We start from the raw sequence: 57,435 nt of genomic DNA on the forward strand, positions 1-57,435 counted from the left end.
TCCGTTCTGATTCGCATGGATCGCGATCGCCCTCGTCGACCGGTCGGAGAAGCTGAAGGAGGCCGGTGCCGCAGCGTCGCGCGGGAAGGAGATGGTGTACGCGCCATCCGGCAATTTTCCGTCGAGCTTCAGGTAGACATAGTGCTTGAGGCTGGCGCCTGTGCGGTCCTCGGCATTCGGACCTGGGAAGATGCCGGAATCGTAGGGCACGGACTTGCGGTAGACGTTCGTCACCGTTCGCCCGCCGATCTTGCCGTAGGCGGATGCGTCATCGATGGCGGCGCGGTCCAGATAGGCGGGTGGCGGGCGGTCGGAGATGCGGGCGAACGCTCCTTCAGGGCCGACGATCTTCGCCCACTGGCCGCCCAGATCGACCCAATGGCCGCGGTTCGCCGGCTGCTTCCCGCCCGGCAGTGGGACAATGCCGTTCTGCACGAAGGCGGGATCGCGGATCTCGACGGCGATGATGTCCGGCGCGGCCATCGTCACCTCGTGGACGCTCGGGCGGTCCGATGACGCAGGTTCGGTAGCCTGTGCCACGGACAGGCCCATGAGCAGGCCTCCCGCGGCGAGAGCCGCGACCCAGCGCCAGCTTTGATCACCCATGTCCGACTCCGCTTTCCCTGCCCGCATTCTTCGGATGTAGGCTCTTCGCCAGTCAACTCAATCCCGCGAGCTGTCCTGCCACACGACCGGACTTTAAGGTAAACGGCACGTTTTCGCTTTGCCGCCGGATGCTGGATTCCTGAAAAGATTTGAGAAAGTGTACTTGCCGCCAGAAACGGCAGAGTTGCACGGGTTGAGCGTCTGGAAACGGTGTTGTGCGCTTATCCGCTTTGATGCTATCCGACCTCCTGCGCGGGGAGGTGGCATTGTCGCGAGCGTGTCCGGCTTGATTGGTACGGTTGCGCAAGGTCCGCATTACTCGTCGAAGGGACGCCCATGGATCGCGGAATATCTACGGGCCGGTTGAGGGTGGCCGTACTGGGCTGCGGCGCCATCGCCCACCAACATCTGGCGGTGCTGTCCAGGCTCCCGGGCGTCGAGATCGCCGGCGTGTGCGACACATCCCGGGCGGCGGCGCGGGTTGCTGCAGAGCGCTATGGAGCGGCGGCGGCCTACACCGACAGTGCCGAGATGCTCGCTGTGGCGCGTCCCGATGTCGTCCACGTCCTGACCCCTCCGCAGACCCATTCGAGGCTGGTCGTCGACTGCCTGAAGTCCGGTGCGCATGTGGTCTGCGAGAAGCCCATGACGGGCTCCGCGGCGGAAACGCGTGACCTGCTGGACGCTGCCGACCAGGCAGGCAGGATCCTGATCGAGTCGCGCAATTACCTCTACAACGACCCCATACGGCGGCTGGACGCGATCATCGCGGAGGGGCGCCTCGGCGAGGTGAGGGACGTCGAGGTCCTGATCGCCCTCGATCTGCCGAAGAGCAATTTCGGCGACCTCAACCTCAGCGGCCCCGGTGTCGCCTTGCCGGGCGGCGCGGTCCAGGACCTGCTGCCGCACATGGCCTATTTGTTCCTGCACTACGCCGGCGCCACCCGGGTCGACGACCTGTCCGGCATCCTCACCAACCGCAGCGGGAACGTGCGCGTGGGCTACGATACGTTCGACGCGCTTCTCGAAGCCGGAGACGTCCGTGGCCGCCTGACGGTGTCGTCCGAGATCAAGCCGGACTGCTTCTTCGTCCGCGTCGCGGGAACGAAGGGCAGGGCGGAGGTCGATCTGTTCCAGCCCTATATGCGGGTGCAGGGCGGGGCGAACGTCGGCAAGCGCGCTCCCATCGAGCAGGTGCTTTCGGGGGCCTCCCTCGTTGCGGCGGGCTTCAGGAACTTGCGCGACAAGGTGATGCAGCATTCGCCGTATCACGGGCTCGGCGTGATGCTGGACAAGTTCTACGAGGCCTTGCGACGAGGCGACGCGCCGCCGATAACCCGGCAGGAGATCCTCGACACCGCCCTGCTCGTCGACAGCCTCGTGGCGTTGCGAGAGCCGGTCCGCCCCGGCGTCAAGCTGGTGGCCGTGCCATGAGAGTTCTCGTCACCGGAGCATCCGGCTTTCTCGGCCGCGCCGTCGTCGCGCAGGCCGTCGCGGCTGGCCATGATGTGCTCGCGATGGTGCGTCCCGCCGGCAAGGCCGACCAGGGATCATGGCCGGAGGGCAGGGTCACGCTCGTGAGGTGCGACCTGCGCCAGCGCGGCCCGTGGTGCGACAGCGTGAAGACGGCGGAGGCCGTCATCCACCTCGCGGCCTCGCTCAGCGGCGACCTGCCGACCCAGTTCGCCGGCACCGTGATCGCGACGGAGAACCTGCTGGCCGAACTCGACTTCGCGCGGCTGAAGCGGTTCGTCCATGTCAGCTCGTTCTCCGTCTACGACTACGCGTCGGTGCCGGCCTTCGGCCGGTTGACTGAGGCGACGCCGATCGAGCGCAATCCCAATCGCCGGGGCGAATACACGATCACCAAGATCGTCCAGGAGCGGCTGGTGCGCGAGACATGCGCCGAGAAGGACGCAGAGGTCGTCGTGGTCAGGCCGGGTGCGGTGTACGGGCCGACCAAGGACTGGCTGTTCGGAGCCGGCCTTTCGCTCGGCCGCCTCAACCTGATCTTCTCGTCCGGAGCGCGCTTTCCGGTCACCTACGTGGACAACTGCGCCAACGCTCTCGTGAAGGCAGTCACCGCGCCGGCGGCGGCCGGCGAAGTGATCAACGTGATCGACGACGAGCTTCCCACCTACGGGCAGTTCTTCCGTGCCAGCCGGCGTGCCGGCGCCAAGGTCGGCCCGGGCCTCCCGGTGCCATGGTTCGTGCTGGGCGGCGGCGGAAAGGTGATCGACCTCGTCAATCGGTACGCCCTTGGCGGGCGTGCAAAGCTGCCCGAGATCATGTCCTACCCGCGCCAGCAGGCGCGCTGGAGGCCGTTGCGCTTCTCAAACGCCAAGGCGAAGGAATTGCTCGGCTGGACGCCTGCCGTGTCTTTCCGGGACGCGATCGAGAAGACCGTGGCAGGCGCGGCGTGACCTGACTGGCGCGCCTATCAGCGCGGCGCGGCGGGCGAAATGCAGGCGGCGAACTCTTCGCGCAGCTTCGCCACGCAAGCCTCGAGCACGTGGCGTTCCTCCACGGCCTCACGCGCCTTCGCTGTGATCCGGCGCCGCAGCGCCTCGTCGCTGACCGCCGCCTGAAGGGCGTCGGCGAGTTCCGGCACGTTGCTCGACGGAACCGTGAGCGCCGTCACACCGTCGACCGCCAGTTCCGGAATTCCGGCGATATAGGTCGTGACCACCGGCGCCCCGACCGCCATGGCCTCCATGATCGAGATCGGCAGTCCCTCCGCGAACGAGGGAAGGCAGAACACGTCCGTCTCCGCGAGTTTCCGGGAGACCTCGACAGGGGGCATTTCGCCGTGCAGCGTCACCCTGTCGGAAATCCCGAGCCGGTCGCACTCGCGCCGGATCACCGGTTCGAAAGGGCCGCCCCCGACCACATCGACGCCGATCGGCACGCCGCGTGATGCGAGCAGGGCCACGGCGCGCAGGAGGATGAGGTGTCCCTTCTCGGGCGCCAGCCGGCCCACGATCAGCACCCTGGGATCATCCCGCGCAGGGAACTCGGGCCGGGAGGGAAAATCGGCGAGCCGGATGCCGCAGCGCAGGACCTTGCACCGGTCCCAGTCGTCGCTGTGGGCGACCCGGCACAGCTGAGCCTTGGTGAAGTCGCTGATGCAGGCGACGAAGGCGGCAGAGGATGCTTTCAGGTCGAGGCGCGCGTTCAGCTCATCGACGAAGTCGTAGGGGCCGTGAAGGGTGAAACTCCACGTCCAGCGCTCGCCCGGCGTGAAGTTCCCGACCTCCGCCGACAACCAGGCGATGGTGGAGGAAGACTGTCCGTCATGGGCGTGCAGGTGCCGGACGCCCGCCCCACGGCAGTGCTCGACGGCCAGCGTGGCGTAGCACAGATGGGCAAGGCGCCTTGCGATGAGCGTCGGGTAGAGGCGGGCGGACGCGATGACCTTCCCCGCGAGCCTCAGCAGCTTCACGGGATGGCGCAGCGCGACCCGCGTCACCGCCGTGGCCAGCGCGGCCGGCTTCTTCAGGTAAAGCGTGCGGGCTGAAATTTGCCGGGCCCACTCCGTTGCGAGATCGTTGGTCCCCGGCTTGTTCATGGCGACCGGGAACACCATGGTCCCGGTGCGCTCCAGTTCCTGCACCTCGGTGGCGATGAAGGTCTGCGACAGCCTGGGGAAATGGGTGGTCACGTAGGCGACGCGAAGAGCGTCCGTCCGGGTCCGCCGGTCGGTCCCGATGCTCGGCTCTGGCGTCAAAGGTGAGTCTCCCCTGTGTGCGGGCGGGATCGGTCCCGGCCGGGACTGGATGCTTTCAGGAAACGATGAATTTAAGGTGGGCAGATGCCCCTGAGTGCGACGGCCGGCGCTGCCCGGCGCGAGCCGGGACGCGATGTCAGGGCGCGCGGCCCTTTGCCGCGTCAGCGCGCCCGATCCCGGCCGCCCACTCCAGTGCTTTCGCTGACGCGCCATACTTGCCGCGCGGCGAGCGCAGGCGGTAGTCGAACCGGTCGGGATCGGCGAAGCGCGGCACCGCCACGAGAGCGTCGCGTCCTTCCATCGCGTAGGTCTGCTCGGCGGGCCATCCATTGCTGATGGGATAGCTTACCCGTTCGGTCTGGTTGAGCAGGTTGTCGCGGATGTCCACGCGCTTTTCGCGCAGCGCCTCGGCAAGCTTGCCGGGGCCATCGGCAAAGCGGGCGCTGTAGCCGATCTGGAAGCCATTGTTGCGCGAGACGACGTTGCGGCGGACGACCACGTCCGAGACGGAACCGGAGTAGAAATAGATCCCACCGGTGATCCAGTAATAGGCCCGGCCCATGTCCGTCTCGCCGTAACCGTTGCCGTCGATCGTATTCCTCTCGATGCGGATCCGGCTTCTCGGCCCGTCCACGCCCCAGCGCGAGAACAGGATGGCCGTGCCCTTGTTGTTCACGAGAATGTTGTCGCGGATGACGATGTCGTCCATCCGCGATCCGTTCTCCACGGAAAGTGCGACAGCCGCGCCGCGGCAGTCGTGCACGAGGTTCTCGGAGACGACGACGTTCTCGACCGCGCCGAACCACGAGTCGAGATAGATCCCCTGCCGGGCCATGTGGTGGACGTGGTTGCGGAAAACGACGCCGTCGCGGCTCGTCTCCTTCACGTCGATCCCCTCCTTGCCGCCATCGCTGACGACGTTGTGGGAGACCTCGAAGCCGATGGCCCCGGCGATGCTGATCCCCTCCTGCGGGGTCCCGATGTCGTCCTTCTCCCGGCCGGCGGGTGCCATCTCCCAGATGTTTGGCCGGATAACCGTGTTGCCGGTCACCACGATGTGGCGCGTCGTCAGTCCCTTGTGCTCGGTGTCCCAGGCCGCGATCCCGGACGAGAACGTGGACTCGATGGTGTTGTTACGGATCACGACATGGGAGCTGTCCCGGATCGTGATGCCGGCGTCATGCGACTTCACCAGCCGCAACCGCTCGATCCGGATGTGCGCCGTGCGCTCGATCTGGATGGCGCCGTTGTAGCGCTGTTCCGGACCGGGCGGCGAAAGGTCGCTCGTCACGACATCAGAGGCGTCCAGCTCGGCGGTTTCGCCCGGATAGCTCGCCAATCTAATGGGGCGTCCCGGCGTGCCGGCGTGGGGAAAGCGAACCTGCCGGGCGAGCCTGTAGGTTCCCCGGCGCAGCAGAAGGGTATCGCCGGCCCGCAGGCGCTCGGTTGCGACTTCGACACTGCGCCACGGCCGCTGCAGCGAACCGGGCCCGTTGTCGTCGCCGTCTGGAGAGACATGGAAAGTCCGGCCCGCTCCGGCGGCGCGCGCTGCGCCCGTCAGCAGGAGGGTCGCGGGAAGCAGCAGCGAAAGGGCCTGACGCCTCGACGGAGTGAACCGCATCACGTCGGCGGCTTCGTTCTGTCGGTGCGTACCCAGCCCGCTGTTCCCTTGCTCGCGAGAATATGGCCGGCGAAGGGTACCGCCTTTGCGGAATAGCGGGCGAAGGCCCCGGCCGCCTTGCCGAGCGGCAGGATGTCGCGCCCGACATCGATCCAGTACAGGAAGAGCGCCACGAGGAGGGCGAGGAGCAATGCGCTCCCGGCCAACGCCGGGGCTGCGCTCCAGGTCAACAGTGCAAATACGGCGCACACCGCGAAGACGGCGAGGGTGGCGCCCGTCAGCATGACGATGGGCGGCACGGCGACGTCGAGCGCCATCGTGATCAGCCGCGGATCGCGTTTGCGCAGGCCGGCGAGAAGAAGGCCAGGGACCTGCTTGCGGATGGCGTTGAGATGGCCGCGCTGCCAGCGTTCGCGCTGGGTGTCGGCGCCCGAGTTCGTGGCGGCGAACTCGCTCGTCACCGATGCGGCGGGGCAGAACAGGGGCGGGTGACCGTCACGGGCCAGCTCGATCCCGAGCTCGAGATCCTCGGCCAAACGGGCCGTGGCGAGGTCGGCGGTCCTGATGACGTTCCAGGGAAACGCCATGCCGGTGCCCATTAATTGGCAAGGCTGCCCCATGGCCAGCATGCCGAGCGGACGTGTCTTGTTCCGCAGCCGCCATGCGAACTGCGACACACGGCCTTCCCCCGGACGGTCCTGGGGTGGATCCATGAGATAGAGCGCCTGCGTGGGGCGTCCCGTCCGCAGGCATGCGCCAACGAGTTGCGCGACGGCGTCCGGCCCGATGCGACAATCGGCGTCGCACATGACGAGAATGTCGGGCGGAGAAGCGGCAAGGTGGCGCATGCCGAAATCGAGGGCGAAACCCTTGCCCCGCTTGGCAGGATCGTGCCGCACGATGACCTCGGCGCCGGCCTTGGCGGCCTGCTCTGCCGTATCGTCGCTACAATTGTCGGCGACGACGAGGATCCTGTCTTGCGGCCCGAGTTGCGGGCGCAGGTCCCCGATCGTGGGGAGCAGCCCGGCGCCTTCGTTATGGGCCGGGATGAGGACTGCGACGCTGGCACCGGAGTTGGCCCGCTCCTTGCCGGTCAGTTCACCTGAAACGCCTCGGCCAAGAAGCAGGGCGGCCGCGGCCTGAACGAGAAGGACGAGCACGGGCACGGCAACGACCAGCACAAGCAGGATGAGCAGCAGGTTGAGGACGGCCATGAACGGTGCCTTGGAGACTTTCCGGAACGCAGAAGACGGTACGGGGAAACGGTGAAGGGAACGTGGGTGGAGTACGCAATCATCGACAGTGGTTTGCGTCGGTCATATGATGAAACCACTGGAGGGCCAAGCCGTCCGCGTCGCAGTCGTTGGCAGGCAATCAAGGCCGCATCGGAGACGATTGCGATCAAGCCTGTGTGTTGTGCCGTTTTTTCCCGGTCTGTCTCAGTCAGTACCAAGAATTTGTTGTGTCGAGCGGAAGCTCGACCCTTGACGCAACCCTTAGTCAACCCACGTGTTATCGATTGGCCCATGCAAGCGCGGGAAGGTGGACATGTTCCCCGAGAATGAAATCTTCGCCAGCTTCGCCAAAAAGTACGAAGCGCGCCGCGAAGTCGAGATGTCGCTGTCCGACTATCTTGAAGGCTGCCGCGACGACCCGATGATGTTCGCGAGTGCGCCCGAGCGCATCCTGGCTGCTATCGGTGAGCCGCAACTCGTCGATACGGCCAAAGACGCCCGGTTCGGCCGCATCTTCATGAACCGGACCATCCGAACCTATCCTGCCTTCGCTGAATTCTACGGCATGGAAGAGACGATCGAGCGGATCGTCAGCTTCTTCCGGCACGCGGCGCAGGGACTGGAGGAGCGCAAGCAGATCCTCTACCTGCTCGGTCCGGTTGGCGGCGGCAAGTCGTCGCTGGCCGAGCGGCTGAAGGCGCTGATGGAAGCGCATCCGATCTACGTCCTGAAGGCCGGCAACGAGATCAGCCCGATCTTCGAGAGTCCGCTCGGCCTGTTCGATCCGGAGTCGATGGGCTCGGCTCTGGAGGAGCGCTACGGCATCCCCCGCCGGCGCCTGACCGGCCTGATGAGCCCGTGGTGCCTGAAGCGGCTCGACGAGTTCGACGGCGACATCTCGCGCTTCCGCGTCGTCAAGGTGAACCCGTCGCGCCTGCGGCAAATCGGCATTTCGAAGACCGAGCCGGGGGACGAGAACAACCAGGACATCTCGTCGCTGGTCGGCAAGGTCGACATCCGCAAGCTGGAGACGCTGTCGCAGAACGATCCGGATGCCTACTCCTATTCCGGCGGCCTGAACCGGTCGAACCAGGGCATCCTCGAGTTCGTCGAGATGTTCAAGGCGCCCATCAAGATGCTGCACCCCCTGCTGACGGCGACGCAGGAGGGCAACTACGTCGGCACCGAGAACATCGGTGCGATCCCGTTCCAGGGGATCGTGATGGCGCACTCCAACGAGGCGGAGTGGCAGAGCTTCAAGACCAACAAGAACAACGAGGCGTTCATCGACCGCATCTACGTCATCAAGGTGCCTTACTGCCTGCGTGTGACGGAAGAGCAGAAGATCTACGACAAGCTCATTCGCGGCTCGGAGCTGGCCGGGGCGTCCTGTGCTCCGGCGACGCTGGAGATGCTGTCGCGCTTCGCGGTGCTGTCCCGCCTGCGCGAGCACGCCAATTCCAACATCTTCTCCAAGATGCGGGTCTATGACGGCGAGAGCCTGCGCGAGGTGGATCCGAGGGCCCGCAGCCTGCAGGAATACAAGGAAGCCGGCGGCGTCGACGAGGGCATGGATGGCGTCTCCACCCGCTTCGCCTTCAAGGTGATGGCGGCGACCTTCAACCACGACACGACCGAGATCGCAGCCGACCCCGTGCATCTCATGTATGTGCTCGAGCAAACCGTGCGCCGCGAGCAGCTGCCGGAGAACACGGAGAAGCGCTACCTCGAGTTCATCAAGTCGGAGCTGGCGCCGCGCTACGCTGAGTTCATCGGCCACGAGATCCAGAAGGCTTATCTGGAGAGCTACCACGACTACGGGCAGAACCTGTTCGACCGCTACGTCGACTACGCCGACGCGTGGATTGAGGACCAGGACTTCAAGGATCCCGACACGGGGCAGCTGCTCAATCGCGAACTCCTGAACCAGGAGCTCACGAAGATCGAGAAGCCGGCCGGCATCGCGAACCCGAAGGACTTCCGCAACGAGGTGGTCAAGTTCGCGCTGCGATCCCGAGCCAGCCACGGCGGCAAGAACCCGTCCTGGACCAGCTACGAGAAAATCCGCGACGTGATCGAGAAGCGGATGTTCAGCCAGGTCGAGGAGCTGCTGCCGGTCATCAGCTTCGGATCGAAGAAAGACTCCGACAGCGAAAAGAAGCATACTGAATTCGTGAACCGCATGATGAACCGCGGCTACACGGAGCGTCAGGTTCGGCGCCTTGTGGAGTGGTACATGCGCGTGAAACAGGCCGGATGAGGTCGGGCGGGCGCATGCGATGTACATCGTAGACCGACGTCTGAACCCCGGGGGCAAGAGCCTCGGGAACAGGCAGCGCTTTCTGCGGAGAGCGCAATCCCTCGTACGGCGTGCCGTTCGCGACAACTCCAAGGAGCGGGGTATCCGCGACATGGACCAGGGCGGGGAGATTTCCATCCCCGCCGACGGCGTGCGCGAGCCTACGCTGCGGCGCGGGCGTGGCGGCGGCATGCGGGACGTCGTTCTCCCCGGCAACACGGATTTCCTCGAAGGAGACACGATCCCTCGGCCGCCTTCCGGAGGCGGGGGGCGTGGTTCGGAAGGCTCGCCGGACGGCGAAGGCGAGGACGATTTCCGCTTCGCGCTGTCGCAGGACGAGTTCCTGGACCTCTTCCTGGAAGACTTGGAGCTTCCCGATCTTGCCAAGCAGCGGGTGGAGGGCATCACCTCGCCCGTCTGGCGGCGCGCGGGCTACTCCGTCTCCGGATCCCCCGCCAACCTCGCTTTGCCCCGCACCATGCGCAACAGCCTGTCGCGCCGCATCGCGTTGAAGCGGCCGAAGACCGCTGACATGGTCGAGCTCGAGGCGGAGATCGAGCGGCTGGAGGCCGAGGGCGCGGACGCTGACCATCTGGCCGCGCTCAAGGCCGACCTCGCTCTGCGCGACCAGCGGCGCCGGCGCATCCCGTTCATCGATCCCATCGATTTGCGCTATCGCCAGTACCAGCCGCATCCGCGACCCGTCGCGCAGGCGGTCATGTTCTGCCTCATGGACGTGTCGGGCTCGATGACCGAGCCAATGAAGGACCTCGCCAAGCGTTTCTTCGCGCTGCTCTACATTTTCCTGCGCAAGCGCTACCGAAACGTCGAGGTGGTCTTCATCCGCCACACGCATGTGGCGCAGGAGGTGGACGAGGACTCCTTCTTCCATTCCACCGAGACGGGCGGGACGGTGGTCTCGACCGCACTGGAGGAGATGGACCGTGTCCTGAAGGAGCGCTTCAGCCCCGAGGACTGGAACATCTACGCCGCACAGGCGTCTGACGGCGACAATGCGCCCAACGACAATGACCGCACGGCCGCGCTGCTGACCCAGGCGATCCTGCCGCTGTGCCAGTATTACGCGTATCTGGAGGTGGGGCCGGAGGACGAGCCCTCGTCGCTCGGCCTCGGCATGCGCCCGAGCGATCTCTGGCGCACCTACGAAGCGTTGAAGGACGACTGGCCGAGCTTTGCCATGCGCAAGGTTCGCCATCGCCGCGATATCTTTCCCGTGTTCCGGGAGCTGTTCCAGAAGCGTGACGGCGCTAAGGCGGGGGCCTGATGTCGGCAGTCTTGTCCAGCGATCTCCTCTTCGAAGGCTCAGACTGGGACTTTACCACGCTGCGCCGCATCTACCAGGCCGTGGAGGAGATCGGCACCAGGGACCTGGGCCTCGATGTCTACGCCAACCAGATCGAGATCATCACCGCCGAGCAGATGCTGGATGCCTATGCGTCGTCCGGCATGCCGCTCTTCTACAAGCACTGGTCCTTCGGCAAGCACTTCGCCCAGCACGAGCAGGTCTACCGCAAGGGGTGGAGCGATCTCGCCTACGAGATCGTCATCAATTCCAACCCGTGCATCACCTACATCATGGAGGAGAATACCGCCACGATGCAGGCGCTGGTGATCGCGCACGCCGCAATCGGGCACAACCATTTCTTCAAGTCGAACTACCTGTTCCGGCAGTGGACCGACGCTGACGGCATCCTCGACTATCTGGAGTTCGCCAAGGCCTACGTCTCCTCCTGCGAGGAGCGCTACGGGCATGCCGCTGTGGAAAGGCTGCTCGATGCCGCGCACGCACTGATGAACCAGTCGGTGCACCGCTACCCGCGCCGCGGCAAGCCCGACCTGCGCACCGAGGAGCGCCGTGAGAGGGAGCGGCGCGAGCACGACGAGCAGATGTTCAACGACCTCTGGCGCACCGTGCCGCAGCGCAAGCGCGAGAGTGCCGGCTCGCCCAGCGAGGAGCGGCGCCGGGCGCTGCTCCAGCTGCCGCAGGAGAATCTGCTCTACTTCATGGAGAAGACGGCGCCCCGCCTGCAGCCATGGCAGCGCGAGATCCTGCGGATCGTCCGCCACGTGGCGCAGTACTTCTATCCGCAGCGCCAGACCAAGGTGATGAACGAGGGCTGCGCCACCTTCGTGCACCACAAGATCATGAACCGGCTGCACGAGGCCGGGCGGATCGGCGACGGCCACTACCTCGAATTTCTTCACTCGCACACCAACGTGACGTTCCAGCCGCGCCACGACGATCGCCGCTACAACGGGATCAACCCCTACGCGCTGGGCTTCGCGATGATGCAGGACATCGAGCGGATCGCGACCGATCCCACAGCCGAGGACCGCGACTGGTTCCCCGATATCGCCGGTGTGGGCGATCCCATGGGCGTCCTCCGCGATGTCTGGGCCAATTACCGCGACGAGAGCTTCATCCTGCAGTTTCTCAGTCCGCGCCTGATCCGCGAGTGGCGGATGTTCCACATCGTCGACGACGACACGCAGCCGGAGGTGCGGGTCGACGCCATCCATGACGAGCGCGGGTACCGGCGGCTCCGCCGCGCCCTGGCACGCCACTACGACGTGGCCTGGACGGACGCCGACATCCAGGTCGTGGACGTCGACCTCGCGGGTGACCGCCGCCTCGTGGTTCACCACAACGTCGTCAACCGCGTGCTGCTCGACGAAATCGACGCCGGGCGGGTGATGCAGCATCTCGCGGATTTGTGGGGCTATGACGTCCTGTTGAAAGAGGTCGATCCACAGACCGGTGTGGTGCTCAAGGAGCACAAGGCGACGGCCCATCCAGCGGTGGGGTGACCTCTCCGCCTCCGGCAGGCGTGGTTCAGTCGGTCGACACGGTAGGCGCCGACGCGGGCGCGGATCCCGGCAGCAGCCTCTTCACGGCCCGTTTTCCGGCCCTGGCCGACTCGCGGGCGAAAATGAGCGCGTCGTGTCCAGCCCTCCATGAGTAGCCACGCAGGCTTGGCCTCAGCGCTACTCCCTCCAGCAGGGGCACCACGTCGTTGGCGATCCTGTCCTTGTAGGTCTGCGCGCCCTTGCCGAGGTCGATCCAGCGGATGCCCATGCCGGGCGCAGCCTTGATCATCTCGAGAAGCAGGATCGCACCCGGCGAGTATTTTGAAAGCCCGGGTGCGTAGGTCGGGAACCACCAGTGCCACGTCAGGCTGGAACGCATTCCGAAGTGGACGGCGGCAATGCTGTCTCCGGCGTAGAGCACTGTGAGTGCACCGGCGAAGCCGGGCTGCCTTGTCCGCCAGATGGTCGACAGCGTCGCGCTCACCCAACGTTGTGACATCAGGTCGGGCAGTCCGGTCCGGATGTACTGCTCCGACTTCCACCGGCGCATCACTGCCCATGCAGCCTCATCGTCAGAGAGGGTGCACAACCGCAAGGGCCCGACCTCCCTGGCCAGTGCCCGGGCCTTTCGTTCCGTCGTCGAGATCATCGATTTCGACGTCGTCTGCTGGACGAAGCCGGCCCAGTCGGTTCCCACGTCGATACGCGGCGACGTCCCGTTGCGCGTTGCTGCCGCCGCGAAGGTCGGGTCGGTCGCGGGCAGGTGATCGAAGCGCCAACCCGTCAACCCGCACGCCCGCAGGACACCACTAGGGTCGAGCGCAACGCCTGGCCTGCTCACGATGCCGTGGTAATCCGACAGCGGGCCGCCAACCGGACGGCCTATGCCAAGATGATCTGGCTCGAACGGAAGACATGCCAGGACGGTCTCGCCGGACATCGCGACAGCGACGCTAATCTTTCCTGGACGGCTGTTGCCGACCGCAAGCGTGAAGCTCGGGTGAAAATACGGGCTCGTGTAATTCTCGTCAGCACCGACGATGTCGGCCCACTGGGAGATCACTTGTGCGGGAAGGTCTTGGGGCGAAGAGACGGCCCAGGACACATGGCGGGGGGTCGAACCCAAATCGCAGTCTCTCTGTCGCAGTCTCTCTCGGACGTCTCAGCAGCCTGTTTAGCGACCCGGTGAGGCCGGGCAAGCTTTAAGCTTTAGCCCCGGACAGTGCCGGGCCTTATTCCAAGCTCACGCGGGAAGGGCGCGGCTGTCGGCGCAGATGCCGGTTTCGGACGGTTTCGCTCAGACGCTCACGTCTGCGTGCACGCCAACCTCCTGTCCCATTGCAGGTGCAGGATCGAATTTCCCGCCCGAGAGTTAATGTTTCTATAGGGCGGTTGAAGGCCAACAGTGCCCAGCCTCGCTGCACAGGAGAGGTCCCATGGAATACAAGAGCTTCGATTCGTTGCTCGACGTGGCCGACGTCCACGGCGAAACCCGTCCCGCGTTGAGCAGGGCGGAGCGCCTGGAACGCTGGGCTGAGCTGCTCGAGCGGGATCCCGCGAGGCGGCTGCGGTCCCTGGGCGAGATAGAGTCGCGTACCCCGGCCGAGCGGCTTCTGATGCGCTCGCCGGATTCGCCCCTGACGATCGCCTTCGAGGATCCGGTGCTGCGCAGCGCAGGTCTCTCCAGCGATCGCCTCGGCGATGGCATGAGCTTCTTCGAAATTTCGGAGGATGATGCCCATCGGCTGATGTGCTCGTGCCTGAATGGCTGGAGCATGTCGGCAGGGAAGGTGGCGCGCGGCGTACGGCGAATTGCCAATCCGCGGTCGCACATGAGCATGATGGCGTTCGTCGGGGCAGGAGCCGCGGTTCTCGCAGCGCCTGTCCTCGCGCTTTTCTTCGGCTGATTCGGGCTTAACTGCCTGCGAACACTGGAGCGAGCCCGTGCACCGGCAAACCGGTGCGCGAGGCTCGCCGTCGTGCATGCCGGTGTGCTAGCCTCGTCGGACATGACTGGAATAGTACCGTTCATTTTAGCGGAAGTTTTGGACGCGGGTTTCAGCGTCGGGTAGGGCGTTTTTCCTAACCTGCTGTTCCCAGGTGCCGGGAGCGGGTCGTTCGCTGACCGCCCGGTTATCGACGAGAGGTTGTTCATGACGGTCCAGATCCCGCAGGCCAAGCGCTACCTCGTGACCGGAGGGGCCGGCTTCATCGGATCTGCCGTGGTACGGCAGCTCGTCCGGGAGACGCCGCACCACGTGCTGGTGCTGGACAAGCTCACCTACGCCGGCAACCTCGACTCGCTCGCGCCGGTCTCCAACGATCCGCGCTATTCCTTTCTGCAGGCCGATATCGCGGATGCGCCCGCAGTCCGGCAGGCCATCGCCGGGTTCCGTCCCGACGTGGTGATGCACCTTGCCGCCGAGAGCCATGTGGATCGCTCCATCGACGGACCCGGCGAGTTCATCCAGACCAATGTCGTCGGCACCTTTTCCCTGCTGAACGCCGTGCTGGAGCACTGGCGCGGGCTGGACGAGCCGGCAAGGCGCGCTTTCCGCTTCCACCACATCTCGACGGACGAGGTGTTCGGTTCGCTGGGAGAGGCGGGGTTCTTCACGGAAGAGACGCCCTACCAGCCGAACTCGCCCTATTCGGCGTCAAAGGCGGCCTCGGATCACCTCGTCAGGGCGTGGCACCACACCTATGGGCTGCCGACTGTCACCAGCAACTGCTCGAACAATTACGGGCCGTATCATTTTCCCGAGAAGCTCATCCCGCTGATCATCCTGAACGCGCTCGAAGGCAAGCCGCTTCCGGTCTACGGCAAGGGCGACAATGTCCGCGACTGGCTGTTCGTGGATGACCACGCACGCGCGCTGCGGCTGATCGCCGAGACGGGCGTGCCGGGCGAGACCTACAATGTCGGCGGCAATGCCGAGCGGCAGAACATCGAGGTCGTCGAGGCCGTCTGCGGGCTGATGGACGAGCTCGCTCCGGATGCCGCCATCGGCTCCCGGCGCAATCTCATCCGCTTCGTCGCGGACCGCCCGGGCCACGACAAGCGCTACGCCATCGACGCGTCCAAGATCCGGCGGGAACTCGGCTGGGAGCCTCGCGAGACCTTCGAGAGCGGTCTCGCCGCAACCGTCCGGTGGTATCTCGACAATCGCGCCTGGTGGGAGCGGATCCGCACGGGCGTCTACCGTGGCGAGCGGCTCGGGGTCGTGGCGTGATCACTCTGTTCGGGGCGGGCGGCCAGCTCGGCCAGGAGCTTGCCGACGCAGCCAGCCGGGCGGGCGTTGCAATGGTTCCGGTGACGCGGGCGCAGGCCGACATCGCCGATGCATCAGCGGTTCGCGCGGCCCTCGCTGCCGCACCCGGAGCCGTGGTGGTCAACGCGGCCGCCTACACGAAGGTCGACGCAGCGGAAAGCGAGCCGGACGAAGCGCGGCGCGGCAATGTGGAAGGCCCGCGCGTGCTCGCACAGGAAGCCGCTCGCGCCGGAATGCCGCTCGTGCACATCTCGACGGACTACGTCTTCGACGGCACCAAGCCACGTGCCTATGTCGAGACCGACCCCGTCTCTCCGCTCGGCGTCTACGGGCGCACCAAGGCGGAAGGGGAGGAGGCGGTGCGGGCGGAAAACCCGCGCCACCTGATCCTGCGGACGTCCTGGGTCTATGGCCGCTTCGGCCGCAATATCCTGAAGACGGTGCTCCGGCTGGCGGCTGAGCGGGACGAGCTCCGTTTCGTGGCCGATCAGCGGGGATGCCCGACCTGCACACGTGATCTCGCGGAAGCCATTCTCGCCGTTGCACCCATGCTGTCGGGCGGCGGGGCTGAATGGGGCACCTACCATCTGGCTGGCACCGGCGCCACGACGTGGCACGGTTTCGTCGACCATGCGGTGGCCGAGCAGGCCCGCTTCACCGGGCGGCGCCCGGCAGTGACGCCGATCACCACGGCCGAATACCCGACACCGGCCCGCCGGCCGGCCAATTCCGAACTGGACTCCGGAGCCTTTGCAGCCGCCTTCGGCTGGCGGGCTCCATCCTGGCGCGAGCGCGTGGCAGAGACCGTGGCCGCGCTCGCACACCCCATTCCCGAGGCGAGGGCGTCATGAGCGGCGAGCGGAGAGGCATTATTCTGGCGGGAGGATCGGGCACGCGCCTGCATCCGCTGACGCTGGTCACGTCGAAGCAGCTGCTGCCCGTCTTCGACAAGCCGATGATCTACTACCCCCTGACGACGCTGATGCTGGCGGGCGTCCGCGAGGTGCTGATCATCACGACGCCGCACGACCAGGCGAATTTTCGGACGCTGCTGGGCGACGGCAGCCAATGGGGCATTTCCATCGAGTATGCCGTGCAGCCCAGCCCGGACGGACTGGCGCAGGCCTTCGTCATCGGTGAGAGCTTCGTGAAGGGGCGGCCGAGCTGCCTGGTGCTCGGCGACAATCTGATCTACGGCCACGGCCTCACCGACGCGCTCGCACATGCGGGCAAGCGTAAGGAGGGGGCCAGCGTCTTTGCCTACCGCGTCGAGGACCCCGAGCGCTACGGCGTGGTCGCCTTCGACGCGCAGGGCAGGGCGATGTCGATCGAGGAGAAGCCCGCCAAGCCGAAATCCTCCTGGGCCGTGATCGGCCTCTACTTCTACGACGAGGAGGTCTCCGAGATCGCGCGCTCGCTGCGGCCCTCTCCGCGCGGCGAGTACGAGATCACCGACCTCAACGGCGTGTATCTCGAGCGTGGCAAGCTCAGCGTCGAACAGCTCGGCCGTGGCTATGCGTGGTTCGACACGGGCACGCACGAGGCGCTTCTGGAAGCCGGCGAGTTCGTGCGCGTGCTTCAGGCCCGGCAGGGCCAGCTCATTGCCTCCCCGGAGGAGATCGCGTTCCGGCAGGGCTGGATGAGCCGGGACGACTTGGCACGCGCCGGCGAACGGCTTGGCAAGACGAAATACGGCAAGGCGCTGGTGCAGATCGCCACGGACGGGTGAACCGGGCGGCACCGCCGCCTGCGCATGGGCGATGCAACGACCTGCTTGTCCGAGCACGCGCAACGAAAAGCCCGGAGCCGCGCTTCTGCGCAACGGTAGGCCGCGCCCGCAAGTTTCTGGCCGATCGGACCGTAGCGGGGCGGGGCACCAGGCCCTAGCGAAGGCTTGCTTCCCGCCTTTGCCTGGCCAGCCACTCGTCCCAGTTCTTGAAAGTCCCGTCCTTCGGAAACATGCGGGGTGGCGGATCCAGGCGCGGGCTGACCAAGCTGAGCTCGCCGATGTCCATGGTCGGGATCTGGATGCCGGCGATGTCGGCGAGCGTGCTGAAGACGATCCTCGTGTTGAGCGGCAGGCCGGCGTTCTCGCGGGCCGCGGCGATCTTGTCCGGCTCCGCCGTGGCGAACTCCTCGGATGTCCAGAGAAGGGCGGGGATCGGCATGTCATACTCGTTGTTGAGGAAATGGCCGAAGAGGTTGCGGTCGTCGTCGTAGAGGTTCTCACCGTGATCTGACACATACATGAGCGCGTTGCGGCCGCCGAAGTCCTGGAGCGCGCCGACCAGGCGGGCCAGGAACTGGTCGGTGTACTCGACGCTGTTGTCGTACTCCGCGTTGATCCTCTGCTTGCGGTCACCCTCGGCCTTGAACGGCGCGGTCTGAGCAGGATAGCGGTCGGCGAAGACGAAGTGGCTGCCCTGCGTATGCAGCACGATGAACAGCTTCGCGTCCGGCACCTCTGCCTCCTCGAGAATGTCCCTGACCTCTTCGACGAGCACGCCGTCGTGCCGGCGCTCCAGGAACCGGCTGACGTCGGCTTCCGCCGAGTACCGGTTGATGGCGCCCGTCCATTGGTCGCGCTGCTGGGTCGAGAGCCAGAACGTGCGGAACCCGGCTTCCTCGAATGCCGAGATGATGGACTTCTCGTCCATGCGCTCCTGCGGCTTGTCGATTGACCGACGGGTGAGCATCAATGGGACCGACACCTGCGTCAGGGCCTGCTGCGTCACCATGTTGGTGAGCGCGATCACCCCCGGCATGCTCTGCATACGCGGCGTCGTCGGCTTCGAGTAGCCGAACAGGCTCCAGCGGTCGCGCCGTGAGCTCTCGCCGACGACCAGGACGACGACCTCGCGTCCCGGCCTGGCACCCGGACGTGTCGCGTCGAAGCGGAAGCTGGCGGAGCGTTTTTGATGATCGAGCGCGTCGTCATAGACGACCTTCGCGACGTAGGACTGGGGAATGACGCCGAACGGGCTGCCCCGGTCGTGTGAAACGACGTTCATCCATGCAACGCCGACGTCGCGGAACATGCCATAGCCGTGGGCGGTCACACCGGTATAGACGAGAAGGGCACCAAGCACTCCCACGAGGCTCGGGCGCCACGTCGCCACCCTGAGCCTGCGCATGCCCCAGAGCAGCAGCACGAATGCGACCAGCAGCGCGGCCACCGCGGCGAATTCCATCATGCCCTGGGTGCGGGCGAAGTCTGCGGTATGGTGCAGGTTCTCGAGGAAGATCCCGATCGTGCTCGATGTGAGCCGCATGTCGTAGGTCGAGATCAGGTAGAGCTCGGCAACGACGACGCAGTAGAACGGGAAGAGCAGAAGATGGCTCACCCACAGCCGCGCAAACAGGCCCTGGACCGCGAGGAGCAGGAACACCGACGCTGGGAGCGCAAAGAGCGCAAGCTTGTCGATCCCGCGCCCGCTCTCCGCCGAGAGAAAGATGTCGAAGATCACGATCGGCGAGATCAGGAACAGGTTGGCCACGATCGCGAGCCGGTACTCCCACGCGAGCTGCCCGGCGCGCCGAGCGAATCCTGCGAGAGCTCCGGTCCCAGATCCTGCCAGCATCGTGGTCTCTCGCTTGCGGCTGCGCCGTGGCCCGGCTGCTTGCAGCGGAGGGCGGCTACCCGGCGAAAAGCCGGTCAAGAATCCTGGCGTTTACTGGTAACACAATTGACATACACAGTGCCATGCAAGCGTCAAAAAATTCCATAGAGCTCTGTTTTGACTTACAATTGCAGATTTTTCGGAGATGATGCGCGGCCTGCCGTGGAGCTCCTCCCATTAAACGCATCATCGTCCTGACCAACCCCAAAGCCGGCCGCGTAACGCCTCCTGTTCTCAGTCAAGCGGTGCGCATGCTGGCCGATGCCGGCATCGCTGTATCCGTCCACGAGGCGTGCAGCGTCGAGGAGATGCGCCTGCGTGCCCGGGATGCAGCGCAGGACTCCGCAGTGCAACTGATCGTTGCAGCAGGCGGCGATGGGACCGTCCGCGACGTGGCCGAGGGTATGATCCGGGCCGGGGCCGGGCAGCGCCCCGCCTTGGGCATTCTTCCGCTCGGTACCACCAATGTGTTGGCGCGCGAACTCGCGATCCCGTTCGACGTCGACGGCGCAGTGCGAGTCCTGCGGGAGGGAAGGGAAAGCGACCTATACCTTGGCACGGCCAATGGCGCCGTGTTCACGACAATGGCGGGCGTGGGATTCGACGCCGCTGTCGTCGACGCCGTCGATCACCGCCTCAAGCGCTTGATCGGCCGTGGCGCCTATGCAGCTTCCGCTGCGCGCGTCCTCATGAGGCTCGAACCTCGCCGCTATGAGGTCAGCATCCCCGGCAAAGGCGTGTACAGCGCGGCGTCGGTCGTTGTGGCCAAGTCGCTCTACTATGGCGGATCGTTCTCTTGCGCTCCGAAGGCGCGTGTCGAGCTTCCCGAACTGCACTTCTGCCTGTTCCACACGCCGGGAAGGCTGAATGCGCTGCGCTACGCACTCGCGCTCGGCACTGGCCGGCTGGAGGGCATGGAGGGTTACGAGATCGTTACGGCCCGCGCCGGCGTCATCGCCGGGACGCCGGGCGAGCCGGTGCAGGCTGACGGCGACATCGTCACAACCCTGCCGCTCGAACTCGGCGTGACCGAGCGTCCGCTCAGGGTCTTGCGCCCGGCCTGACGGCCAGGCCGGTCAGGCTGAGGGCCGCATGGGCTCGCCGGAGGTGGCGACGGCCGGGCGCTCGAACTCCCAGCGGGTCACGGGTTCGCCGGTCTCCGGATCCTTGCCGTCGCGCAGCCTGACACCCAGGGCCGCCAGTTCGTCCCGGATCCTGTCCGAGCCCGCGAAATCCTTCGACCTCCGGGCCTCCAGACGCGCGGCGATCCTGGCCTCGATTTCCGTCGTCAGATCAGAGGTGGGGGACGCAGGACCAGTTTCAGGGGCGGGGTGCGAGCCGTTCAGAACTTGGGTTCCGTTTGTCGGCTGCTTTTGTGCAGCTTCGGCCCGGGCGACGGCGCCATTCGCCTCGACGGCCCCGATGTCCGGCGTCTGCTCGACGGGCGGCTTGCGTCCGATCAGCCGCTTGCACGTGCGTGCCGCATTTTGAAGCACAGGCGCCTTCGACAGGAGTGCCTTCGCACCATTCCTCGCGCCCCTGATGACGGCGTCAGGAAGAGGCCGCGGCCCCACTGGCCGCAGCACGCGGGCATGGGTTGCGTAGCCGATCTTGTATGGATCCGGGCCGATCGAGAAGTCGAACTCGCGGTGGCCGACGGAGTGGCTGTACTCGAGCAGGGACAGAAGAAGCTGGTGACCGATGGAGAACTTGCGGAGTTCCGGATCCGGCGAGTAGGTGAACAGCCACCCGGACATGCGGCCATCGCAGACGGCTCCCAGGAAGACGGCGATCAGGCGCCCCTCGCAGCGCAAGGTTGACGAAATCAGCGCGCCGCGGGCCGCCATCGCATCGAAGAACGCGACGTTCTTGGGCGTCGCGAACCAGTCCGGCAGTCCGGTCTGCTTCAGCTGCTGCGACTTCCATTGCCGTGCGAGCGGCAACACGTCATCACCCTTGTCGATGTATGTGAACTGCACCGGCCCGTGGGCCTGGATAAACTTTCGCCTGCGCCGCTCATACTCCTTGATGTGCGGCCGCTGCCGGATGAGCTGAAGGTAATCGTCGAAGGTCTTGAAGCGCGTCCAGTCGATGAACGGCGCGATCGTCACGGTGTCCGAGGCGACACCGTCATACTCCTCGATGGGGATGGTCTCGTGCGCCACCCACGGCGCGAAGAGCCTGCGCTGCTCCGCACCCCTGGTCTCCTGGTCGGACAGGGGCAGGTGGTAGTCCAGGAAATCCGACCGGGCGACGGGCTTGCCGTCCACCTCGAGAACGCGAAGGACCATGCCGCCGACGGCGACATCGCAGATGCGCTTGCGCCCGGTGGGGAAATAGACGTCTCCAAGGATGTCCAGGTATTCGGGGGACGCAAAAAAATTCATCACACGCTCCGGACCCTGGTGTCTCTTCGCCTCGGCCGCACTCATCCCGCTGAACCGGGCTGGTTTCCGCCGTACCACACGCTGCCGGCGCGCCCCGGACCTGAGCCTCGATCCGGGTCTGCGCGCGCGCCATTGATTTTGATTCGCTGGCCACTGTTAACGTTTTCGTTATTATCAAATTTACTCGCGTTGAGCAATGGAGCGTCGGCGCACGTCTTGTTGAACATGCTTAATTGTACGCCGCTGGACCTCGTGAAGGGCCATGCAGGCCTTGAACTTCGAAAGTGATTTCAATTTACTTTGAAGTGAACCCATTGGCGTATGACCCATGGAAATTGGCTGGTTTCGTGGTATCCGTCGGGCGAGAGACCTTAACGGTGGCTACGCTATGCACCGCCGCCGGCCCAGGGAAGTCGCATGTCTCGGATCGATTGGAGTATGTCGCCTTGACTCAATCTGAAACGTACCGCGTCGGCGATTGGGCCGAAGTGCGACCGCTCGACGAGATCATCGCGACGCTCGACCCTCACGCAAGGCTGGACGCATTGCCCTTCATGCCGGAAATGGCCCGGCTGTGTGGCAAGCGGCTCATGGTGGTGAAGTCGGCGCACAAGACCTGCGACCCCACCGGGTCGACCAATCTGCGCAGGCTCGAACGGACCGTGCATCTCAAGGCCCGCTGCGACGGCTCCGGCCACGACGGGTGCCAGGCGCGCTGCCTCATCTACTGGAAGACCGACTGGCTGAAGAAGGTGGATGGCCCTGGGCCCGACACCCCCGTGGCGCCTCCCACGGAGGAGCAGATGGCCTTCCTCGCGGCACAGACCCGCCGGACCGTGGAGGGAGACGAGACGCCGCGCTACGCCTGCCAGGCCACCGACGTCGTGTTTGCCAGCAAGGAAATCCACCCGCGCGAACTCGGCCAGTATGTCGAGGACATGCGCACCGGCAATGTCGGCCTGTTCAAGTTCGTCTGGTATGTCGGCGACCTCATCCTGTGGTCGCTCTTCTCGCGCTACGCCAAGGCACTCGGATTCTCGAAAAGCGAGGAGAAGCCTGCGAATCCTGCTGCCAAGGCGAAGAAGACCGAGGTGCTGAACCTCGAGGTCGGCGAGTACGTGCAGGTGCGCCCTGCCGCCGAGATCCTCGGCACGCTGGATTCCGAGCGCAAGAACTTCGGCCTGTTCTTCGACCGTGAGATGGAGCAGTTCTGCGGCAAAACCTACCGGGTGACAGGTAAGCTCAAGACCATCATCGACGAGCGCACAGGCAAGATGATCCGGTTCGGCAACCCCGTTATCGTGCTCGACGAACTGCAGTGCGGAGGCCTCGTGCACCGTGGGCGGCTCTTCTGCCCGCGCTCCCCGCTGTGGTTCTGGCGGGAAGGCTGGCTGCGCCGCGCTCCCGCCAAATCCTGAGACGCCCGCCGTCAGCGTCCCAGAATGGCGTGCCGGGCGAGGTGCACGACCAGCTTGGGCCTGCGCTTCACGACCTTGAGCGCATTCGGAATGAAGCCCCGGCCATAAGGAACATAGATCCGCGGCGTGTACCCTGCTCCCGCGGCCCAGGCGAGGGAGGGTTCCTGCGGCATGCTGTAGAGCAGTTCGAGTTCGGCCGGCGTGCCCGCCTCCTTCAGCCGCGCGAGCGCTTTCGCCGCGAGAGGAACGTCGTGGCTCGCCGCCGAGACCGTGACGCGGCTTCCCGCCAGCTTTTCGATCACGGCCATGAAGCCTTCACGCAGGTCGCGTGAGGGGTCGGCGGGATCCGGCCACTCGCCCTTCACGACCCGCACGCCGATGCCGCGGCTCGCTGCCCATTCCGCGTCGCCGGGGCTGCGCGGCCAGCGCCCGGGAATCGTGATGCTGAGGGGAACGCCCGGCGCCACCGTCCGGATATGGTCGAGGAAGCGGATGCTGGGGTCGGCCGTCTCGACGCCGTGGGAGTCGCAGTGGAGCCGCACTCCATGCTCCGCCGCGACAGCTGCAACGTCCTCGGCGAGGGCAGTGCTGTAGCGCAGGGCAGGGGGTTTGATCGACAGGTAGCTGTCGAGCCCGCTATTTGCAAGCGCACGGATGGAATCGAGATAGATGTCCCGGACTTCGGTGGGCTGGTAGTCCGGCGTGTCCCAGAAGCCCAGTGACGTCGTCAGTTTCTGCTCGGCCAGGCGGCGTGCGACGGCGATGGCGTCTTCGATGGACTCGCCACCCACATAGTCGCGGGCCACACGCTGTACCGCCGGCAGCATCCAGCGTGACAGCGAGTGGGAAAGTCCTGCCTTGAGGGCTTTCAGCCCGGTGGGAGCGGCTGCTGCCGGCGCTGCCGTATCAAAGCCCGCTCCGTCGATGCCGCCGGCATGGAGATCGTCTGTCTGGGCCAATCCCTGTCTCCCTGGCGCAATGCGCTGTTTGAAGGCTGAGCCTAGTGACGAAGCTTGTAAAGGGCGTCAAGCCATCGTCCTTCGGCGCGTAATCGTTGCGTCGGGCTCGTTCCGGGCTGCTGTCGTGATCGAAGCGGCTTTTCAGGGCCGAAACCCCCTCGAATGTGCGAGCTGTGGGCCGCCCGCCGGATTCACCACGATTTGTCGTGCGCGGAATTGCTGATTAAATCTATCATGATCTAGGTGTATTGCTGACGCCGAAGCCCACCGCGCCATGGCGCCGTGGGTCTGGACCGTGCGAGACGAGGCCATGCAGCAGTTCGATCCCGAGCACTTCTATTCCGCCGATGCTTTCCTGTCTGTGGTGGCGGACGCCTACTTTCCCTGCCAACGAACCGAAGTGCGCGAGGTGCTGTTCCAGGGCCGCGCCTATCGCCTGCTCCTGGTGGACGACGCGTTTTTCCTCACCGAGCCGCGCTTTTTGGACTACCACGTCCCGCTGCCCACCCTGGCGAAGGCGTTGCCTGACGCGCGGCTCGTTCACCTGCCCAACACAGTGGTGGCAACCGTTCCCGCCGATGACATCGACCCAGCCTTGCGCACCACGATTGCGTGCGCACCCTTCGTGTCCTGGTCCAGGTTTGACAGCTTTGACGCCTACCTCGCTTTCACGCGGGACGGGAACAAGAGCCTGATGAAGGAAACGGAGCGCAGGCACCGCCAGCTGGAGCGCGAGGTGGGAAGCGTCGAGTTCCGTTTCGACGACCCCGACCCGGACGTCCTTCCCTTCGCGGCGAAGTGGAAGGGACAGCAACTCATGGCGTCAGGCGCCACCGACATGTTTGAGGACGAGGGAACCTGGCGCTTCCTTCGCGCCATGCGCGATCGGCCAGAGTTCCTGGCCTCCACGATCCGCATTGACGGAAGGCTCCTCGCGACGTGGCTCGGCTACGTCCACGATGGCGTCCTGTCCGGCTGGGTGTTCACCTTCGACCAGGACCCGGCGCTCAAGAAATATTCGCTCGGCCACAGGCTTCTCCGCGACATGCTGAGGGAGAGCCATGCGCGGGGGCATCGGCGCTTCGACTTCTCCATCGGGGGCGAGACCTACAAGTGGCTCTACGCCACCGATGCTCATCTCCTCGCGGAGTTCGGCCAGGAACGTCTCCGGCAGATCATAGGGCGGCGGCTGAGGACTGGTCTGAAGAAGACCGTCGGCCAACTCGCCAGTCTGGCGCGCCCAGGCGGACGTGCCGCCTAGCCTCGCGCACCTCCGTCGTGACTGTGGTTGATCGCGAAGCAGATCAGCGAAGCCCATGGCCGCCCACGGCCCACGGCTAAGCGCCGGTGCATTGACATACTAATTTAGTAGACTATTAATTGTGCCGAGAGTTGGTGACATTGAGGATCCTGCAGATGAACGACGATCGGGCAGAGAGTCTCCGCGGCAAGCGATATGCCCTTGCGACTGTTGAGCGCGGCGAACTGGTCGAGGATCTGTCGCTGATGTTCACCTATTCGTCAGAGCACGAGGCCACCTGCGCTGCACGAGAGGTTCTGGTCGATGTCACGCAATCCGGTGGTGCCGTACCGGGCGAGGGCTTCTGGCTCTTCGAGATCAAGCCCGTCCGCTTCGTGGGACAGTGATGGACCACGGCTGGAGCCGGCGGGGAAGCAGGTTAAGTCAGCGTTCCCTTCTGGTTGGCCAGGCACCATCAATCTAATCGCGCATCGGCGCCATTCTTGGTAAGCTGGTGCGTCGAGGAGTGCGGCAAACGCAAACGCGCTTGCCTCACCCGCGATGCCGGCCGTCCCCCGTGCCGGATGTGTCAGAGGCCGTTCACTTCATCGACCTAGAGCATCTTTGTTCGGCGTAATCCGTTGACTGATTGTCGACGGAATCCGGCGCAGGTTGACGCAAACGGCAAGTCGTTACGGCCTTAGCGCTCTCTGGATTGATGGAGGATCGGATGTTCGATGCATTCGAAGCCATTTGCGTGATCAATCTCGCCGAGCGGCGCGACCGGCGCCGTGAAACCGAGGCGGAACTCGCGCGAGTCGGCTGCACGAGACCGGTCCAATTCTTTTCTGCCATCAAGACGGCCGATGCTTCTGGCTTCGCGTCCCCGGGGGAGCACGGGTGCTGCATGAGCCACATGGCGGTCCTGCGCGCGCACCAGCACTGCGAGAGCGTTCTGATCCTGGAAGACGACGTGCGCTTTTCCGACGACTTTGCGGAGCGCAGCCGGTTGGTCGAGCAACTGCCGGCGGACTGGGACGTGTTCTATGCGGGCTGGCGCCAGCTCGACTATTGCCGTGAGGACTGGCCGCAGGAAGGCCTGGTGCCTGCCCGTCCGCTCTCTGAGTTCGTCGGCATGCATTGCTACGCGGTCAAGGGCTCGGCAATCCCGCGCCTGCTCGATCGCTACGACATTTTCCTGTCGCGGGAGAAAGGTCATCCGGAGGGCGGGCGCATCGCGGTCGACGGAATGATGAACCTCGCTCGCCGGCAGCTCCGGCTCGCCACGTATCTGACCGTGCCGCCGCTCGCCGTTCAGCGCGCGTCACGTTCCGACATCGCCGATCTCAAATGGTTCGATCGCCAGCCTGTGGTCCGGGATGCCGTGAAGATGGTGCGCAGCTTCAGGAATCGCCTGACCCGCGGGTCTGTGCACCCGCCTTCTCCGGACCGCAGCGCCGCAGACGCCAGCTTCCTAAACCGCCCCAGGGGGTAGGCGAGCCGTCACCGCACCACCGTGAGCCGCCGCGCCGCGCGCGTGACCGCGGTGTAGAGCCAGCGGTCGCGATGCTCGCGGAAGGCCCAGCTCTCGTCGAACAGGACGATGTCGTCCCATTGCGAGCCCTGAGCCTTGTGGACGGTCAGGGCGTAGCCATAGTCGAACTCGTCGCTGTCGCGCCTTAGCTGATAGGGAATCTCCTCCGCGCCCTCGAAGAAGTCACGGAGGACGCGGACCCGGACGGGCTTGGCGTTGGGCGCCTCGTCTGGCGTCACCTCCATCCGGACATGCCCCTTCAACGGCTCGCGCAGGCGGGCCACGGTCCAGACGCTGCCGTTGAGCAGGCCCTTCTTCTTGTCGTTGCGCAGGCAGACCAGTTTCTCGCCTGCTGCCGGCATGGGATCGCGAAACCCCATCAGCTCGCGGATGCGCCGGTTGTAAAGGCGGCGGGTCTTGTTGGTCCCGACCAGCACCTGGTCCGTGCGCAGAACCGCGTCGGCGTCGATGGCTGAGCGCCGGATGATGCGGCTCTCGCCATAGTCGCCGAAGTCGAGCGGCTCGCCCTCGCGCACCGACACCGACATGCGGATGATCGGGTTGTCACGGGCCTGCCGGTGCACCTCGGTCAGCATCATGTCCGGCTCATGCTCGGTGAAGAAGCCGCCGCCCTTGACCGGCGGCAGCTGGGCCGGATCTCCGAGCACGAGCACCGGCACTCCGAACGACAGCAGGTCGCGGCCGAGGTCCTCGTCCACCATCGAGCACTCGTCGATGACGATCAGATCGGCCTTCGCGGCGCCGCCGTCGCGGTTGATGACGAAAGAGGGCTCTTCGGCGTCCACTGATTTCGGCCTGTAGATGAGGCTGTGGATCGTCGTGGCGCCGGCGCAGCCCTTCGAGCGCAGAACCGCCGCGGCCTTGCCGGTGAAGGCGCCGAAGACGACCTCGCCGTCGATCCCCTCGGCGAAGTGGCGTGCCAGCGTCGTCTTGCCCGTGCCGGCGTAGCCGAACAGGCGAAACACCTGCGGGCGCCGGTGCTTGAGCCAGGCCGCCACCTGCCTGAGCGCCTCGTCCTGCTGGGGCGACCAGTCCATCCCGAATCTCCGTTGCCCCGCGGTTCTAGCAGGCGGTACGGGCGCCGCGCGACCGCCGTGGCCGCGGCAGGACTCGATTTGGCGCCGCAAACATGCTGGAGTGGCCTCGTTTTCGGAGCGCCTTTGCGGTGCCCAGTCAGAATTGCACGTAGCGATTGCGGAGAATCCCATGGCCCAGGTCAATGTCATGTGCGTTTCGCACGTGGGCGGACAAGGAAAGACGACCGTCACACAGCTGATACATCTGTTCGGGGCGCGCGCCGGCCTCGAACTCGGCCTTGTCAGCGCCGATTTCATCGATGCGACCGGCCGCTCGAAGCTGGGCAAGCTCTTCCCGCAGAAGACCGTCGAGCTCGGCGTCGGGGCATCGCTGACCGCCGCCCGCCAGGAGAACAACCCCAATGCGCCGCTGCGCTACTGGGATCGGCTGGGGGGTCTTCTGCTGAGAGACAGCCACGTCATCGACCTCGGCGTAAACGTCTATGGCGATGTGGTGACCTGGGCGCTGGACCGGCATCTCGCCTCGCTCATGGAGCGCAAGGGTCGCTCGAAGCTCGACCTCGTCTGCGTCGTGCGGCCCGAGGGGCACGCCTACGACAACATCCACCACCTCATCGCCGACACGCTGGAGCGCCGGCCCTTCCTGCTCAACGCCATCTACGTCGTGAAGAACGCGGCCGGCGGTCCGTTCCCGGACGGGGAGGTGGAGAAGCGCCTGTCGTTCAAGAACGCGCCGATCCGCTTCGTCGAACTGCCGCGCTGCTACTCGGAAATCTGGGTCGCGATGGAGCGCAAGCGCGTGTCGATCCAGTCGGTGCTCTCCGAAGAGAACGACGAGGATCTCGCCGGCCGGCTCGACGTCGACCTGTTCACCGCCATCGCCGGCGCCTCGGAGTTGCGCGACTGGGTCGATCAGGCCGAGCTCGCTTTCCGCAGGGCCGGGCTCTTCAGCGAAGCCGACAGCCGCCCGCCCGTCGCGGCGTGAGCCCTATTCCAGCTCCGCCGGGAAGCCGGGAGCCCTCAGGTCGGCGCCGACGGCGTCCTCCAGCAGCTTGACGACCTGAGACGACCACGCGCCGCCGCCATAGGCGGCGCGGGCGCGGATGAAGGTCTGCTCGGTCGTGCCGGCGAGATCGAGCGGCACGCCGAACTCGCGGCCGAAGTTCATGGCGAAGCCGAGGTCCTTGCAGGCGAGGTCCATGGTGAAGTTGATGTTGTAGCTGCCGTTCAGGATCACCTGCCCCTCGGTCTCGTGCACGAAGCTCGTGCCCGAGCTCGCCGCGATGGCGTGGAAGGACTGGGCGAGGTCCAGCCCGCCCTTCTTCGCCAGCATCAGTGCCTCGCCGACGGCGACGAGGTTGATGAAGGCGAGCATGTTGGTGATCACCTTGATCACTGAGGCAGATCCGATCGGACCCATGTGGAAGATGGCGCCGCCCATCGCCTCCAGCGCGGGCTTGTGTTCGGCAAAGGTTTCGGCATCGCCGCCCACCAGCACCGTGATCTCGCCGGCCGCCGCCTTGTGGACGCCGCCCGTCACCGGGCTCTCCAGCACGCGCACGCCCTTCGCCGCAGCGAGGGCGGAAAGCCGCAGGATCTCGTCGCGGCCGTTGGTGCTCATCTCGATCCAGGTGCCGCCCGGGCGCAACCCGTCGAGGATGCCGTCCGGTCCAGCGAGCACCCGCTCGGACACCTTGGGGGAGGGGAGGCAGGTGATCACCGCGTCGGATGCGGCAGCCACCTCCCGTGCGCTCCCGGCCCAGGAGGCGCCGGCGGCGAGCAGCTTCTCGGCGTTGCGGCGGTCGAGATCGGTGACGGTGATGGAGAAGCCTTCGCGCAGGAGGCTGCCCGCGAGTTTTTCCCCGAGATGGCCGAGGCCGACGAAACCGTAGCGCATGGGACCCTCGTTGCGCTCCTCAGAGCGGCCGCATGGTGGGATTGAGGTGGAGCATCGATCCCGTCCAGGGATGGGCGCGGGCAACCTCCTCGTCGAGCTCGATGCCGAGGCCCGGTTCCGTCGGCGGGATGACGTAGCCGTCCTCCCAGCGGATCGGCTTCTTGAGGAGCTTCGCGTGGAAGCCCTCCCAGCGCTCGATGCTCTCCAGGATCAGGAAGTTGGGCGTGCAGGCGGCGAGCTGGACGTTGGCGGCGCCTTCCACCGGCCCGCAATAGAGGTGCGGCGCGATCTGGGCATGGTGCGCCTCTGCCATGCCGGCGATCTTCTTGGCCTCCAGCAGCCCCCCGACGCGGCCGAGCGCCGGCTGCAGGATCGAGGCGGCCTGCAGCGCCAGGACGCGCTGAAACTCGTACTTGGTCGTCAGGCGCTCGCCCGTCGAGATCGGGATCGTGGTCTGCCGGGCCACCCTGGCCATCTCCTCCGGCAGTTCGGGAGGCGTCGGCTCCTCGAACCAGAGCGGGTCATAGGGCTCCAGGCGGCGCGCCAGGCGTATTGCGCCGGACGGCGTGAACTGGCCGTGCGTGCCGAAGAGAAGGTCGCAGCGCGGTCCCACCGCCTCGCGCAGCACGCGGCAGAAGGCCTCGCTCACCTCCAGCGCCTCCAGGTCGGGCTGGCGGGGGTCGAAGGTGGAGTAGGAGCCGGCCGGATCGAACTTCACGGCGGTGAAGCCCATGGCGAGGTAGTCGAGCGCCCGCTCGGCTGCCACGTCCGGCTTGCTGTAGACGCCGTCGACGTCGTCATAGGCGTGGCCGCGCCCTTCCTTGGGATAGATGTAGGTGTAGGTGCGCAGCCTCTCGTGGACCTTGCCCCCGAGGAGTTCGTAGACCGGCTTGCCGGTCGCCTTGCCGATGATGTCCCACAGCGCGATCTCAAGGCCGCTCAGCACGCCCATCAGCGTTATGTCGGGCCGCATCGAGTAGCCGCGGCCATAGACGTTGCGCCACAGCGTCTCGATGCGGAAGGGGTCGGTGTCGAGCACGTGCTGCTCGAAGATCTCCGCCACCATGCTCTCGACCACGCGCGGGCCGAAGGTGGCGTTGTAGACCTCGCCGATGCCGGTGACGCCGTCGTCGGTCGTCAGCTTCACGAAGATGAAGTAGCGACCGCCATTGTAGGGCGGCGGGTTGCCGACGACGAAGGTCTCGAGGCCGGTGACCTTCATGATCAGGCATCCCCGAAGACAATGACGTTGCGCAGCGCCTTGCCGTTCTTCACGGCGGCAATGGCCTCGTTGATCTCTTCGAGCGGGTAGGTGGCGGTGACCAGCTCGTCGAGCTTCAGCCGGCCCTCGCGGTAGAGCTGCACGAAGCGCGGCACGTCCACCGGCAGGCGGGCCGAGCCCATCTTCGAGCCGATGATGCGCTGGCCGTCCGCGGCGATCCAGCCGGGATCGAAGGTGTTGGTGACGCCCGATGCCGGCATCCCGACGATGACGACCGAACCGCCGCGCGCCATCAGCCCGATGCCCTGGTCGATCGCCGCCTTGGCGCCGACCGTGACGAACACCCAGTCCGCCTTCCGCCCGCCCGTGATGTCTGCGACCTGTTCGGCGGCGTTTCCAGACTTCGAATTGATCGTGTGGGTTGCTCCGAACGTGCGCGCGGCTTCCAGCTTGTCGTCGGCAATGTCGATGGCCACGATGGGAGAGGCGCCCGCGATGCGTGCGCCCTGCACGCTGTTGAGCCCGACGCCGCCGCAGCCGATCACCACTACGCTCTCGCCGGCCCGTACCCCCGCCGTATTCAGTACGGCGCCAACGCCGGTCAGCACGCCGCAGGCGATCAGGCTGGCGCTGGCAAAGGGGATGTCGTTCGGGATTTTCACGGCCTGCGAGGCTTCGACCACGACCTCCTCGGCGAAGGCACCGGTGCGCAGGCCGTGGACGACCTCGGCCCCCGCCTTGTCGCGAAGAGGCGTGTGCCGGTCGAGGGGGAACACCTCCTCGCAGAAAACAGGCGAGCCCTTGGCGCAGGAGGGGCACTCGCCGCACCAGCGGATGAGGGTAACGACGACGTGGTCGCCCGGCGCGAGACGGGTCACGCCCGGCCCCACCTCGGCCACAACGCCGGCGGCCTCGTGTCCGTAGACGGCGGGCAGCGTCCCGCCCCACGCCCCGTCGGCGTAGAAGATGTCGGAGTGGCAGATGGCGCAGGCCCGCATCGACACCTTGATCTCGCCGGGCCCCGGCGAGGCGAGCTCGAGATCCTCCACGACGAGTGGCTCGCCGAAGGCGCGGCAGACTGCGGCTTTCATGACAGGCTCCGGATCACATGTCGGGCGAGGCGCCCGTCGGTCTCGAGTTGATGGACAGGATCCAGTCGACCACGAGGTTCACGCCGATCGTCATGATGGCGATGGCGACGGCAGGCCAGAGAGGCGCGAACAGGCCGAAGGTGATGGCCTGGGCATTGTCGCGCACCATGCCGCCCCAGTCGGCGTAGGGCGGCTGGATGCCGAGGCCGAGGAAGCTCAGGCCAGCGACGAAAAGAAAGTTGAAGCAGAAGCGCAGGCCGAACTCCGCGATCATCGGCGGCAGCGCGTTAGGCAGGATCTCGCGCCGCATAACCCACCACAGGCCTTCGCCGCGCAGGCGCGCCGCCTCGACATATTCGAGCACGACGAGGTTCATCGCCACGGCGCGGGCGAGCCGGAACACGCGCGTGCAGTCCAGTGCCGCGATGGTCAGGACCAGCACGGGGATGGAAGACCCGAACACCGAGAGGATGATCAGCGCAAAGATCAGGAGCGGGATCGACAGCATCACGTCCACGAGGCGCGACAGGATGGTGTCGATGATCGGCCCGCCGACCGCGGCGAGAAAGCCGAGAATGGTCCCGAGGGTGAAGGACAGGAGGGTACAGGCGAGCGCCACGCCGATCGTCATGCGGGCGCCGTAGATCAGGCGGGAGAGGATGTCGCGCCCGATATTGTCGGCGCCGAGCAGCAGTTCCGGCGAGGACGGGTCCCAGGTGCCGCCGACCGATTCGGCCTCGCCATAGGGCGCGAGCCATGGGGCGAAGATGGCGATCAGCAGATACGCCGCGACGATGAACATGCCGATCCAGGCTGAGATCGGGGGCTTGTAGCCGAGGATGCGCATTGTCCGGCCCTCCCTATCTCGGCTTCCGCAGGCGCGGATTGACGAGGATGGCGAGGATGTCCGCCAGCGTGTTGAGGATGATGAAGGCGCCCGCGAAGATGAGGCCGCAGGCCTGCACGACCGGGAGGTCGCGCTTCGACACGGCGTCGACCATCAGTTGGCCCACGCCAGGATAGACGAACACCACCTCGACCACGACGACGCCGACGATGAGGTAGGCGAGGTTCAGCGCGACGACGGAGATGATCGGGGCGGCTGCGTTCGGCAGCGCGTGGCGCGTGATCACCCGGGACCGCGTCAGGCCCTTCAGGAACGCCATCTCGATGTAGGGTTGGGACATCACCGAGAGCACGGAGGTGCGCGTCATGCGCAGCATGTGGGCGGCCACCAGCAGGGTCAGCGTCACCGCCGGCAGCGTCGTCACGTAGAAACGCTCGCCCAGCGGCATGTCCTCGAAGACGGTGGAGAGGGAGGGGAACCACTCGTTGTTCACGGCGAAGACGAGGATCAGCAGGTACGCGATGAAGAACTCCGGCACGGAGATCGTCATCAGCGTGAGCACGTTGGCCAGCTTGTCCCAGACCTTCCCCTCGTTGATGGCCGCGATGATGCCGCCGCCGACGGACACGGGGACCGCGATCAGTGCCGCGTAGCCGGCCAGGAACAGAGTGTTCAAGAAGCGCGGCGTCACCTCGTCGACGATGACGCGCTTGTTGGTGAGCGACACGCCGAAGTCACCGCGAATGGCTCCCCAGAACCACTCGAAGTAGCGGACATAGGATGGCCGGTCGAGGCCGAGTTCGTGCCGGAACACCTTCAGTGCTTCGGGCGTGGCGCCCTGCCCGAGTACGGCGCTGGCGACGTCCCCCGGCAGGATCTCGGTGGCGGCGAAGATCAGGACGCTGACCGCGACGAGGGTCAAGAGACCGAGCGCGATCCGAACGGCAATCATACGGAGCAAGCGCCGTCCCCCTCTGTGCCGGCACCAGGACTAGTTGCGGGATCCGCTGCCGCCCCCTCCGGCCGCGGCGGTCCGCCTGTATACGAAACCGGCGGCCGCTTCCGGCCGCCGGTGTAGTCTTGCCGTCAGGCGAACCAGCCCTTCTCGGCGACCCTCTGGTCGCAGAGGTCGTAGCGGGGATGGGGCTTCACGCCCATGACCTTGTTGGAGTAACCGTCCAGGTAGTCGCCGATGGCGAAGCAGACCATGCCGCCGTCGTCAGCGATCATTTCCTGGCACTTGAAGTACATCTCCTTGCGCTTGCCCTCATCGAGCTCGGCACGGGCCTCGATGACGATCTTGTCGAAATCGGGGTTCTTCCAGTTGCTGTCGTTCCAGGCCGAGTCCGACTTGTAGACGGTGGAGAAGGTCAGGTCGGCGGTGGCGCGACGGCCCCAGTACACGGCGCAGAAGGGCTGCTTGAGCCAGATGTTGTCCCAGTAGCCGTCGGCCGCGACCTTCTTCACCTCGAGGTCGATCTTCGCCTTCTTCATGGACTCCTGGTAGAGCGAAGCGCAGTCGACCGCCTGTCCCCAGGCTCCTTCCGACGTCTGCAACTCGATCTTCTGGTCGGAGATGCCGGCCTTCTTGAAATGGAAGGCGGCCTTGTCTGGGTCGAAGGCCCGCTGCGGCATCTTGTTGTTGTAGAACGGGTCGTTGGCGTCGAGCGTGTGGTCGTTGCCCGGCGTCGCGTAGCCGCTGTAGATCTGCTTGATGATCTTCTCGCGGTCGATGCCGTACTTGAGGGCCAGCCGCAGGTCTTTGTTGTCGAAGGGCTTGTCGGTGACGCGCGCGACGAAGCAGAAGCGGTTGCCCGTGCCCTTGGTGCGCACGATGTTGAGCTTCTTGTCCTTCATCAGCAGGTTGACGGTGCGGGCGTCGAGGCGGTTGGCCGCGTCGATCTGGCCCGACTGCAGGGCTGCGACGCGGGCCGCCTTGTCGAGGATGTAGCGGATCTCGACAGTCTCGAAGTTGCCGCGGCCCGGCTTCCAGTAGTCGCCCTTGTTCTTCAGGACGATGCGCACGCCGGGCTCGAAGGAATCGAGCTTGTAAGCGCCGGTACCGTCGGGCTTCGACCAGTCGGTGAAGCCGTTGGGGACGATGATCAGGTGGTAGTCGGACAGGACGTAGGGAAGGTCGGCGTTGCCGCTCTCCAGCGTGAACTGGATCTGCGTCGGCGACAGCTTCTTCATCTCGGTGATCTGCTTCAGAATTCCCTTTGCGGGGGACTTCGTCTCGCCGAGATGCAGGTTGATCGAGTAGATGATGTCGTCGGCGTCGAGCTCCTTGCCGGAGCTGAACTTGATGCCCTTGCGGACATTGAAGACCCACTCCTTGGCGCCGGGCTTGGCTTCCCAGCTCTCCAGCAGTTCGCCCGTGGCCTTGCCCGCCTCGTCGATCTCGACCGGCGTGTTCCAGATCGCAAGGCTGAAGGCGATCGGGATCGAGTCGGCATAGGTGCGCGGGTCGAGCGAGTCGCTGGCGCCGCCGCCTTCCATGCCGATCCGCATCGTGCCGCCCTTCTTGGGCGTCTCGGCCGCGAAGCCCTTGCCGGCAAACGCCGTCGAGAGGCCGAGCGCCGCTGCGCCTGCCAGAAGCTGGCGGCGATCGACGATCAGGCCGGAACCGCCTTCTTTCGTATTGTCCATGCTCATTGTCGAAATCCCTCCCGGCAGGGCGCCAAGCCCCACGCGTCACCTCGTCCACAGGCTGCCCCGGCCGGGTGTTCACCGCGTCCCGGAGGCCTGTCTGGCCTCAGAGTAGGACGGGGGCTGCGCAAAATGCAAACCTCCCCCACGCGCTTTGATGGCCCGGAACCACCCTGCCCATGACGATTTCAGGCGACCGCTCGACATCGCGTTCCGGTGGCGACTCTCTTTGCTCTTCCCGCGACGCCAGCTGAAACGAGGGCTTCGTGAAAGAGCCGGAAGTGCCTGCGGGCGCGGCTGATCCCGCCGCACAGCGCAGTCCGGCGGTGTTTTGCTTGACCGCCGGCGGTTCGCGCCACCACTCTGGCACTCCGCCCAGCGAAGGCTGGCGGGCAGGAGGGGAACGCCGCATGGCCGGAAGCGAGTCCGAGGTGCTCCACATCAGGAACCTGCGCGTGGAGGCACGCACCGGGGCCGTTCTCGTCGACAATGTCGACGTCACCCTGCAGCGCGGCGAGGTGCTGGGGCTGATCGGGGAGAGCGGCGCGGGCAAGTCCACCATCGGCCTCGCGGCCATGGCCTATGCCCGCTCCGGCTGCCACATCACCTGCGGCGAGATCGTTCTGGACGGGAAGGACCTGCGCAAGCTGGACGCCGACCAGCGGCGGGAAACGCGTGGTGCCCGCATCGCCTACATCGCGCAGAGCGCGGCGGCGTCCTTCAATCCCGCCATGACCCTCTACGAGCAGGTCTGCGAGGGTCCGATCAAGCATGGCCTCATGGGCATGGCCGAGGCGAAGGCCCAGGCGGTGCAGCTGTTCCGCGACCTCGACCTGCCGAACCCCGACCATTTCGGCGAGCGCTATCCCCACCAGGTTTCCGGCGGCCAGCTGCAGCGCGCCATGGCCGCCATGGCGATGTCCTGCAGGCCCGACATCCTCGTGCTCGACGAGCCCACGACGGCCCTCGACGTCACGACGCAGATCGAGGTGCTCGCGCTTCTCAAGAAGATCATTCACGAGTACCGCACGGCGGCGCTCTACATCACGCACGATCTCGCCGTGGTCGCGCAGATCTCCGACCGCATCATGGTGCTGCGGCACGGCAAGATGGTCGAGCTCGGCGAAACCGGCCAGATCCTGCAGCGGCCGAACACCGAATATGCGCGCGCCCTCGTCAATGAGCGCGTCTCCGCCGACCATGCCTCCGGGATGGAGCCGATCGGCGGGGAGGTCGTCCTGAAGGTGGACCACGTCTCGGCCAATTACGGTCTGTTCCAGGTGATCAAGGACGTGAGCCTGAACGTTCACCACGGCGAGACGGTCGCGGTCGTGGGCGAGTCCGGCTCAGGCAAGAGCTCGCTCGCACGCTGCGTGGTGGGGCTGCTGCCGCGAACCGCCGGGGACGTGGTGTTCCAGGGCGCCTCGCTGCCGCCCAAGCTGGAAAGCCGCAGCAAGGACCAGCTGCGGAGAATCCAGCTCATCTACCAGCAGCCCGACGTGGCGCTGAACCCGCGCCAGACCATAGGCGAGATCATCGGCCGGCCGATCGACTTCTATTTCGGCCGGGGAGGGGCGGAGAAGAAGCGCCGCGTCCAGGAACTCCTGAGCCAGGTGGGCCTGCCGGAATCCTTTGCCGGGCGTCTCCCTTCGGCGCTGTCAGGCGGCCAGAAGCAGCGCGTCTGCATCGCCCGGGCGCTCGCCGCCGAGCCGGAACTCGTGATCTGCGACGAGCCGACGTCGGCTCTCGACCCGCTGGTCGCCGAGGACATCCTGAAGCTGCTGCGCGGCCTGCAGGAGGAGATGGGACTGGCCTATCTCTTCATCACGCACGACCTCGGCATCGTCAGGCGCATCGCGCACCGGACCTGCGTCATGCTGAAGGGCGCCTTCGTGGCCAACGGACCGACGGCCAGCGTGTTCGAGGGTCCGCACGACCCCTACACCGAGCGCCTGCTGTCCTCCGTGCCGCAAATGCGCACCGATTGGCTGGACGACGTCCTGGCCGAGCGCGTGGCCTCGTGAGCATAGCCACCGTGCATTTTACTGCGCCGCCATCACGGCTCTGCACGGCACAGCTTCGCTGTGCAGTGCGTGAGGGATGATGGCCGGCCGGACATTCCCAATACATCGACCCCTTTGATCCGGACCGCATTGTGACGCTTCATACTCCTGCCGCCTGCACGGTCACTGAAAACGTCTTCATCCCCCTCGCCGACGGAACCCGGCTCGCCGCCCGTCTCTGGCTGCCCGGCGGAGCTGACGCCAGCCCGGTCCCGGCCGTGCTGGAGTACATTCCGTACCGCAAGCGCGACGGCACGCGGGGGCGGGACGATCCGATGCATGGCTACTTCGCCCGTCACGGGCTGGCGGCCATCCGTGTCGACATGCGCGGTTCCGGCGAGTCGGACGGGCTGCTCGACGACGAGTATCTGAAGCTCGAGCAGGACGACGCCCTGGAGGTGATCGCCTGGATTGCGGCGCAGCCCTGGTGCAGCGGCGCCGTCGGCATGATGGGAAAGTCCTGGGGCGGCTTCAACGCGCTCCAGGTCGCGGCCCGGCGGCCACCGGCGCTGAAGGCGATCGTGACGGTCTGCTCCACGGACGACCGTTACACCGACGACATCCACTGGATGGGTGGCTGCCTGCTCAATGACAATCTCTGGTGGGGCGCCATCATGCTCGCCTACCAGGCCCGTCCGGCCGACCCGGAGATCGTCGGCGAAGGCTGGCGGGAGCGGTGGCTGGAGCGGCTGAACCACATGCCATTCTGGCCCGCCCTGTGGCTGAAGCACCAGCGCCGGGACGCCTACTGGAAACACGGGTCGGTCAACGAGGATTGGGCTGCGATCGAGGTGCCGACCCTGGCCGTCGGCGGCTGGGCGGACGCGTACACCAACGCCGTCCCGCGCCTGCTGGAGAAGCTGACCTGTCCCCGGCAGGGCATCATCGGGCCCTGGGCCCATGTCTACGCGCAGGACGGTACGCCCGGCCCTGCCATCGGCATGCTGCAGGAGATGGTGGGCTGGTGGAAGCACTGGCTCGCCGGCGAGGACACAGGCATCACCCACGGGCCCATGCTGCGCGCCTTTGTCGAGGACGACAGGCCCGCGGGCGCCTGGGTCGATCCCTGCCCCGGGCGGTGGGTGGCCGAGCCGGTGTGGCCGTCGCCTTCCATCGTGCCGCGGACACTGCACCTGACCGCCGGAGGCCTGCGTGCCTCCGCCGGGGCAGAGACTGACGTGGCGTTCCGCTCGCCGCAGTGGACCGGCGCCGGCTCGGGCGAATGGATGGGCGCGGGAGTGCCCGGCGAGCAGCCCGCCGACCAGCGGCTCGACGACGGCTTTTCTCTCGTGTTCGACACCGAGCCGCTGCCCGAGGACCTGGAGATCCTGGGCGCTCCGGAGGTCGAGCTCGTCCTCGCCTCCGACCAGCCTGTCGCACAGGTCGCGGTGCGGCTCATGGATGTCGCGCCGCATGGAGCGTCGCGGCGCGTGTCCTATCACGTGCTCAACCTGACTCACCGCCACTCTCACGAGAATCCCGAGCCGCTGCAGCCGGGGCGCTTCGAGACGGTGAAGCTTGCACTGAATGCGTGCGGCACGGTGTTCCGCGCCGGCCACCGGATCCGGGTGGCGCTGTCGACGGCCTACTGGCCCCTCGTCTGGCCCGCTCCGGCGGCGGCAACGCTGACCTTCCGGCTCGGCGCGAGCACCCTCTCGCTCCCGGTCCGGACGCCACGGGCGGAGGACGTGCAGGTGCGCTTTCTTCCGCCGGCCACGGCCCCGGATGCGCCGGTGACACGCATCTCGCAGGGCTCGTCCGCCCGCACCGCGACCTTCGACCTGCAGAACGGCACCGCGACCTATGTGACCCGAGGGGAGGGCGGTGTCTTCGGCGAGGGGGTACGACGCTTCGACGAGATTGGCACCGTCCTGTCGCACGACATCACACGCGTCCTCGACATCGCGGCCGACGATCCGCTCTGCGCCCGCAGCCGTGTCGCAGAGACCTACGAGATGGGCCGCGAGGGCTGGAACATCCGCATCGAGGTCGAGACCGAGATGACCGCGACCGTGGACGCCTTTGTTCTGACAGGAAGGCTGGAGGCGTTCGAGAACGACGTGTCCGTCGCCGTGCGGGAATGGGACGACGTGACGCCCCGCGACCTCGTGTAGGCATTGCCGGTCTTCTAGTCGGTATGCGGGTCTGAAGACCCGCGGTCCGGCGCGTGACCCGATCAGTCAGCTCCGGCGCAGCGCGATCCCCTTGCCCGCGTCGGCCGGACTGGCCAGCCCGGCCTGTTCGGCTACGACACGCTCCAGCCTGTCCGCCACGCCCGGCGGGAAGGGCGCGGCACGGCCCTCTGCCGATGCCACGCAGAGCTGCAGCTGCTCGCTCGTCGCCAGCTCTTCGCCCGTAGACGGGTCGCGCATCACGAGCCAGAGGCGGAAGCGCTTGGCGTCGTGCTCCAGTACCTGGATGGTCACGGCGAGGGGGGAGCCGAGCTTCGCCTCCCTTACGTACCGGATCATGATGGCCAGCGTGTAGAGCGTGTGCCCGGTTTCGCGCCGGCCCTCCTCGCCGAGGCCGATGACCTCCATGAACGCGTCCACGGAACGGCTGAACGCTATGGCATAGGCCGCGTCGTTCATGTGGCCGTTGTAGTCCACCCACTCCGGCAGGACCTCGCCGGACCAGACAAGCAGGGGCGCGGCGTCGGTTTTCATATCAGCCACTCTCCGTCATCGCGTGCGCGCAGCGGTGCGGTGCAGACACGGAATCCGGGACCGCGATGGGCGGAGGTCCTGGATCCCGGCTCTCCGCTCCGCGACGGCCGGGATGACCCCGTGCAAGCTGCTCAAATCCGCCCCTTCAGCCCCTCGGCCTCCGGCCAGTACTCCTTCACCAGCGCCAGGAGCTTGATCAGGAAGTCGTCGCGCCGGCGCTCGAGGTCCTTGATCGAACGGCCGGCGGCCTGGTGCTCGCAGCCGTCGGCGACGCGGTCGATGAGGTCGTCGGTGAGTTCGGGTGCGACGAGCTTCGTCCAGGGCAGCTTCAGCGCCGGGCCGAACTGGTGGAGCATGTGGCGCATGCCGCCCTCGCCGCCCGCCAGGTGGAAGGTGAGGAAGGTGCCCATCAGCGACCAGCGCAGGCCGCAGCCATAGACGATGGCCGCGTCGATCTCCTCCGTCGTGGCGACGCCGTCCTCCACCAGCCACAACGCCTCGCGCCACAGCGCTTCCATCAGCCTGTCGGCGATGAAGCCGTCGATCTCGTTGCGCACGTGCAGCGGGCGCATGTGCAACGTGCGGTAGAAATCTCCAGCCGCCTGAATCGCTTGCGGCGAGGTCTTTGCACCGCCCACGAGCTCGACGAGGGGCAGCAGATAGACCGGGTTGAAGGGATGCCCCACCACGAGCCGCTCTGGACGGGCCATGCGCTCCTGGAGCCGCGTCGGCAGGAGCCCGGACGTCGAGCTGGCGATCACCACGTCCGGGCGTGCGCCGGCATCGATCTCGGCGAAAAGCCCCTGCTTCAGCTCCTCGCGTTCGGGAGCGTTCTCCTGGATGAAGTCGCTGGCCTGGGCGATCTCCGCCAACGTCTCCACGAAGCGCAGCCGATCCTGCGACGCGCCCGGGGCGAGGCCGCTGCGCTCCAGAGCCGGCCAGGCGTTGGCGATGGTGGCGCGGGTCTTTGCCTCCGCGTCGGAACCGGGGTCCCACGCGACGACGTCGAGGCCATGCGCCAGCGCCCGTGCCGCCCAGCCCGAGCCGATCACGCCGGCCCCCACGATGCCCATCGTCCGGATGCCCGCCATGTCCCTCTCCCGCATTTCCATTCGCCGCCAGTGAAGGCGATACCCGGCCCGCCGCCTTGACGCGGGGCGACCCGCACTTGGCAACGCGCGACCCGGCCAACGCCATCGGCGTCGCCGGGCGCACAGGAAGCGTCCGCAGACGTCATGCGACTCACGACTGGCCGCACTAGACTACGCGTGTTTCCCGGGACGGGCCGATGAGCGCCATGGACGAACGGGCCGGCGCCAGCACGCCCCTGCCGACTGCGACCGCAGCCCTGCACACCAGCGCGCAGCGGCGCCTCGGGATGGCGATGATCGTCGCCGCGGCGCTGATGTGGAGCACGGCTGGACTGTTCTCCCGCTCGCTGTCGCTCGACCTCTGGACGATGCAGTGGGGCAGGGCGGCCTTCGGCGCCCTCTTCATGATCGCGCTGGGCTGGTGGGAATTCCGCCACCGCGGCCTGCGCGAGTTCATGAACCTCGGACCGGCTGGCTGGGCCATCGTGCCGCTCTCCGCGCTCGGCATGTTCAGCTACGTCGCGGGGCTGCAGCTCACCACCGTCGCCAACGTCATGATCGTCTACGCGACGACGCCCTTCGTCACGGCGGCCGTTGCCTGGATCTGGCTCGGCGAACGCGTGACGCGACGCACCGTCCTCGCCAGCGCACTGGCCGCGACGGGTGTCGTTGTCATGGTCGCCGGCTCGCCGGCCGGGGCGGACCTTCTGGGCAGCCTCATGATCTTCGTGATGGTCGTCTGCTTCGCGGCCATCATCTGCCTCGCGCGAAAGCAGCCGACGGTGTCGATGACCCCGGTGAACACCTTCGCCGCCATCCTCTGCTCGGCTGCCTGCTTTCCGCTGGCCCAGCCTTCCACGGTCACGCTCTACGATGTCGTCGTGCTCGCCGGCTTCGGCTTCGTCACGCTGGGGTTCGCGCTGGTCCTTTTCATGCGCGGCGCGCGCTATGTTCCGTCAGCGGAGGCCGGGCTCATCAGCCTCCTCGACACGGTGGTCGCCCCCATCCTTGTCTGGGTGTTCTTTGCCGAGAGGCCGTCCCAGGCGGCCCTGCTCGGCGGCGCCATCGTGCTCTGCGCCGTGCTCTGGCACCTCGCGGGGCGGCTCAGAGAGGAGCGTCGGGCCCCGTGACCGGCGGGCGGGGACGCGATCCCGCAACGGCCGTCATCATCACGCCCGCCAGGATCAGGCAACCGCCCGCAAGTGCCGTCGCGGAGGGTGTTTCGCCCAGGATGAGGTAGGCCCAGATCGGCGAGAGGATCGTCTCCGTCTGGGCGAGGACGGCGAGCCCCGTCGCGGGCACATGCGGCGAGGCGGTGTTGAACAGCGTCACGCCGATGCCGATAAAGACGGCCCCGTGCAGGAGAGCCATGGAGACGTCCTGCGCCGGCGGCACCAGCGGGCGACCGTTGATCAAGGTGGCCGCGACGCAGACCACCACCCCCATCACCGCCGAGAGCGGCATCATGGCGGAGAGATCCCGTCTCCGGCTCAGCCGCACGCAGATCGTGTAGCCGGCGAAACCGAGCGAGGAGACGAGGGCGGCGATGTCGCCGACGAGCTTGCCATCGCCCAGCTTGCCGCCAGCCATCACGAGAAGGCCGGCAAGTCCGACCCCGACGGCGAGAATGCCGATGCCGGTGAGCTTCTCACCGAGGATCGGGCGGGCCAGCAGCATGCTCAGGAGCGGGGTGATCGAGGCGAGGAAGATTGCGTTGGCGATGCTCGTGCGCTTCAGCGCGAAGACGAAGGCGACGCCCGCCAGCATCATGCAGAAACCGCCGAGGAGGCCCACCCATCCGGCGGACGGCACACGCGCCAGCGTGGAGCCGCGACCCTGGACGAGGCTGGCCGCCTCCAGGGCGCAGAACAGGCCGACCGACCGCCAGATCAGGTACTGCCAGCTGTCCGAATCCGGAGCGAAACGCACGGTGATGCCGCCGAAGCTCCACATCGTGCCCGCCGCCAGCACCATCGCGGCACCGACCAGATAGGCCCGCCTCTCGGTCGTGGTGCTTGCGACGGCTGACATCTCAGCGGCCCTTCCACACCGGCTTGCGCTTTTCGGCGAAGGCGAGGGGCCCCTCCTTTGCATCCTCCGAGTCCTGCAACTGGCGGTGCACCGCGACTGTGCCCGATTTCAGCAGGGCGAAGCTCTCGCGATCGGACAAGCCCTCCGTGGCAGTGACGGTGGCTTTCACCGCCCGCACGGCGAGAGGGGCGGCCCCGGCGACCGTGCGAGCCAGCGCGCGGGCCTCGTCCATCAGCGATGCAGCGGGCACGAGCCGGTTCACGAGCCCCCAGCGTTCGGCCTCGGCGGCCGTGAAACGGCGCCCCGTGAGCAGCAGGTCCATCGCGATGGCGCGCGGCAGCCGCTTGGGCAGGCGCTGGACACCGCCTGTGTCTGCGATCACGCCCAGCATGGCCTCCGGCATGCCGAACTCCGCCGTGCCGGCGGCCACGATCATGTCGCAGGCGAGCGCCAGCTCCATTCCCCCGCCCAGGGCGAGGCCGTTCACCGCGGCGATGACGGGCTTGTCGAGGTCGAAGAACTCGGTCAGGCCGGCAAAGCCACCCGGGCCGTGGTCGGCATCAACCGCCTCGCGCTCGGCCGCGGCCTTGAGGTCCCAGCCGGCGGAGAAGAAGCGCTCTCCTCCGCCCGTCAGGATGGCGACGGTGAGCGTGGGATCGTCCTGGAAGCCCCGGAAGGCAGCGTAAAGCGCGCGGCTGGTCGCCACGTCGATGGCGTTGGCCTTTGGGCGGTCGAGAACGATCTCGCAGACCGCCCCGTCGCGGGTCACCCGAACCGCATCGGCCATCACGTCCTCCGTCAGGCGTCGCCGGCCAGCCGCACCAGCGCGTCGGCCGCGACCGCGCCCTGCCCCAGAGGCAGCACCATCAGCGGGTTCACGTCGAGCTCCAGCAGCCGGTCGGCATGAGCTTGCGCGAACCGCGCCACCGCCAGAATCGCTTCCACAGCCGCGGGGATATCGCCGGGCGGCCGCCCGCGGAAGCCCCGCATCAGAATGGCAGACCTCAGCCCGTCCAGCTTGCGCGCCACCTCGCCGGCGGTGGTGGGCAGCAGCACCGTTGCGGTGTCCGACAGCAGCTCGACGAGGATACCTCCGGCGCCGAAGGTCAGCGTGGGGCCGAATTGCGGGTCGCGGGTGACGCCGACGATGAGCTCGGCGACCGCACCATGCTGCATCTTTTCCACCAGCACGCGGTCCGACAGCGTTGCCATGTGAGCTGCCGCGGCCTCGACCTCCTGCGGGGTCCGCAGGTTGAGCCGCACCGCGCCGGCCTCGGTCTTGTGGGCGATGTCTTCCGACACGGCCTTGACCACGACGGGATAGCCGACGCGCTGCGCGGCGGCGGCCGCTTCGTCCGGCGCGACCACCTCTCCCGCCGGAATGCGCAGCCCGTGCGGGGCGACCAGGGCCTTGCTGGCGGCCTCGTCGAGCACTCTGGCTGCTCCGTCCCGGAGCGGGACGATGCGGGCGAGGGGAGGCGCGGCCGGGCGAGCCTTGGCGTCGCCGATGCCGGCGGCCAGCGCGATCGCCTGCATGCAGGTTCCGAGGTCCTGCATCGGCGCGATGCCGGTCAGCATGAGGCGCTCGCCGACGGCTTCCGGCAGGGTCTCGGGCAGGGAGGACACGACGACCCCGCGTGCGCCAGTCTCCCGCACGGCGGCCTCGAACGCCTCCAGCGTCACGTCCCACGAGGATGCGTCGCACCGGTCGGCGCGCGGTAGGTCGAGGACGAGGAGGTTGACCGTATAGGCCCGCCCCTCGTCGGCGGGGGTGCACGCCGGGGAAGAGGGCGGGGTTTCCGTACGGGCCGACAGCATCGCCGTGAACGTCGCGGTCGTCGCGGCGAGGTCGCCCCAGATGTAGGTGTGGTAGTCAAGCGGGTTGGCGAGCGGCACCTTGGGACCGAGCGCCTGCGCGAGCGCCTTCTCGGTCGCAGCGGGCAAGGGAGGCGTGGCAAGACCGGCCGCCTCTGCCAGGTCGGCCACGAGAGAGGCCTCGCCGCCCGAACAGCTCATCGAGGACAACGTGCGGCCGGGCAGCGGGCCGTGGACGTGCAGCAGCTTGAGGGTTTCCAGCAGCACCGAGAGATCCGGCGCCCGCGCCACCCCGCAGCGCTCGAAGAGAGCGTCCGCGAGGACGTCCGATCCGGCCAGCGAGGAGGTGTGCGACATGGTGAGCGCCGCACCGGCTTCCGATCGCCCGGTCTTCACCGCGACGACGGGCACCCCCTGCGCCAGCGCACGCTGCGCGGCGGCGGCGAAGGCGGCGACATCGGCGATGCCCTCGACGTGCAGGCCGATGACGGAGACGCGGGGGTCGTCGAGAAAGGCCTCGACGATCTCGTGCAGGTCGCCCTTCGCCTTGTTGCCGACCGTGGCGAGGTAGGCGACGGGCAGGCTGCGCGCCTGCATGGTGAGGTTGAGCCCGATATTGCCGGACTGGGTGAGAATGGCCACGCCGCGCTCGCGCGCCACGCCGCCATGCTGGTCCGGCCAGAGCGCCGCGCCGTCGAGGTAGTTGATCAGCCCGTAGCAGTTGGGTCCGAGCAGGGCCATCTCGCCGGATGCCCTGACGAGCTGCCGCTGCAGTTCGGCGCCGTCCTTGCCCACTTCTGCGAAACCCGATGCGTAGCATACAGCTCCGCCCGTGCCCCGCTCCGCGAGCGCGGCGACAGCCTGCACCGTCGCCTCGCGCGGCACCGCGATGAACGCCGCGTCGGGTGCCTCGGGCAGCGCCTCGACGGATGGGAAGGCCTGCCGGCCGGCGATCTCGGGCCGGCGCGGGTTCACCGGCCAGATCGGTCCCTTGAAGCCGATGCGCTCGCACTGGCGGATCACCTCCGCCGCCTCGCGGCCTCCTATGACGGCGATGGAGCGCGGCGACAGGAGCCGTGCGAGGGGTGCGCGGGTCATGCGGACCGCGCGTCTTCAGACGCGCTGTGTGTTGCTGTTGATGAAGAGCGGGTCTGAAGACCCGCGGTCCGGTGGGTGTTCATGGCCGCCGCTCCGCGCGGACCGCGTCCCGCGCCCTTGCCGCGGCCTCGATGTGCGGCACGCCCAGGCCGCAGCAGCCCCCGATGATCTGGACACCCTCGCGCAGCCAGCGGCGGAAATAGCCTTCGAGCCGCTCGGCAGGGATGACGTCGACGAACTTCCAGTCGGGCATCTCGAAATAGCCGGAATCCGGGTAGGCGGCGATGGGCCCGCCCCAGCCCTTGCGGATCTCCGCGACGGCGTCCGACACCAGTTCTGAGCCCGTGTGCATGATGCCCACCGTGTCGACGCCGGCCGGGGGAACCAGGGACGTTATTGCCGACAGGGGCAGATCGTCTGCGTGATGGAACGCGAGCACCTCGCCGGCGGGGCCCCGGCGGGCGCTCATGCCGTACCAAACCGGCAGTCCCGTCGACAGTGCTGCCTCCACTGCCAGCCGCGCGCGACCCGGATGGTACATCATCTCGAGCAGGATTAGTTCGCAGCCGGCGGACCTCAGCGCCGTCGCGAGGGCGTGAAATGCTTCCGACACCTCGGAGTCGGACGGCACGGACGAGAGGTCCACCGTGTCGGTCCCGCTTGAAACCGGCACCATGTGGGAGAGCGAGCCGGCCACCACGACACCGGCACCGCCCCCGGTCGCCTGGCGCGCCTTCAGCGCGGCGTCCACGGCGCGCGCGACGATCTCGTCGGACCGGTCGGCGAGCCCCGCGCCCTTCAGCATGATGCGCGAGGCGGCGAAGGTGTTGGCGGTGACGATCTCGGCGCCGGCCCGGATGTAGTCGGCATGGATGGCGGTCAGCAGCGCGTCGTTGCCGAGCGTCGCGGGGCCGCACCAGGCAGACGGGTCCATCGGTGCGCCGCGGCGCTGCAGCTCGGTGCCCGTCGCGCCGTCGAGGATCACGGCATCGCCGGCGTCCAGCCGGGCCTTCAGGGACGCGTAGGGCGTGCTCATCCCCGTCAGGCCCCGAGCGGGCGCAGCATGGCGCGCGAGATGATGTGGCGCTGGATCTCGCTGGTGCCGTCCCAGATGCGCTCGACGCGCGCGTCGCGCCACCAGCGCTCGATGGGCAGCGAGGACATCAGCCCCATGCCGCCATAGATCTGGATGGCCCTGTCGGTGACGCGCGCCAGCGTCTCGGAGGCGAAGAGCTTGGCCATGGCGTAGTCCATGTCGGTCACGGTGCCCTGGTCCAGCTTCCATGCGGCCGCCAGGGTAAGGAGGTCGGAGGCCTCGATCTCCGTGCGGCTGTCGGCGAGCTGGAAGCTGACGCCCTGAAACTTGCCGATCACCTCGCCGAACTGCTTGCGCTGCGAGGCCCAGTCCAGCGTCGCCTCCAGCACGCGCTGGGCGCGGCCGACGCTGGTCGCGGCGACGGTGAGGCGGGTGGCGCCCAGCCAGTCGTTCATCAGGTCGAAGCCCTTGCCTTCCTCGCCGAGGAGCTGGGCGCCGGAGACGACGCAGTCGTCGAAGAAGAGCTCACACTGGTGGTAGCCACGGTGCGACACGCAGGCGGGTCCACGCCGCATGGTGAAGCCGGGCGTGCCCATGTCGACGAGGAAGGCGGAGATCTTCGCCTTGCGACCCTTCGGCGTGTCCTCGTGGGCGGTGGCGGCGAAGAGGATGACGAAGTCGGCCTTGTCGGCGTGGCTGATGAAGTGCTTCGCGCCGTTGATGACCCAGTCGCCGCCGCGCTTCTCCGCGCGCGTTTTCATGGAGCGTACGTCGGAGCCTGCTCCGGGCTCGGTCATGGCGAGGCAGTCGTGCCGCTCGCCCTTGATGGTGGGCACGAGGTAGCGCCCGATCTGGTCGCCGGTGCAGCCCTGCAGGATGTTGGAGGGGCGGGCCACGGCCATCTGCAGCCCGTAGGACGCCCTCCCGAGCTCGCGCTCCAGCAGCGTCACGCCGACCGCGTCGAGGCCGCCGCCGCCGTGCTCGGCCGGCATGTTGGCGGCGTAAAGACCGAGTTCGATCGCCTTGCGCTGGATCTCCTGCGCCAGTTCGTCCGGCACGTCGTCGGTGCGCTCGACCAGATCCTCGTGCGGGTAGAGCTCCTTCTCGACGAAGGCGCGCACCATGTCGACGATCATCAGGTGCTCGTCGCTGAGGGGGAAGCTCACGATGCCTGGTCCTTTTTCCTGACGATGCCGATGGCGGTGCCAACCGTAGAGGGGACGGGCAGGGAGGCGTGAGCCTTCCGGATGGCTTCCAGGCGCTGGTGGAGCTCCGGCGGCAGAGGGCTCGACCGACCGGCGTTCATGTCGACGTGCACGAGAAGCTGCTCGCCGGTCGCGAGCAACGCGCCGCTGCCGGCATCCAGCATTTCGTGGAAAATGTGCAGCCGCTTCTCGTCGAGGTCCAGCACCCGCAGCGTGAAACGCAGCCGGTCACCTTCCGAGCACTCCTTCAGGTAGCGGATCCGCGTGTCGACCGTGTAGAGCGAGCGGCCGGTCGCCCGGTAGGCCTCGTCGATGCCGAAAAACCGGAAGAACGCGTCCGAATGGTCGCCCATCACGAGCAGGTAGATGCTCTCGCTCATGTGGCCGTTGTAGTCGGTCCACTCCGGCTTCACCGTGCAGGCATGCAGCGAGAGTGGCGCCGGGATCGGGGCAGCCGGGTCCCATCCCTTGAAGGGGATCCCCTCATAGGGCGCGGTGACGCGCCGGACCTCGCCGCTCATGTCCAGCTCCGCTCAGCGCTGCTTGCGCAGCCCCAGCTTGCGGCGCGCCTCTTCCGGTCCGAGGACGCGTGCGCCCATGCGCTCGACGATCTCCCTGGCGCGCGAAACCAGCGAGCCGTTGGTGGCGGGCACGCCGCGGTCAAGCCAAATGTTGTCCTCGAGGCCGACGCGCACATTGCCGCCCAGCAGCACGGCCTGCGCCACGAAGGGCATCTGGTTGCGGCCGATCGCAAATCCCGCCCAGTTGCATCCCTGGGGAAGGTGGCTGCGCATGGCCAGCATGGCTTCCGTGGTCGCCTCGGCGCCCCACGGGATGCCCAGGCAGAGCTGGAAGAGCGGCGGCTCGTCGACCAGCCCTTCCTTGATCAGCTGCTTGGCGAGCCAGATATGGCCAAGTTCGAACGCCTCGATCTCCGGCTTGACGCCGGCGGCCTGGATGCGCTGCGCCATCTCCCGCAACACTTCGGCCGTCGCGATGTAGGCGCCATTGCCGAAGTTCAGCGAGCCGCAGTCCAGCGTGCAGATTTCCGGCCGAAGCTCCTCGACATGCGCCACGCGCTCCGCGGCATCGGCCATGTCGGTTCCAGTGCCGCCGCTGGCGGGGTTGGCGGGATCGAAGAAGAAGTCGCCGCCCATGCCTGCGGTCAGGTTGAGCACGACGTCCACGCCTGAGTCCCGGATGATGTCGACCGTCTCGCGATACAGTGCGAGGTCGCGTCCGGCCTTTCCCGTGGCGGGGTCGCGGACGTGAATGTGAGCAATGGCCGCGCCGGCCCGTGCCGCCTCCAAGGCCGATTCGGCGATCTGCCGAGGCGTGACGGGGATCGCGGGATGCTTGCCCACGGTGTCGCCCGCGCCCGTGATGGCGCAGGAGATGATCACGTCCTGGTTCATGCGTGTGGCTCCCCCCTCGCGTGTGGTTCGTTCCACATCTTCACTATGGCAATCTTACGGGCGCAGTCGTGCGCCGATTGGCCGGGGGCGACATCAGCGCGACATCAGGCGACGGAGGAAGCCCCGATCAGGCGGCAAGACGCTCGGTCAATGCGACGGGTGAGGCGGCGCCGGCCTGCACGACACCAGCATCCGCATGGGCTCAGAATCGCGTCCTCCGGCCGGCGGTTCCCGGTTGGGCACGACCGGGAGGTCGCGCCGGCATCGACTTTCGTCTGAGCCGATGCTCAATTTTTGAGCCAGATTGTGCGTGCGGCGCGCTGTCCTATCAGGACTACCCCTGACTTTGCGCCGAATCCGAGCCGCTTTGATCCTGATCAACGCCCTGTGCTGCGCGTGAGCGCTTTGTTCGACCCGTTGAACCGACCGCCGTGCCGGACTTGCCGGCCGTGCGTGCGGGACCATTCGGACCGACCACGGGTCCCAAGGGGGAAGTCATGGCGCAACCAGCGGCCATCCGTAAGATGATGACGATCGGGGAGGGCGGGACGATCCTAGCCCTCGTCGGGCTCGCCATTCTGAGCATCGTCGTCGCGGCAAAGGCCTACACGCCGGAATACGCTTTCCACGCCTACCTCTTCGCGGCGGCGAGCGTGGCCAGTGTTTTCGTGATCTTCAATCGCTATTTCGAGCGGCCGGCGGAACCCGATCCGCAGGAGATCGACGGCAAACCCAACTACAATTACGGCCCGATCAAGTTCGGGACGATCGCCGCCATGGTGTGGGGGATCGCGGGCTTCACGGTCGGGCTCATCATCGCCCTGCAGCTCGCCTATCCGCTGCTCAACTTCGACCTTCCCTGGACGAACTTCGGACGGCTTCGCCCCCTGCACACGTCGGCGGTGATCTTTGCCTTCGGCGGCAACGTGCTTCTCGCGAGTTCCTTCTACGTCGTGCAGCGCACCTGCCACGCGCGGCTGGCTGGAACCCTCGCACCGTGGTTCGTCATCCTCGGCTACAACTTCTTCATCGTCATCGCCGGCACGGGCTACCTGCTCGGCATCACGGACGGGAAGGAATACGCCGAGCCGGAGTGGTACTCCGACCTGTTCCTCACCGTGGTGTGGGTGGTCTACCTCCTCGTCTTCCTGGTCACGCTGTGGAAGCGCAAGGAACCCCACATCTACGTGGCCAACTGGTTCTACCTCGCCTTTATCGTGACGATCGCGATGCTGCACCTCGGCAACAATGCCGCGATCCCGGTGTCGCTGTTCTCGTCCAAGTCCTACATCGTCTGGTCCGGCGTGCAGGACGCGATGGTGCAGTGGTGGTACGGCCACAACGCGGTCGGGTTCTTCCTGACGGCCGGCTTCCTGGCCATCATGTACTACTTCGTGCCCAAGCAGGCGAACCGCCCGGTCTACTCTTACCGGCTGTCGATCGTGCACTTCTGGGCGCTGATCTTCACCTACATCTGGGCCGGCCCGCATCACCTTCACTACACGGCGCTGCCCGACTGGGCGCAGACGCTCGGCATGGTGTTCTCGGTGATCCTGTGGATGCCGTCCTGGGGCGGCATGATCAACGGCCTCATGACCCTGCAGGGTGCCTGGGACAAGCTCCGGACCGACCCCGTGCTGCGCATGATGGTCGTGTCGATCGCCTTCTACGGAATGTCGACCTTCGAAGGTCCGCTGATGTCCGTGAAGTCAGTGAACTCGCTGTCGCACTACACTGACTGGACCATCGGCCACGTCCACTCCGGCGCACTCGGCTGGGTCGGCTACATCTCCTTCGGCGCGATCTACTGCCTCGTCCCGTGGGTGTTCAACCGCAGCCGCCTGTACTCGCTGAAGCTCGTCAACTGGCACTTCTGGGTCTCGACGCTCGGCATCGTCCTGTACGTCTCGGCGATGTGGGTGTCCGGAATCCTGCAGGGCCTCATGTGGCGCGCCTACACCTCGCTCGGCTTCCTCGAATACTCGTTCATCGAGACGAGCGAGGCCATGCATCCGTTCTACGTGATCCGTGCCATCGGCGGAGGACTGTTCCTCCTGGGCGCGCTGATCATGGCCTTCAACGTGTGGATGACGATCCGCTCACCGGAGACCGCTCCGGAGACAGCAGGCCGTCCCCAACTCGTTCCGGCCGAGTAAGGGGGCTTCCATGTCCGTCTGGGTCAAGCACCAGGTCTTCGAGAAGAACTCGATCATCCTGCTCCTCGGCATCCTCGTGGTCGTCGCCATCGGCGGCCTCGTGGAGATTGCCCCGCTCTTCTATCTCAAGAGCACCATCGAGACGGTGGAGGGGGTTCGTCCCTACTCGCCGCTCGAACTGGCGGGGCGCAACATCTTCGTCCGCGAAGGCTGCTACAATTGCCATTCGCAGATGATCCGCCCGCTGCGTGACGAGGTGGAGCGCTACGGCCACTACTCGCTGGCGGCCGAGAGCATGTACGACCACCCCTTCCAGTGGGGCTCCAAGCGCACCGGTCCCGACCTGGCGCGCGTCGGAGGCAAGTACTCCAACGAGTGGCAGCGCGCGCACCTGACGAACCCGCGCTCGGTCGTGCCGGCCTCGATCATGCCGGGCTACCCCTTCCTGGCGCAGACACCCGTGAAGACGGCGCACATCGCCGAGGACATGGCGGTTCTGCGCGTGCTGGGGACGCCCTACACGGACGAGGACATTGCCAACGCCCAGGCCGACGCCGCCGCGCAGGGCACGCAGGACAGCCCGAACGCCGCCGCGGTCGCCAAGCGCTACCCCAAGGCGAACATGGGCGATTTCGACGGCAACCCTGCCGAGGTCACGGAGATGGACGCGCTGATCGCCTACCTGCAGGTGCTCGGCACGCTCGTCGACTTCAAGACCTACGACAGCAAAGCCAACGTCCGCTGAGGAGCCGGTCATGACCTACGAGACAATGGCAAGCTTCGCACAGACCTGGGGGATGATCGGCTTCGTCGTCCTGTTCGGCCTGGTGCTCGTCTACGCACTCAACCCGAGGAACCGCAAGGACTTCGACGAAGCCTCGCGGATGCCTCTCGAGAAGGACTGATCGATGTCCGCCCAAGACAATGCCAAGGACCCCGTCAGCGGGTACTCCACCACGGGCCATGAATGGGACGGCATCCGTGAACTCAACGCGCCGCTGCCACGCTGGTGGTTGTGGCTCTTCTACGCCACCATCGTCTGGGGCGTGGTCTACTGGATCGCCTATCCGTCCTGGCCGCTGGTCAGCTCCTACACGCGTGGCGTGCTCGGCTGGCAGTCTCGCGACGCGATCGAGACCGACATGAAGGCGCTGCAGGACATGCGCGGCGCCAACATCGCCAAGCTCGCCAGCGCCACCCCTGCCGAGATCATCGCCGATCCGAAGCTGCTGCAGACCGCGCAGGCGGCGGGCAAGGCGGCCTTCGGCACCAACTGCGCGCCGTGCCACGGCTCCGGCGGCGCCGGCGCCAAGGGCTTCCCGAACCTCGTCGACGACCAGTGGATGTGGGGCGGCAAGCCGGACCAGATCCACCAGACGATTCAGTACGGCATCCGCAACACCAACGAGCAGTCCCGCCAGGGCAACATGCCGGCCTTCGGCAAGGACGGCATCATCCCCAAGGAGGACATCCCGTCGGTAGCCGCCTATGTGATGACCCTCACGGGCCACAAGGCCGAGGGCAAGGTGGACCTGGAGAAGGGCGCCAAGCTCTTCGCCGAGAACTGTGCTGCCTGCCACGGCGAGCAGGGCAAGGGCAATGCCGAGGTCGGCGCGCCCAACCTGACCTCCAACATCTGGCTCTATGGCGGTGACCAGAAGACGATCGAGGAGACCATCACGAACGGCCGGGGCGGCGTGATGCCGGCCTGGGGAGAGCGCCTCGATCCCGCCACCGTCAACGCACTGGCCGTCTACGTCCACACCCTCGGCGGCGGCCAGTAGGCCTTCGCCTGCGATCCGGCCCGGGCGTCCGGAGGGACGCCCGGCAGCCGTCCCCCAAATTCCTCCGAAGGCGTCAAGCCATGACCAGCCTGGACCACGCGGGTCCCGCAGACAGGGTCGAACCGGCAGCCGTGCCCGCAGGGGCGCCCGCTCCCGTGTCCGTCGTCGCTGACGATGACGACTTTCCGCTTTACGAAGCGCGGAAGAAGATCTTCCAGCAGGCCGTGAAGGGCCGCTTCAGGACGATCAAGTGGATCATCCTCGTCGTGGCGCTCGGCATCTACTACTTCCTGCCGTTCCTGCGCTGGGACCGTGGGCCGAACGCGCCCGACCAGGCGGTGCTGCTCGACCTCCCCAACAGGCGGTTCTACTTCTTCTTCATCGAGATCTGGCCGCAGGAGCTCTACTACGTCACCGGGCTGCTTGTCCTCGCCGCGCTCGTGCTGTTCCTCAGCAATGCCGTGGCGGGACGGATGTGGTGCGGCTATTTCTGCCCGCAGACCGTCTGGACCGACCTGTTCTATGCCGTCGAGCGCCTGATTGAGGGCAACAGCCGCGAGCAGGCCATCAAGGACCGCGGGCCGTGGGACCTCGAGCGGATCTCGGAGAAGGTCCTCAAGCACTCGATCTGGCTGATGATCGCGTGGTGGACGGGTGGCGCCTGGGTGCTCTACTTCGCCGACGCCCCCACGCTGGTGCGCGAACTCGTGACCTTCCAGGCCCCGGCACTCGCCTATGTCTGGATCGCCATCCTCACCCTGACGACCTACGCGCTCGCCGGTTTCATGCGCGAGCAGGTCTGCCTCTACATGTGCCCGTGGCCGCGCATCCAGGCGGCGCTGACGGACGAGTACGCGCTCAACGTCACCTATCGCTACGACCGCGGCGAGCCGCGCATGTCGGCCAAGAAGGCCGAAGTCGCGCGCAAGGCGCACGGGCCCGCGGGTGACTGCGTCGACTGCCGGCAGTGCATCGCCGTCTGCCCGACCGGCGTCGACATTCGCGACGTCTCCAGCTCGGCTGCATCCAGTGCGGTCTGTGCATCGACGCCTGCGACAACGTGATGTCCAGGATTGGCCGGCCGACCGGCCTGATCGGCTACGACACCGAGATGAACCTGCAGCGGCGGATCGCGCACGAGGAGCCGATCACGCGCATCGTGCGGCCGAGGACGATCCTCTACACGGCGCTGATCGTGCTCGTGGCCGCGCTGATGACGTGGACCTTCGCGGCCCGCAAGACGCTGGGCCTCAGCGTCCTGCACGACCGCAATCCGCTTTATGTCCGCCTTGCCGATGGGGCGGTGCGCAACGGCTTCACCGTCCGCCTCAGCAACAAGGCGCTGGAGGAGCGGCCGTTCCGGATCGAGCTGATCGGACTGCCCGACGCGCAAATGGAGGTGGTGGGCACGCCGCGCACGGCCGAGCAGTCGGCTCTGCTGTCGGTCGAGCCGGACCAGACGCGCGAGCTCAGGGTGCTGGTCACGCTTCCCAAGGGTGAGGACCTCTCCACCAGAGGCATCCGCTTCCGCCTCACCGATGTGGCCACCGGCGCCACGTCGATCGTCGACGACACCTTCCAGGGACCGAGGAGCGCGCCATGAGGAGCGATGTCATGCGTGGGACCGCGCAGAGTGGCCCGGACTCGGGCGGCGGGACCGCGGGTGGGTTCCGCCTTACCGGCTGGCATGTGTTGGCCATGGTGCTCGCCTTCTTCGGCGTGATCTTCACCGCCAATTTTTTCCTGGTGCGCGCCGCGCTGAGCACCTTCAGCGGCACCGAGACCGACACCGCCTACAAGGACGGGCTCGCCTACAACACGGAGCTGCAGGCCTCGCGCCGGCAGGACGCGCTGGGCTGGACGGTCGACGCGCATGTCGAGCGCAGCGCCGAAGGGCACGCCCGGATCGACGTGCACGGTGCCGCAAAGGGCCAGCCTCTCGGCGGGCTGGAGGGGGCGGCGAAGCTGGAGTTCCCCGCGGACAAAAAGTTCGACCGCGCCGGAGACCTCGTCGCCACGGGATCGGGCAGCTGGCGGGCCGAGATCGAGAATGTCCCGCCGGGCCAGTGGGACCTCGTGGTGACTCTCACGAAGGGCGGCGAGCGCATGTTCATGTCCCGCAACAGGGTCACGCTGCGCTGAGCGCGAGGCAGGTCCGATGTCCCCCGCGACCGACTATTCCGCTCTCGTCGAGACAACTCCGGATGGCGAGCATCGGCTGGAACTCGCCATCGAGGGCATCACCTGCGCCGCCTGCATCGGCGACATCGAGCGCGGTCTTGCGGGAACGCCGGGCCTCGCGCGCGCGCGGCTGAACTACACGCACCGCCGGCTGGCGACGGCGTGGACGGATCCGGAGTTCGATCCCGCGGCCATCGTCGGCCGCCTGGCGGAACTGGGCTACAAGGCGCATCCGTTCGAGCCCTCGACGCAGGAGACACTGGAAAAGGCGCAGATGCGCTTCCTCCTGCGCTGCCTCGCCGTGGCGGGCTTCGCCGCGATGAACATCATGCTGCTCTCGATCTCCGTGTGGTCGGGCAACGCCACCGACATTACCGACGAGACGCGCGACCTCTTCCACTGGCTTTCGGCGCTGATCGCCATGCCCGCCGCAGCCTATGCCGGGCAGCCTTTCTTCCGCGGTGCGATCAGGGCCATCCGTGCCCGCTCCATGACCATGGACGTGCCGATCTCGCTCGGCGTGGTGCTCGCGCTCTCGATGTCCCTCTACGAAACATTCCACCACGCCCACCACGCCTATTTCGACAGCGCGGTGATGCTGCTGTTCTTCCTGCTGCTCGGACGCGTGCTCGACCAGGTGATGCGCAGCAAGACGCGGGCGGTGGCCGGCAACCTTCTCGCGCTGCGCGGGGAGACGGCGGCGCGCATCGGGACGGACGGCGAATTGCAGGAAGTCCTGCTCAAGGCGGTCCGCCCCGGCGACATGGTGCTCGTGCGTCCGGGCGAACGGGTCAGCGTCGACGGCATCGTGCGGGAGGGCGCTTCTTCCGTCGACGCGGGCCTGGTCACCGGCGAGACCGCGCATGTGCGCGTCGGCCCGGGGGCACAGGTCTATGCCGGCACGATGAACCTCGACGGGACGCTGACCGTCGACGTCAACGCCGCAGCCGAGGCGACGCTCATCGCCGAGGTGAACCGCCTTGTCGAGACGGCTTCCGACGCCCGCTCGCGCTATTTGCGCCTCGCCGACAGGGCGGCCCGCGTCTACTCGCCGGTCGTCCACGTCACGGCGCTGCTGACCTGCATCGGCTGGCTCCTTGCCGGCGCGGGCCTGCACGACGCACTGATCACGGCCATCGCCGTGCTGATCATCACCTGCCCCTGCGCGCTCGCGCTCGCCGTGCCGGCGACGCAGGTTGTCGCCTCCGGGGCGCTGTTCCGCGAAGGCGTGCTGCTGCAGACGCCCGATGCCATCGAGCGGATCGCAGCGTGCGACACGATCGCCTTCGACAAGACCGGCACCCTGACCACCCCGGAGCCCCGGATCGTCAATGCCGGCGAGATCGAGCCGGACCTGCTGGCGCTGGCGTGCAGGCTGGCGCT

Annotated in this window: 48 protein-coding genes and 1 pseudogene (2 of these 49 cut by a window edge); 25 read left to right on the top strand and 24 right to left on the bottom strand. The window is 66.8% G+C overall.

Annotated elements, in window-relative coordinates; genetic code table 11:
• Positions 1-606 carry the beginning of a glycoside hydrolase family 9 protein gene (locus tag AC5JCN_RS02030; protein WP_495753333.1) on the bottom strand. The gene continues 2,169 nt to the left of window position 1, outside the view, so only the first 606 of its 2,775 coding nucleotides appear in the window; the start codon lies at positions 604-606; its stop codon lies off the left edge, out of view.
• Positions 607-942: 336 nt separating this feature from the next.
• On the opposite strand from AC5JCN_RS02030, the gene AC5JCN_RS02035 reads away from it, so the two are divergent.
• Positions 943-2,040: a Gfo/Idh/MocA family protein gene (locus tag AC5JCN_RS02035; RefSeq protein ID WP_495753334.1), complete on the top strand. Its 1,098-nt coding sequence runs from the start codon at positions 943-945 to the stop codon at positions 2,038-2,040.
• Entirely contained in the window at positions 2,037-3,029 is a 993-nt protein-coding gene (locus AC5JCN_RS02040) for an NAD-dependent epimerase/dehydratase family protein (protein WP_495753335.1), read from the top strand. Before AC5JCN_RS02035 ends, AC5JCN_RS02040 begins: the two co-directional genes overlap by 4 nt.
• Positions 3,030-3,046: 17 nt before the next feature.
• Here AC5JCN_RS02040 and AC5JCN_RS02045 read toward each other — a convergent pair whose 3' ends face one another.
• The 3 genes from AC5JCN_RS02045 to AC5JCN_RS02055 form a co-directional block, all read right to left on the bottom strand.
• Positions 3,047-4,333, bottom strand: a complete 1,287-nt coding sequence (locus AC5JCN_RS02045) for a glycosyltransferase family 4 protein (protein WP_495753336.1) — start codon at positions 4,331-4,333, stop codon at positions 3,047-3,049.
• A gap of 136 nt (positions 4,334-4,469) precedes the next feature.
• Positions 4,470-5,954 carry a right-handed parallel beta-helix repeat-containing protein gene (locus tag AC5JCN_RS02050; RefSeq protein ID WP_495753730.1) on the bottom strand — a complete coding sequence of 495 codons (1,485 nt, stop codon included), beginning with the start codon at positions 5,952-5,954 and terminating at the stop codon, positions 4,470-4,472.
• On the bottom strand, positions 5,954-7,168 hold the full coding sequence (locus tag AC5JCN_RS02055; protein ID WP_495753337.1) for a glycosyltransferase family 2 protein: 1,215 nt from the start codon (positions 7,166-7,168) through the stop codon (positions 5,954-5,956). The genes AC5JCN_RS02050 and AC5JCN_RS02055 overlap by 1 nt, the downstream gene beginning before the upstream one ends.
• Before the next feature lie 334 nt (positions 7,169-7,502).
• On the opposite strand from AC5JCN_RS02055, the gene AC5JCN_RS02060 reads away from it, so the two are divergent.
• The 3 genes from AC5JCN_RS02060 to AC5JCN_RS02070 are packed head-to-tail and all read left to right on the top strand — an operon-like array spanning position 7,503 to position 12,317.
• A complete protein-coding gene (locus AC5JCN_RS02060) occupies positions 7,503-9,449 on the top strand; it encodes a PrkA family serine protein kinase (protein ID WP_495753338.1) in 1,947 nt (648 codons plus the stop codon).
• Positions 9,450-9,468: 19 nt separating this feature from the next.
• On the top strand, positions 9,469-10,773 hold the full coding sequence (locus AC5JCN_RS02065) for a YeaH/YhbH family protein (RefSeq protein ID WP_495753339.1): 1,305 nt from the start codon (positions 9,469-9,471) through the stop codon (positions 10,771-10,773).
• Positions 10,773-12,317, top strand: a complete 1,545-nt coding sequence (locus AC5JCN_RS02070) for a SpoVR family protein (protein ID WP_495753340.1) — start codon at positions 10,773-10,775, stop codon at positions 12,315-12,317. The genes AC5JCN_RS02065 and AC5JCN_RS02070 overlap by 1 nt, the downstream gene beginning before the upstream one ends.
• 25 nt (positions 12,318-12,342) lie before the next feature.
• Here the strand turns inward: AC5JCN_RS02070 and AC5JCN_RS02075 are convergent, their stop codons facing one another.
• The gene (locus AC5JCN_RS02075) at positions 12,343-13,158 is read right to left on the bottom strand and encodes a GNAT family N-acetyltransferase (RefSeq protein WP_495753341.1); all 816 of its coding nucleotides are present in this window, start codon (positions 13,156-13,158) and stop codon (positions 12,343-12,345) included.
• 595 nt (positions 13,159-13,753) lie between these two features.
• On the opposite strand from AC5JCN_RS02075, the gene AC5JCN_RS02080 reads away from it, so the two are divergent.
• The 4 genes from AC5JCN_RS02080 (at position 13,754) to rfbA (ending at position 17,318) form a co-directional block, all read left to right on the top strand.
• Entirely contained in the window at positions 13,754-14,224 is a 471-nt protein-coding gene (locus tag AC5JCN_RS02080) for a hypothetical protein (RefSeq protein ID WP_495753342.1), read from the top strand.
• A gap of 246 nt (positions 14,225-14,470) precedes the next feature.
• A complete protein-coding gene (gene rfbB / locus AC5JCN_RS02085) occupies positions 14,471-15,550 on the top strand; it encodes a dTDP-glucose 4,6-dehydratase (protein WP_495753343.1) in 1,080 nt (359 codons plus the stop codon).
• The gene (gene rfbD / locus AC5JCN_RS02090) at positions 15,547-16,440 is read left to right on the top strand and encodes a dTDP-4-dehydrorhamnose reductase (RefSeq protein WP_495753344.1); all 894 of its coding nucleotides are present in this window, start codon (positions 15,547-15,549) and stop codon (positions 16,438-16,440) included. The genes rfbB and rfbD overlap by 4 nt, the downstream gene beginning before the upstream one ends.
• Positions 16,437-17,318, top strand: a complete 882-nt coding sequence (gene rfbA, locus AC5JCN_RS02095) for a glucose-1-phosphate thymidylyltransferase RfbA (protein ID WP_495753345.1) — start codon at positions 16,437-16,439, stop codon at positions 17,316-17,318. The genes rfbD and rfbA overlap by 4 nt, the downstream gene beginning before the upstream one ends.
• 154 nt (positions 17,319-17,472) lie before the next feature.
• Here the strand turns inward: rfbA and AC5JCN_RS02100 are convergent, their stop codons facing one another.
• Positions 17,473-19,170: a phosphoethanolamine transferase gene (locus tag AC5JCN_RS02100; RefSeq protein WP_495753346.1), complete on the bottom strand. Its 1,698-nt coding sequence runs from the start codon at positions 19,168-19,170 to the stop codon at positions 17,473-17,475.
• Positions 19,171-19,403: 233 nt separating this feature from the next.
• On the opposite strand from AC5JCN_RS02100, the gene AC5JCN_RS02105 reads away from it, so the two are divergent.
• Entirely contained in the window at positions 19,404-20,273 is an 870-nt protein-coding gene (locus AC5JCN_RS02105) for a diacylglycerol/lipid kinase family protein (protein WP_495753731.1), read from the top strand.
• Positions 20,274-20,285: 12 nt separating this feature from the next.
• On the opposite strand, the gene AC5JCN_RS02110 is transcribed toward AC5JCN_RS02105, so the two are convergent.
• Positions 20,286-21,596 (bottom strand): GNAT family N-acetyltransferase, encoded by a 1,311-nt coding sequence (locus tag AC5JCN_RS02110; RefSeq protein ID WP_495753347.1) that lies wholly within the window; start codon positions 21,594-21,596, stop codon positions 20,286-20,288.
• A 446-nt stretch (positions 21,597-22,042) separates the two neighbouring features.
• Between AC5JCN_RS02110 and AC5JCN_RS02115 the strand changes: the two genes are divergently transcribed.
• A complete protein-coding gene (locus tag AC5JCN_RS02115; protein WP_495753348.1) occupies positions 22,043-23,014 on the top strand; it encodes a hypothetical protein in 972 nt (323 codons plus the stop codon).
• Positions 23,015-23,025: 11 nt separating this feature from the next.
• Here the strand turns inward: AC5JCN_RS02115 and AC5JCN_RS02120 are convergent, their stop codons facing one another.
• On the bottom strand, positions 23,026-23,973 hold the full coding sequence (locus tag AC5JCN_RS02120) for a hypothetical protein (RefSeq protein WP_495753349.1): 948 nt from the start codon (positions 23,971-23,973) through the stop codon (positions 23,026-23,028).
• 274 nt (positions 23,974-24,247) lie between these two features.
• Between AC5JCN_RS02120 and AC5JCN_RS02125 the strand changes: the two genes are divergently transcribed.
• The 3 genes from AC5JCN_RS02125 (at position 24,248) to AC5JCN_RS02135 (ending at position 26,708) form a co-directional block, all read left to right on the top strand.
• Entirely contained in the window at positions 24,248-25,234 is a 987-nt protein-coding gene (locus tag AC5JCN_RS02125; protein WP_495753350.1) for a GNAT family N-acetyltransferase, read from the top strand.
• Positions 25,235-25,389: 155 nt separating this feature from the next.
• Complete coding sequence (locus tag AC5JCN_RS02130) at positions 25,390-25,620, top strand: hypothetical protein (protein ID WP_495753351.1); 231 nt, start codon at positions 25,390-25,392, stop codon at positions 25,618-25,620.
• A gap of 311 nt (positions 25,621-25,931) precedes the next feature.
• Positions 25,932-26,708 carry a glycosyltransferase family 25 protein gene (locus AC5JCN_RS02135; protein ID WP_495753352.1) on the top strand — a complete coding sequence of 259 codons (777 nt, stop codon included), beginning with the start codon at positions 25,932-25,934 and terminating at the stop codon, positions 26,706-26,708.
• Positions 26,709-26,716: 8 nt separating this feature from the next.
• On the opposite strand, the gene AC5JCN_RS02140 is transcribed toward AC5JCN_RS02135, so the two are convergent.
• Positions 26,717-27,805 carry an ATP-dependent DNA helicase gene (locus tag AC5JCN_RS02140; protein WP_495753353.1) on the bottom strand — a complete coding sequence of 363 codons (1,089 nt, stop codon included), beginning with the start codon at positions 27,803-27,805 and terminating at the stop codon, positions 26,717-26,719.
• A gap of 169 nt (positions 27,806-27,974) precedes the next feature.
• On the opposite strand from AC5JCN_RS02140, the gene AC5JCN_RS02145 reads away from it, so the two are divergent.
• Complete coding sequence (locus AC5JCN_RS02145) at positions 27,975-28,790, top strand: hypothetical protein (RefSeq protein WP_495753354.1); 816 nt, start codon at positions 27,975-27,977, stop codon at positions 28,788-28,790.
• A gap of 3 nt (positions 28,791-28,793) precedes the next feature.
• On the opposite strand, the gene AC5JCN_RS02150 is transcribed toward AC5JCN_RS02145, so the two are convergent.
• The 6 genes from AC5JCN_RS02150 to AC5JCN_RS02175 form a co-directional block, all read right to left on the bottom strand.
• Positions 28,794-29,702, bottom strand: coding sequence for an NAD(P)-dependent oxidoreductase (locus AC5JCN_RS02150; RefSeq protein WP_495753355.1), 909 nt, complete (start codon positions 29,700-29,702; stop codon positions 28,794-28,796).
• A 19-nt stretch (positions 29,703-29,721) separates the two neighbouring features.
• The gene (locus tag AC5JCN_RS02155) at positions 29,722-30,924 is read right to left on the bottom strand and encodes a mandelate racemase/muconate lactonizing enzyme family protein (protein ID WP_495753356.1); all 1,203 of its coding nucleotides are present in this window, start codon (positions 30,922-30,924) and stop codon (positions 29,722-29,724) included.
• A 2-nt stretch (positions 30,925-30,926) separates the two neighbouring features.
• The gene (locus AC5JCN_RS02160; protein WP_495753357.1) at positions 30,927-32,015 is read right to left on the bottom strand and encodes a Zn-dependent alcohol dehydrogenase; all 1,089 of its coding nucleotides are present in this window, start codon (positions 32,013-32,015) and stop codon (positions 30,927-30,929) included.
• 13 nt (positions 32,016-32,028) lie between these two features.
• On the bottom strand, positions 32,029-32,862 hold the full coding sequence (locus AC5JCN_RS02165; RefSeq protein WP_495753358.1) for an ABC transporter permease: 834 nt from the start codon (positions 32,860-32,862) through the stop codon (positions 32,029-32,031).
• A gap of 13 nt (positions 32,863-32,875) precedes the next feature.
• Complete coding sequence (locus AC5JCN_RS02170) at positions 32,876-33,814, bottom strand: ABC transporter permease (RefSeq protein ID WP_495753732.1); 939 nt, start codon at positions 33,812-33,814, stop codon at positions 32,876-32,878.
• Positions 33,815-33,948: 134 nt separating this feature from the next.
• Positions 33,949-35,517 (bottom strand): ABC transporter substrate-binding protein, encoded by a 1,569-nt coding sequence (locus AC5JCN_RS02175; RefSeq protein ID WP_495753359.1) that lies wholly within the window; start codon positions 35,515-35,517, stop codon positions 33,949-33,951.
• Positions 35,518-35,921: 404 nt separating this feature from the next.
• Between AC5JCN_RS02175 and AC5JCN_RS02180 the strand changes: the two genes are divergently transcribed.
• A complete protein-coding gene (locus AC5JCN_RS02180; protein ID WP_495753360.1) occupies positions 35,922-37,535 on the top strand; it encodes an ABC transporter ATP-binding protein in 1,614 nt (537 codons plus the stop codon).
• A gap of 131 nt (positions 37,536-37,666) precedes the next feature.
• Positions 37,667-39,688, top strand: a complete 2,022-nt coding sequence (locus AC5JCN_RS02185; protein ID WP_495753361.1) for a CocE/NonD family hydrolase — start codon at positions 37,667-37,669, stop codon at positions 39,686-39,688.
• Positions 39,689-39,754: 66 nt separating this feature from the next.
• On the opposite strand, the gene AC5JCN_RS02190 is transcribed toward AC5JCN_RS02185, so the two are convergent.
• Positions 39,755-40,240 carry a thioesterase family protein gene (locus tag AC5JCN_RS02190; protein ID WP_495753362.1) on the bottom strand — a complete coding sequence of 162 codons (486 nt, stop codon included), beginning with the start codon at positions 40,238-40,240 and terminating at the stop codon, positions 39,755-39,757.
• 131 nt (positions 40,241-40,371) lie between these two features.
• Positions 40,372-41,352 (bottom strand): L-carnitine dehydrogenase, encoded by a 981-nt coding sequence (locus tag AC5JCN_RS02195; RefSeq protein WP_495753363.1) that lies wholly within the window; start codon positions 41,350-41,352, stop codon positions 40,372-40,374.
• 176 nt (positions 41,353-41,528) lie between these two features.
• Between AC5JCN_RS02195 and AC5JCN_RS02200 the strand changes: the two genes are divergently transcribed.
• The gene (locus AC5JCN_RS02200) at positions 41,529-42,461 is read left to right on the top strand and encodes a DMT family transporter (protein WP_495753364.1); all 933 of its coding nucleotides are present in this window, start codon (positions 41,529-41,531) and stop codon (positions 42,459-42,461) included.
• Here AC5JCN_RS02200 and AC5JCN_RS02205 read toward each other — a convergent pair.
• From AC5JCN_RS02205 to AC5JCN_RS02235, 7 genes are all read right to left on the bottom strand, one after another.
• Complete coding sequence (locus tag AC5JCN_RS02205) at positions 42,436-43,362, bottom strand: DMT family transporter (RefSeq protein ID WP_495753365.1); 927 nt, start codon at positions 43,360-43,362, stop codon at positions 42,436-42,438. The two genes, AC5JCN_RS02200 and AC5JCN_RS02205, sit on opposite strands and share 26 nt — an antisense overlap.
• A 1-nt stretch (position 43,363) precedes the next feature.
• Positions 43,364-44,149 carry an enoyl-CoA hydratase-related protein gene (locus AC5JCN_RS02210; RefSeq protein ID WP_495753366.1) on the bottom strand — a complete coding sequence of 262 codons (786 nt, stop codon included), beginning with the start codon at positions 44,147-44,149 and terminating at the stop codon, positions 43,364-43,366.
• An 11-nt stretch (positions 44,150-44,160) separates the two neighbouring features.
• Positions 44,161-46,275, bottom strand: a complete 2,115-nt coding sequence (locus AC5JCN_RS02215; protein ID WP_495753367.1) for an acetate--CoA ligase family protein — start codon at positions 46,273-46,275, stop codon at positions 44,161-44,163.
• Between the two features lie 79 nt (positions 46,276-46,354).
• On the bottom strand, positions 46,355-47,311 hold the full coding sequence (locus AC5JCN_RS02220; RefSeq protein ID WP_495753368.1) for a homocysteine S-methyltransferase family protein: 957 nt from the start codon (positions 47,309-47,311) through the stop codon (positions 46,355-46,357).
• Between the two features lie 5 nt (positions 47,312-47,316).
• Positions 47,317-48,477, bottom strand: coding sequence for an acyl-CoA dehydrogenase family protein (locus AC5JCN_RS02225; RefSeq protein ID WP_495753369.1), 1,161 nt, complete (start codon positions 48,475-48,477; stop codon positions 47,317-47,319).
• Positions 48,474-49,037 (bottom strand): thioesterase family protein, encoded by a 564-nt coding sequence (locus AC5JCN_RS02230; protein ID WP_495753370.1) that lies wholly within the window; start codon positions 49,035-49,037, stop codon positions 48,474-48,476. The genes AC5JCN_RS02225 and AC5JCN_RS02230 overlap by 4 nt, the downstream gene beginning before the upstream one ends.
• Before the next feature lie 12 nt (positions 49,038-49,049).
• Positions 49,050-49,931, bottom strand: coding sequence for a beta-keto acid cleavage family enzyme (locus AC5JCN_RS02235; RefSeq protein ID WP_495753371.1), 882 nt, complete (start codon positions 49,929-49,931; stop codon positions 49,050-49,052).
• 497 nt (positions 49,932-50,428) lie between these two features.
• Here AC5JCN_RS02235 and ccoN point away from each other — a divergent pair, with 497 nt between their 5' ends.
• The 7 genes and pseudogenes from ccoN to AC5JCN_RS02270 all read left to right on the top strand — a co-directional run.
• Positions 50,429-52,087, top strand: a complete 1,659-nt coding sequence (gene ccoN, locus AC5JCN_RS02240; RefSeq protein ID WP_495753372.1) for a cytochrome-c oxidase, cbb3-type subunit I — start codon at positions 50,429-50,431, stop codon at positions 52,085-52,087.
• Positions 52,088-52,097: 10 nt separating this feature from the next.
• The gene (gene ccoO / locus AC5JCN_RS02245; protein ID WP_495753373.1) at positions 52,098-52,832 is read left to right on the top strand and encodes a cytochrome-c oxidase, cbb3-type subunit II; all 735 of its coding nucleotides are present in this window, start codon (positions 52,098-52,100) and stop codon (positions 52,830-52,832) included.
• 10 nt (positions 52,833-52,842) lie between these two features.
• Positions 52,843-52,992, top strand: a complete 150-nt coding sequence (locus tag AC5JCN_RS02250) for a cbb3-type cytochrome c oxidase subunit 3 (protein WP_495753374.1) — start codon at positions 52,843-52,845, stop codon at positions 52,990-52,992.
• 3 nt (positions 52,993-52,995) lie between these two features.
• On the top strand, positions 52,996-53,871 hold the full coding sequence (ccoP, locus tag AC5JCN_RS02255) for a cytochrome-c oxidase, cbb3-type subunit III (RefSeq protein ID WP_495753375.1): 876 nt from the start codon (positions 52,996-52,998) through the stop codon (positions 53,869-53,871).
• Between the two features lie 80 nt (positions 53,872-53,951).
• A pseudogene (ccoG, locus tag AC5JCN_RS02260) lies at positions 53,952-55,474 on the top strand (cytochrome c oxidase accessory protein CcoG).
• Positions 55,471-56,013, top strand: coding sequence for a FixH family protein (locus tag AC5JCN_RS02265; protein ID WP_495753376.1), 543 nt, complete (start codon positions 55,471-55,473; stop codon positions 56,011-56,013). Before ccoG ends, AC5JCN_RS02265 begins: the two are co-directional and overlap by 4 nt.
• A 16-nt stretch (positions 56,014-56,029) precedes the next feature.
• Positions 56,030-57,435, top strand: the 5' portion of a protein-coding gene (locus tag AC5JCN_RS02270) for a heavy metal translocating P-type ATPase (protein WP_495753377.1). Its footprint extends 853 nt past the window's final position; the window shows 1,406 of its 2,259 coding nt (coding positions 1-1,406); the start codon lies at positions 56,030-56,032; its stop codon lies off the right edge, out of view.

This window comes from Alsobacter sp. (assembly GCF_059501845.1).

Coding starts and splice junctions, on each gene's coding strand:
- AC5JCN_RS02035 (WP_495753334.1), top strand. CDS start 943: ATGGATCGCGGAATATCTACGGGCCGGTTGAGGGTGGCCGTACTGGGC.
- AC5JCN_RS02040 (WP_495753335.1), top strand. CDS start 2,037: ATGAGAGTTCTCGTCACCGGAGCATCCGGCTTTCTCGGCCGCGCCGTC.
- AC5JCN_RS02050 (WP_495753730.1), bottom strand. CDS start 5,954: ATGCGGTTCACTCCGTCGAGGCGTCAGGCCCTTTCGCTGCTGCTTCCC.
- AC5JCN_RS02055 (WP_495753337.1), bottom strand. CDS start 7,168: ATGGCCGTCCTCAACCTGCTGCTCATCCTGCTTGTGCTGGTCGTTGCC.
- AC5JCN_RS02060 (WP_495753338.1), top strand. CDS start 7,503: ATGTTCCCCGAGAATGAAATCTTCGCCAGCTTCGCCAAAAAGTACGAA.
- AC5JCN_RS02065 (WP_495753339.1), top strand. CDS start 9,469: ATGTACATCGTAGACCGACGTCTGAACCCCGGGGGCAAGAGCCTCGGG.
- AC5JCN_RS02070 (WP_495753340.1), top strand. CDS start 10,773: ATGTCGGCAGTCTTGTCCAGCGATCTCCTCTTCGAAGGCTCAGACTGG.
- AC5JCN_RS02080 (WP_495753342.1), top strand. CDS start 13,754: ATGGAATACAAGAGCTTCGATTCGTTGCTCGACGTGGCCGACGTCCAC.
- rfbB (WP_495753343.1), top strand. CDS start 14,471: ATGACGGTCCAGATCCCGCAGGCCAAGCGCTACCTCGTGACCGGAGGG.
- rfbA (WP_495753345.1), top strand. CDS start 16,437: ATGAGCGGCGAGCGGAGAGGCATTATTCTGGCGGGAGGATCGGGCACG.
- AC5JCN_RS02100 (WP_495753346.1), bottom strand. CDS start 19,170: ATGCTGGCAGGATCTGGGACCGGAGCTCTCGCAGGATTCGCTCGGCGC.
- AC5JCN_RS02110 (WP_495753347.1), bottom strand. CDS start 21,596: ATGAATTTTTTTGCGTCCCCCGAATACCTGGACATCCTTGGAGACGTC.
- AC5JCN_RS02125 (WP_495753350.1), top strand. CDS start 24,248: ATGGCGCCGTGGGTCTGGACCGTGCGAGACGAGGCCATGCAGCAGTTC.
- AC5JCN_RS02130 (WP_495753351.1), top strand. CDS start 25,390: ATGAACGACGATCGGGCAGAGAGTCTCCGCGGCAAGCGATATGCCCTT.
- AC5JCN_RS02135 (WP_495753352.1), top strand. CDS start 25,932: ATGGAGGATCGGATGTTCGATGCATTCGAAGCCATTTGCGTGATCAAT.
- AC5JCN_RS02140 (WP_495753353.1), bottom strand. CDS start 27,805: ATGGACTGGTCGCCCCAGCAGGACGAGGCGCTCAGGCAGGTGGCGGCC.
- AC5JCN_RS02145 (WP_495753354.1), top strand. CDS start 27,975: ATGGCCCAGGTCAATGTCATGTGCGTTTCGCACGTGGGCGGACAAGGA.
- AC5JCN_RS02150 (WP_495753355.1), bottom strand. CDS start 29,702: ATGCGCTACGGTTTCGTCGGCCTCGGCCATCTCGGGGAAAAACTCGCG.
- AC5JCN_RS02155 (WP_495753356.1), bottom strand. CDS start 30,924: ATGAAGGTCACCGGCCTCGAGACCTTCGTCGTCGGCAACCCGCCGCCC.
- AC5JCN_RS02160 (WP_495753357.1), bottom strand. CDS start 32,015: ATGAAAGCCGCAGTCTGCCGCGCCTTCGGCGAGCCACTCGTCGTGGAG.
- AC5JCN_RS02165 (WP_495753358.1), bottom strand. CDS start 32,862: ATGCGCATCCTCGGCTACAAGCCCCCGATCTCAGCCTGGATCGGCATG.
- AC5JCN_RS02170 (WP_495753732.1), bottom strand. CDS start 33,814: ATGATTGCCGTTCGGATCGCGCTCGGTCTCTTGACCCTCGTCGCGGTC.
- AC5JCN_RS02175 (WP_495753359.1), bottom strand. CDS start 35,517: ATGAGCATGGACAATACGAAAGAAGGCGGTTCCGGCCTGATCGTCGAT.
- AC5JCN_RS02180 (WP_495753360.1), top strand. CDS start 35,922: ATGGCCGGAAGCGAGTCCGAGGTGCTCCACATCAGGAACCTGCGCGTG.
- AC5JCN_RS02190 (WP_495753362.1), bottom strand. CDS start 40,240: ATGAAAACCGACGCCGCGCCCCTGCTTGTCTGGTCCGGCGAGGTCCTG.
- AC5JCN_RS02195 (WP_495753363.1), bottom strand. CDS start 41,352: ATGGAAATGCGGGAGAGGGACATGGCGGGCATCCGGACGATGGGCATC.
- AC5JCN_RS02200 (WP_495753364.1), top strand. CDS start 41,529: ATGAGCGCCATGGACGAACGGGCCGGCGCCAGCACGCCCCTGCCGACT.
- AC5JCN_RS02205 (WP_495753365.1), bottom strand. CDS start 43,362: ATGTCAGCCGTCGCAAGCACCACGACCGAGAGGCGGGCCTATCTGGTC.
- AC5JCN_RS02210 (WP_495753366.1), bottom strand. CDS start 44,149: ATGGCCGATGCGGTTCGGGTGACCCGCGACGGGGCGGTCTGCGAGATC.
- AC5JCN_RS02215 (WP_495753367.1), bottom strand. CDS start 46,275: ATGACCCGCGCACCCCTCGCACGGCTCCTGTCGCCGCGCTCCATCGCC.
- AC5JCN_RS02220 (WP_495753368.1), bottom strand. CDS start 47,311: ATGAGCACGCCCTACGCGTCCCTGAAGGCCCGGCTGGACGCCGGCGAT.
- AC5JCN_RS02230 (WP_495753370.1), bottom strand. CDS start 49,037: ATGAGCGGCGAGGTCCGGCGCGTCACCGCGCCCTATGAGGGGATCCCC.
- AC5JCN_RS02235 (WP_495753371.1), bottom strand. CDS start 49,931: ATGAACCAGGACGTGATCATCTCCTGCGCCATCACGGGCGCGGGCGAC.
- ccoN (WP_495753372.1), top strand. CDS start 50,429: ATGGCGCAACCAGCGGCCATCCGTAAGATGATGACGATCGGGGAGGGC.
- ccoO (WP_495753373.1), top strand. CDS start 52,098: ATGTCCGTCTGGGTCAAGCACCAGGTCTTCGAGAAGAACTCGATCATC.
- AC5JCN_RS02250 (WP_495753374.1), top strand. CDS start 52,843: ATGACCTACGAGACAATGGCAAGCTTCGCACAGACCTGGGGGATGATC.
- ccoP (WP_495753375.1), top strand. CDS start 52,996: ATGTCCGCCCAAGACAATGCCAAGGACCCCGTCAGCGGGTACTCCACC.
- AC5JCN_RS02265 (WP_495753376.1), top strand. CDS start 55,471: ATGAGGAGCGATGTCATGCGTGGGACCGCGCAGAGTGGCCCGGACTCG.